The 55,118-nt window shown below is 70.2% G+C and carries 59 protein-coding genes (2 of these 59 running past the window's edge); 35 read left to right on the forward strand and 24 right to left on the reverse strand.

Annotated features, from left to right (window positions below; translation table 11 throughout):
- The 3 genes from J2X55_RS14805 to J2X55_RS14815 form a co-directional block, all read right to left on the reverse strand.
- A protein-coding gene (locus J2X55_RS14805; protein ID WP_115919717.1) for an aldo/keto reductase crosses the window boundary here: on the reverse strand, positions 1-794 show its 5' portion. It extends 151 nt beyond the left edge of the window; 794 of the gene's 945 nt are visible here — the first part of the coding sequence; it begins with the start codon at positions 792-794; its stop codon lies beyond the left edge, outside the window.
- Between the two features lie 75 nt (positions 795-869).
- Positions 870-1,013: a hypothetical protein gene (locus tag J2X55_RS14810; RefSeq protein ID WP_181906521.1), complete on the reverse strand. Its 144-nt coding sequence runs from the start codon at positions 1,011-1,013 to the stop codon at positions 870-872.
- On the reverse strand, positions 1,010-1,207 hold the full coding sequence (locus tag J2X55_RS14815) for a hypothetical protein (protein ID WP_181906520.1): 198 nt from the start codon (positions 1,205-1,207) through the stop codon (positions 1,010-1,012). The genes J2X55_RS14810 and J2X55_RS14815 overlap by 4 nt, the downstream gene beginning before the upstream one ends.
- Before the next feature lie 101 nt (positions 1,208-1,308).
- Here J2X55_RS14815 and J2X55_RS14820 point away from each other — a divergent pair, with 101 nt between their 5' ends.
- Positions 1,309-1,806 (forward strand): DUF427 domain-containing protein, encoded by a 498-nt coding sequence (locus tag J2X55_RS14820; protein ID WP_309824330.1) that lies wholly within the window; start codon positions 1,309-1,311, stop codon positions 1,804-1,806.
- 45 nt (positions 1,807-1,851) lie between these two features.
- Here the strand turns inward: J2X55_RS14820 and J2X55_RS14825 are convergent, their stop codons facing one another.
- A complete protein-coding gene (locus tag J2X55_RS14825) occupies positions 1,852-3,912 on the reverse strand; it encodes an NAD(+) synthase (protein WP_309824331.1) in 2,061 nt (686 codons plus the stop codon).
- Between the two features lie 108 nt (positions 3,913-4,020).
- Between J2X55_RS14825 and J2X55_RS14830 the strand changes: the two genes are divergently transcribed.
- A complete protein-coding gene (locus J2X55_RS14830) occupies positions 4,021-7,569 on the forward strand; it encodes a TM0106 family RecB-like putative nuclease (RefSeq protein WP_309824332.1) in 3,549 nt (1,182 codons plus the stop codon).
- Here J2X55_RS14830 and upp read toward each other — a convergent pair.
- A complete protein-coding gene (gene upp, locus J2X55_RS14835; protein WP_115919707.1) occupies positions 7,554-8,186 on the reverse strand; it encodes a uracil phosphoribosyltransferase in 633 nt (210 codons plus the stop codon). The two genes, J2X55_RS14830 and upp, sit on opposite strands and share 16 nt — an antisense overlap.
- Before the next feature lie 87 nt (positions 8,187-8,273).
- Between upp and tadA the strand changes: the two genes are divergently transcribed.
- Positions 8,274-8,705 (forward strand): tRNA adenosine(34) deaminase TadA, encoded by a 432-nt coding sequence (tadA, locus tag J2X55_RS14840; RefSeq protein ID WP_309824472.1) that lies wholly within the window; start codon positions 8,274-8,276, stop codon positions 8,703-8,705.
- Between the two features lie 4 nt (positions 8,706-8,709).
- Here tadA and J2X55_RS14845 read toward each other — a convergent pair whose 3' ends face one another.
- Positions 8,710-9,639 (reverse strand): LLM class F420-dependent oxidoreductase, encoded by a 930-nt coding sequence (locus tag J2X55_RS14845; protein ID WP_309824333.1) that lies wholly within the window; start codon positions 9,637-9,639, stop codon positions 8,710-8,712.
- Positions 9,640-9,668: 29 nt separating this feature from the next.
- Positions 9,669-10,781 carry an alpha/beta hydrolase gene (locus J2X55_RS14850; protein WP_309824335.1) on the reverse strand — a complete coding sequence of 371 codons (1,113 nt, stop codon included), beginning with the start codon at positions 10,779-10,781 and terminating at the stop codon, positions 9,669-9,671.
- 123 nt (positions 10,782-10,904) lie between these two features.
- Between J2X55_RS14850 and proC the strand changes: the two genes are divergently transcribed.
- Both proC and J2X55_RS14860 read left to right on the forward strand, forming a co-directional pair.
- Positions 10,905-11,750, forward strand: coding sequence for a pyrroline-5-carboxylate reductase (gene proC, locus J2X55_RS14855; RefSeq protein ID WP_309824337.1), 846 nt, complete (start codon positions 10,905-10,907; stop codon positions 11,748-11,750).
- Between the two features lie 2 nt (positions 11,751-11,752).
- Positions 11,753-12,040, forward strand: a complete 288-nt coding sequence (locus J2X55_RS14860; protein WP_309824339.1) for a DUF1905 domain-containing protein — start codon at positions 11,753-11,755, stop codon at positions 12,038-12,040.
- A gap of 16 nt (positions 12,041-12,056) precedes the next feature.
- Here the strand turns inward: J2X55_RS14860 and J2X55_RS14865 are convergent, their stop codons facing one another.
- Positions 12,057-12,728: a TrkA family potassium uptake protein gene (locus tag J2X55_RS14865; RefSeq protein ID WP_056224009.1), complete on the reverse strand. Its 672-nt coding sequence runs from the start codon at positions 12,726-12,728 to the stop codon at positions 12,057-12,059.
- Complete coding sequence (locus J2X55_RS14870) at positions 12,721-14,163, reverse strand: potassium transporter TrkG (protein WP_309824342.1); 1,443 nt, start codon at positions 14,161-14,163, stop codon at positions 12,721-12,723. The genes J2X55_RS14865 and J2X55_RS14870 overlap by 8 nt, the downstream gene beginning before the upstream one ends.
- Positions 14,164-14,231: 68 nt before the next feature.
- On the opposite strand from J2X55_RS14870, the gene J2X55_RS14875 reads away from it, so the two are divergent.
- From J2X55_RS14875 to J2X55_RS14900, 6 genes are all read left to right on the forward strand, one after another.
- Positions 14,232-14,627 carry a metalloregulator ArsR/SmtB family transcription factor gene (locus tag J2X55_RS14875; RefSeq protein ID WP_309824343.1) on the forward strand — a complete coding sequence of 132 codons (396 nt, stop codon included), beginning with the start codon at positions 14,232-14,234 and terminating at the stop codon, positions 14,625-14,627.
- Positions 14,628-14,767: 140 nt separating this feature from the next.
- Positions 14,768-14,959: a helix-turn-helix domain-containing protein gene (locus J2X55_RS14880; RefSeq protein WP_056224003.1), complete on the forward strand. Its 192-nt coding sequence runs from the start codon at positions 14,768-14,770 to the stop codon at positions 14,957-14,959.
- Positions 14,960-15,041: 82 nt separating this feature from the next.
- Positions 15,042-15,140, forward strand: coding sequence for a 30S ribosomal protein bS22 (locus tag J2X55_RS14885; protein WP_003792170.1), 99 nt, complete (start codon positions 15,042-15,044; stop codon positions 15,138-15,140).
- Positions 15,141-15,222: 82 nt separating this feature from the next.
- Positions 15,223-15,516 (forward strand): rhodanese-like domain-containing protein, encoded by a 294-nt coding sequence (locus J2X55_RS14890; RefSeq protein ID WP_309824345.1) that lies wholly within the window; start codon positions 15,223-15,225, stop codon positions 15,514-15,516.
- A gap of 66 nt (positions 15,517-15,582) precedes the next feature.
- On the forward strand, positions 15,583-15,861 hold the full coding sequence (locus tag J2X55_RS14895) for a glutaredoxin family protein (protein ID WP_115919693.1): 279 nt from the start codon (positions 15,583-15,585) through the stop codon (positions 15,859-15,861).
- Positions 15,858-16,160, forward strand: a complete 303-nt coding sequence (locus tag J2X55_RS14900; protein WP_309824346.1) for a Dabb family protein — start codon at positions 15,858-15,860, stop codon at positions 16,158-16,160. The genes J2X55_RS14895 and J2X55_RS14900 overlap by 4 nt, the downstream gene beginning before the upstream one ends.
- Before the next feature lie 21 nt (positions 16,161-16,181).
- Here J2X55_RS14900 and J2X55_RS14905 read toward each other — a convergent pair whose 3' ends face one another.
- Both J2X55_RS14905 and aspS read right to left on the reverse strand, forming a co-directional pair.
- Entirely contained in the window at positions 16,182-17,246 is a 1,065-nt protein-coding gene (locus J2X55_RS14905; RefSeq protein WP_309824347.1) for an ABC transporter ATP-binding protein, read from the reverse strand.
- Between the two features lie 75 nt (positions 17,247-17,321).
- Positions 17,322-18,659, reverse strand: coding sequence for an aspartate--tRNA(Asn) ligase (gene aspS, locus J2X55_RS14910; RefSeq protein ID WP_115920008.1), 1,338 nt, complete (start codon positions 18,657-18,659; stop codon positions 17,322-17,324).
- Positions 18,660-18,718: 59 nt separating this feature from the next.
- Between aspS and J2X55_RS14915 the strand changes: the two genes are divergently transcribed.
- The 7 genes from J2X55_RS14915 to ccsB all read left to right on the forward strand — a co-directional run bounded on the left by J2X55_RS14915 (position 18,719) and on the right by ccsB (position 24,722).
- Positions 18,719-19,108 carry a DUF6264 family protein gene (locus J2X55_RS14915; protein WP_115919687.1) on the forward strand — a complete coding sequence of 130 codons (390 nt, stop codon included), beginning with the start codon at positions 18,719-18,721 and terminating at the stop codon, positions 19,106-19,108.
- Positions 19,109-19,208: 100 nt separating this feature from the next.
- Complete coding sequence (locus J2X55_RS14920) at positions 19,209-19,934, forward strand: DedA family protein (protein WP_115919685.1); 726 nt, start codon at positions 19,209-19,211, stop codon at positions 19,932-19,934.
- A gap of 84 nt (positions 19,935-20,018) precedes the next feature.
- Positions 20,019-20,663 carry a histidine phosphatase family protein gene (locus J2X55_RS14925; protein ID WP_309824350.1) on the forward strand — a complete coding sequence of 215 codons (645 nt, stop codon included), beginning with the start codon at positions 20,019-20,021 and terminating at the stop codon, positions 20,661-20,663.
- A complete protein-coding gene (locus J2X55_RS14930; RefSeq protein WP_115920006.1) occupies positions 20,663-21,268 on the forward strand; it encodes a TlpA disulfide reductase family protein in 606 nt (201 codons plus the stop codon). Before J2X55_RS14925 ends, J2X55_RS14930 begins: the two co-directional genes overlap by 1 nt.
- Entirely contained in the window at positions 21,265-22,014 is a 750-nt protein-coding gene (locus J2X55_RS14935; protein ID WP_115919681.1) for a cytochrome c biogenesis protein CcdA, read from the forward strand. Before J2X55_RS14930 ends, J2X55_RS14935 begins: the two co-directional genes overlap by 4 nt.
- Positions 21,995-23,710: a cytochrome c biogenesis protein ResB gene (locus tag J2X55_RS14940; protein ID WP_115919679.1), complete on the forward strand. Its 1,716-nt coding sequence runs from the start codon at positions 21,995-21,997 to the stop codon at positions 23,708-23,710. The genes J2X55_RS14935 and J2X55_RS14940 overlap by 20 nt, the downstream gene beginning before the upstream one ends.
- Positions 23,711-23,714: 4 nt before the next feature.
- Positions 23,715-24,722, forward strand: coding sequence for a c-type cytochrome biogenesis protein CcsB (gene ccsB, locus J2X55_RS14945; protein ID WP_309824354.1), 1,008 nt, complete (start codon positions 23,715-23,717; stop codon positions 24,720-24,722).
- Positions 24,723-24,913: 191 nt separating this feature from the next.
- Here ccsB and J2X55_RS14950 read toward each other — a convergent pair whose 3' ends face one another.
- The 3 genes from J2X55_RS14950 to J2X55_RS14960 form a co-directional block, all read right to left on the reverse strand.
- Positions 24,914-25,816, reverse strand: coding sequence for a hypothetical protein (locus J2X55_RS14950; RefSeq protein ID WP_309824356.1), 903 nt, complete (start codon positions 25,814-25,816; stop codon positions 24,914-24,916).
- Positions 25,817-26,058: 242 nt separating this feature from the next.
- Positions 26,059-28,146, reverse strand: coding sequence for a YhgE/Pip domain-containing protein (locus tag J2X55_RS14955; protein WP_309824358.1), 2,088 nt, complete (start codon positions 28,144-28,146; stop codon positions 26,059-26,061).
- Positions 28,143-31,037 (reverse strand): MMPL family transporter, encoded by a 2,895-nt coding sequence (locus J2X55_RS14960; RefSeq protein ID WP_309824360.1) that lies wholly within the window; start codon positions 31,035-31,037, stop codon positions 28,143-28,145. Before J2X55_RS14960 ends, J2X55_RS14955 begins: the two co-directional genes overlap by 4 nt.
- A 116-nt stretch (positions 31,038-31,153) precedes the next feature.
- Here J2X55_RS14960 and J2X55_RS14965 point away from each other — a divergent pair, with 116 nt between their 5' ends.
- A complete protein-coding gene (locus tag J2X55_RS14965) occupies positions 31,154-31,780 on the forward strand; it encodes a TetR/AcrR family transcriptional regulator (RefSeq protein WP_115919671.1) in 627 nt (208 codons plus the stop codon).
- On the opposite strand, the gene J2X55_RS14970 is transcribed toward J2X55_RS14965, so the two are convergent.
- Positions 31,767-32,768 (reverse strand): o-succinylbenzoate synthase, encoded by a 1,002-nt coding sequence (locus tag J2X55_RS14970; RefSeq protein WP_309824364.1) that lies wholly within the window; start codon positions 32,766-32,768, stop codon positions 31,767-31,769. The two genes, J2X55_RS14965 and J2X55_RS14970, sit on opposite strands and share 14 nt — an antisense overlap.
- A gap of 16 nt (positions 32,769-32,784) precedes the next feature.
- Positions 32,785-32,967: a hypothetical protein gene (locus J2X55_RS14975; RefSeq protein ID WP_309824369.1), complete on the reverse strand. Its 183-nt coding sequence runs from the start codon at positions 32,965-32,967 to the stop codon at positions 32,785-32,787.
- A gap of 92 nt (positions 32,968-33,059) precedes the next feature.
- Between J2X55_RS14975 and J2X55_RS14980 the strand changes: the two genes are divergently transcribed.
- Complete coding sequence (locus J2X55_RS14980) at positions 33,060-33,857, forward strand: LLM class F420-dependent oxidoreductase (RefSeq protein ID WP_115919665.1); 798 nt, start codon at positions 33,060-33,062, stop codon at positions 33,855-33,857.
- A gap of 40 nt (positions 33,858-33,897) precedes the next feature.
- Here J2X55_RS14980 and J2X55_RS14985 read toward each other — a convergent pair whose 3' ends face one another.
- Both J2X55_RS14985 and J2X55_RS14990 read right to left on the reverse strand, forming a co-directional pair.
- Positions 33,898-34,128, reverse strand: coding sequence for a hypothetical protein (locus tag J2X55_RS14985; protein ID WP_309824372.1), 231 nt, complete (start codon positions 34,126-34,128; stop codon positions 33,898-33,900).
- An 18-nt stretch (positions 34,129-34,146) separates the two neighbouring features.
- Positions 34,147-35,280, reverse strand: a complete 1,134-nt coding sequence (locus tag J2X55_RS14990; protein ID WP_309824374.1) for a Fic family protein — start codon at positions 35,278-35,280, stop codon at positions 34,147-34,149.
- A 185-nt stretch (positions 35,281-35,465) separates the two neighbouring features.
- On the opposite strand from J2X55_RS14990, the gene J2X55_RS14995 reads away from it, so the two are divergent.
- The 3 genes from J2X55_RS14995 to J2X55_RS15005 are packed head-to-tail and all read left to right on the forward strand — an operon-like array spanning position 35,466 to position 38,525.
- A complete protein-coding gene (locus tag J2X55_RS14995) occupies positions 35,466-36,368 on the forward strand; it encodes a 1,4-dihydroxy-2-naphthoyl-CoA synthase (protein ID WP_309824376.1) in 903 nt (300 codons plus the stop codon).
- Positions 36,369-36,384: 16 nt separating this feature from the next.
- Positions 36,385-37,542: an AMP-binding protein gene (locus tag J2X55_RS15000; protein ID WP_115919657.1), complete on the forward strand. Its 1,158-nt coding sequence runs from the start codon at positions 36,385-36,387 to the stop codon at positions 37,540-37,542.
- A gap of 11 nt (positions 37,543-37,553) precedes the next feature.
- A complete protein-coding gene (locus J2X55_RS15005) occupies positions 37,554-38,525 on the forward strand; it encodes a 1,4-dihydroxy-2-naphthoate polyprenyltransferase (RefSeq protein ID WP_309824378.1) in 972 nt (323 codons plus the stop codon).
- A 79-nt stretch (positions 38,526-38,604) separates the two neighbouring features.
- Here the strand turns inward: J2X55_RS15005 and J2X55_RS15010 are convergent, their stop codons facing one another.
- A complete protein-coding gene (locus J2X55_RS15010; protein WP_309824381.1) occupies positions 38,605-38,940 on the reverse strand; it encodes a DUF4229 domain-containing protein in 336 nt (111 codons plus the stop codon).
- Between the two features lie 109 nt (positions 38,941-39,049).
- On the opposite strand from J2X55_RS15010, the gene J2X55_RS15015 reads away from it, so the two are divergent.
- From J2X55_RS15015 to J2X55_RS15025, 3 genes are read left to right on the forward strand one after another with little or no spacing between them, the layout of a single operon-like run.
- Positions 39,050-39,466 (forward strand): PLDc N-terminal domain-containing protein, encoded by a 417-nt coding sequence (locus tag J2X55_RS15015; protein WP_115919651.1) that lies wholly within the window; start codon positions 39,050-39,052, stop codon positions 39,464-39,466.
- A 3-nt stretch (positions 39,467-39,469) separates the two neighbouring features.
- A complete protein-coding gene (menD, locus tag J2X55_RS15020; protein WP_309824383.1) occupies positions 39,470-41,245 on the forward strand; it encodes a 2-succinyl-5-enolpyruvyl-6-hydroxy-3-cyclohexene-1-carboxylic-acid synthase in 1,776 nt (591 codons plus the stop codon).
- A 54-nt stretch (positions 41,246-41,299) separates the two neighbouring features.
- Entirely contained in the window at positions 41,300-42,157 is an 858-nt protein-coding gene (locus J2X55_RS15025; RefSeq protein WP_309824384.1) for a polyphosphate kinase 2 family protein, read from the forward strand.
- A 1-nt stretch (position 42,158) separates the two neighbouring features.
- Here the strand turns inward: J2X55_RS15025 and J2X55_RS15030 are convergent, their stop codons facing one another.
- Positions 42,159-43,373, reverse strand: a complete 1,215-nt coding sequence (locus tag J2X55_RS15030; protein WP_115920002.1) for an isochorismate synthase MenF — start codon at positions 43,371-43,373, stop codon at positions 42,159-42,161.
- Positions 43,374-43,540: 167 nt separating this feature from the next.
- On the opposite strand from J2X55_RS15030, the gene J2X55_RS15035 reads away from it, so the two are divergent.
- The 5 genes from J2X55_RS15035 (at position 43,541) to J2X55_RS15055 (ending at position 48,550) form a co-directional block, all read left to right on the forward strand.
- Positions 43,541-44,104, forward strand: coding sequence for a DUF402 domain-containing protein (locus J2X55_RS15035; RefSeq protein WP_309824386.1), 564 nt, complete (start codon positions 43,541-43,543; stop codon positions 44,102-44,104).
- 9 nt (positions 44,105-44,113) lie between these two features.
- Positions 44,114-44,833, forward strand: coding sequence for a demethylmenaquinone methyltransferase (locus J2X55_RS15040; RefSeq protein ID WP_309824389.1), 720 nt, complete (start codon positions 44,114-44,116; stop codon positions 44,831-44,833).
- Positions 44,834-44,894: 61 nt separating this feature from the next.
- Positions 44,895-45,956, forward strand: coding sequence for a polyprenyl synthetase family protein (locus J2X55_RS15045; protein WP_115919641.1), 1,062 nt, complete (start codon positions 44,895-44,897; stop codon positions 45,954-45,956).
- A 46-nt stretch (positions 45,957-46,002) separates the two neighbouring features.
- Positions 46,003-47,376 carry an FAD-dependent oxidoreductase gene (locus tag J2X55_RS15050; RefSeq protein ID WP_115919639.1) on the forward strand — a complete coding sequence of 458 codons (1,374 nt, stop codon included), beginning with the start codon at positions 46,003-46,005 and terminating at the stop codon, positions 47,374-47,376.
- Between the two features lie 211 nt (positions 47,377-47,587).
- Positions 47,588-48,550, forward strand: coding sequence for an alpha/beta hydrolase (locus J2X55_RS15055; protein ID WP_309824393.1), 963 nt, complete (start codon positions 47,588-47,590; stop codon positions 48,548-48,550).
- Positions 48,551-48,736: 186 nt separating this feature from the next.
- On the opposite strand, the gene J2X55_RS15060 is transcribed toward J2X55_RS15055, so the two are convergent.
- Entirely contained in the window at positions 48,737-50,053 is a 1,317-nt protein-coding gene (locus J2X55_RS15060) for an Nramp family divalent metal transporter (RefSeq protein WP_309824395.1), read from the reverse strand.
- A 75-nt stretch (positions 50,054-50,128) separates the two neighbouring features.
- The gene (locus J2X55_RS15065) at positions 50,129-51,064 is read right to left on the reverse strand and encodes a dihydrodipicolinate synthase family protein (RefSeq protein ID WP_309824397.1); all 936 of its coding nucleotides are present in this window, start codon (positions 51,062-51,064) and stop codon (positions 50,129-50,131) included.
- 159 nt (positions 51,065-51,223) lie between these two features.
- Here J2X55_RS15065 and J2X55_RS15070 point away from each other — a divergent pair, with 159 nt between their 5' ends.
- From J2X55_RS15070 to arr, 4 genes are read left to right on the forward strand one after another with little or no spacing between them, the layout of a single operon-like run.
- On the forward strand, positions 51,224-52,243 hold the full coding sequence (locus tag J2X55_RS15070) for a LacI family DNA-binding transcriptional regulator (protein WP_115919633.1): 1,020 nt from the start codon (positions 51,224-51,226) through the stop codon (positions 52,241-52,243).
- A gap of 52 nt (positions 52,244-52,295) precedes the next feature.
- Positions 52,296-53,999 (forward strand): AMP-binding protein, encoded by a 1,704-nt coding sequence (locus tag J2X55_RS15075; RefSeq protein ID WP_309824399.1) that lies wholly within the window; start codon positions 52,296-52,298, stop codon positions 53,997-53,999.
- 47 nt (positions 54,000-54,046) lie between these two features.
- Positions 54,047-54,187 carry a hypothetical protein gene (locus J2X55_RS15080; protein WP_181906518.1) on the forward strand — a complete coding sequence of 47 codons (141 nt, stop codon included), beginning with the start codon at positions 54,047-54,049 and terminating at the stop codon, positions 54,185-54,187.
- A gap of 13 nt (positions 54,188-54,200) precedes the next feature.
- On the forward strand, positions 54,201-54,608 hold the full coding sequence (arr, locus tag J2X55_RS15085) for an NAD(+)--rifampin ADP-ribosyltransferase (protein WP_115919629.1): 408 nt from the start codon (positions 54,201-54,203) through the stop codon (positions 54,606-54,608).
- A 9-nt stretch (positions 54,609-54,617) separates the two neighbouring features.
- Here the strand turns inward: arr and J2X55_RS15090 are convergent, their stop codons facing one another.
- Together J2X55_RS15090 and J2X55_RS15095 are read right to left on the reverse strand one after the other, a co-directional pair.
- On the reverse strand, positions 54,618-54,755 hold the full coding sequence (locus tag J2X55_RS15090) for a hypothetical protein (protein WP_181906517.1): 138 nt from the start codon (positions 54,753-54,755) through the stop codon (positions 54,618-54,620).
- A protein-coding gene (locus J2X55_RS15095; protein ID WP_309824401.1) for a dihydrofolate reductase family protein crosses the window boundary here: on the reverse strand, positions 54,752-55,118 show its 3' portion. Its footprint extends 275 nt past the window's final position; 367 of the gene's 642 nt are visible here — the last part of the coding sequence; the start codon falls outside the window, past its right edge — the gene reads right to left on this strand; its stop codon occupies positions 54,752-54,754. Before J2X55_RS15095 ends, J2X55_RS15090 begins: the two co-directional genes overlap by 4 nt.

Below are 55,118 nucleotides of genomic sequence, written 5' to 3' on the forward strand. Positions count from 1 at the left end.
GCCAGCGCCGTGGTCGCAATCGAGGCACCGTGCGCCTCGCCGATCTCCTCCAGCGTGTCGATCAGCGCGAGCCCGGCGGGAGTGGCCAGCTTCGCCGCGCCTTCCGCGCGGGGCGAGTCGCTCGTGGCCTCCGCCGAACGGTACTTGCCGGTCAGGAATCCGCTCGCGAGCGCGTAATAGGGAACGAGCGACATGCCGTACTGCTCTGCGACGGGCACGATCTCGCTCTCGACCTCGGTGCGGTGCACGAGGTTGTAGTGCGGCTGAACGGCGACCGGCAGGTCGGCTCCGGACGCCTCGGCGAGGGAGATCCACTCTCGGATGCGGGCCGCGGTGTAGTTGGATACCGCCACGTAGCGGACGAGGCCGTCACGCACGAGGTCGGCGAAACCGGCGACGGTCTCTTCGAGCGGTGTCTCGGCGTCGTCGAAGTGGGCGTAGTACAGGTCGATGGTGTCGACGCCGAGGCGCTTCAGAGAGGCCTCCGCAGCGGCCCGGATGTTCTGCGCGCCCAGTCCGCGGAACTCGGGATGCTGGCTGACCTTCGTGGCCACCACGACGTTCTCGGGCTTGCGGGAGGCCAGCCACTCGCCGATGAGGGTCTCGCTCTCGCCGCCCGAGTTGCCGGGTACCCACGCGCTGTAGGCGTCGGCGGTGTCGATGAAGTTGCCGCCGCCGGCGTGGAAGGCGTCGAGCACCGCGAACGAGGTGTCTCGGTCGGCGGTCCATCCGAAGACGTTGCCGCCCAACGAGAGGGGGAGGATGTCGAGGTCGCTGCGTCCGATACGCGTCATGATGCCCTTCCGGTCGAAACTGTCGATGTGAGGGTCAACGACGACCGTCCGAGGGCATTCCCGCGACGCGCGGGTTCAGCTGCCTCCGGAGAGGATGCCGACCAGTCCGCTGATGAGCAACCACAGCCCGATGCCCGCGCCGGCGATCCAGATGACGACGGTCCCCGCGGGGTATTTTTTCTTCCCGTCGGGGCTGCCCGGGGTTTCGGGGGCGCTCACGAGCGCACCATCGTGATGATCGAGACGATGAGCACAGCGAGACCTCCGATGACGGCGATGGCGGCGATGACGGGACCTCCGCCGGCGAGGTAGGCGGCGACGCCGAGGGCGAGGAACAGGACGGCCAGCACGATGCCGATGATCTGGTAGACGCGATAACGTCGGCTGACCTGCGTCGTCTTCTGTTCGCTCACGGTTCCCCCTCTGCTCCCAGGCTACCGAAAAGCTGTGCGCCTCCTGAGCCGATGATGCGGGGAATCGCCCGAGTATGCCCATCGCGGCGTAGCGTGGGCGCATGGCGCGCCCCGTACCCGATCCCGTCCGCCCCGGCCAGGAGTCCGTGTGGGACTACCCCCGTCCGCCGCGCGTGGAGCGCGTGCGCAAGCGCGTGCAGATCGACTTCGGCGGCGCCCGCATCGCCGACACCGACGATGTCGTGCGGGTGCTCGAGACGAGCCACCCGCCGGTGTACTACGTGCCGATCGCCGCGTTCGGGGATGCCCTGACCCTCGGCGAGGGCGCCTCGTTCTGCGAGTTCAAGGGTGGCGCCCGGTATTTCGACGTGCACGGCGGCGGGGGAGCGGTCGCCCCTCGAGCCGCGTGGAACTACCCGCACCCCATGCCCGGATACGAGCTGCTCGAAGACCGCGTGGCCGTCTACGCGGGCCCCATGGATCGCGTGGTGCTGGGCGGCGAGACGGTCGAACCCCAGCCGGGCGGCTTCTACGGCGGCTGGGTCACGAGTGACCTCGCCGGTCCGTTCAAGGGCGTCCCCGGGTCGATGGGCTGGTAGCCCGCGTCCCACCACCCGGAACGTGCCTCGACCGGATGCCGTGGCTCAGTCCCCGCGGAACGCCTGCGGCACCGACGCGTGCAGGTCGGCGAGCCATGCGCGGGCGTTGCCGTCGGAGGGGGCACGCCAGTCACCGCGAGGCGAGAGAGAACCGGCGGGCGACACCTTGGGCCCGTTCGGGATCGCGGTGCGCTTGAACTGTGCGAACCCGAAGAACCGCTTGAGGAAGACGTCGAGCCACCTGGCCACGGTGACGAGGTCGTACGCCGGGCGTTCTTCCTCGGGGTAGCCGGGGGGCCAGGCGCCGGCATCCGGATCCTTCCAGGCGTGCGCCGCGAGGAAGGCGATTTTCGACGGTCGGAACCCGAAGCGGAGCACGTGGTACAGCGTGAAGTCGTGGAGGTTGTAGGGGCCGATCCGGTCTTCGGTGGACTGCATGCGGCCGTCCTGCCCCGCGGGCACCAGCTCGGGGCTGATCTCGGTGTCGAGCACGGCCTGCAGAACGTGAACGGTGTCGTCGCTGAGCTCACCCGAGGAGATCACCCAGCGGATGAGGTGCTGGATGAGCGTCTTGGGGACGCCGGGGTTCACCGAGTAGTGGCTCATCTGATCACCCACGCCGTACGTGGACCACCCGAGCGCGATCTCGGACAGATCGCCGGTACCGACGACGATCCCGTTGTTCTGGTTCGCAAGGCGGAAGAGGTAATCGGTGCGCAGACCCGCCTGCACGTTCTCAAAGGTGACGTCGTGCACGGGCTGACCCGATGCGAAGGGGTGCCCCATACGAGAGAGCATCTCGGTCGCCGCCGGGCGGATGTCGATCTCTTCGATCGAGGCGCCGACGGCCGTCGCCAGGGCGATCGCGTTGCCCTTTGTCTTCTCGCTCGTCGCGAAGCCGGGAAGCGTGTAGGTGAGGATGTCGCTGCGCGGACGCCCCATCCGGTCCATGGCGCGTGCGATGACGAGAAGGGCGTGCGTGGAATCGAGTCCGCCGCTCACCCCGAGCACGGGCCGCGGATTGCCGATGGCCTGCAGACGCTGCACGAGGCCCGACACCTGGATGTTGAACGCCTCGTAGCAGTCCTGCGCAAGCCGCGCGGCATCGTCGGGAACGAACGGGAACCGGTCGACGGCACGACGCAGACCGAGGTCGGCCGCGGGCGGGGCGAGCTCGAAAGACACCGTGCGGAACGCGGGCGAGGTGGTGCGGCGGTTGTCGTCGAACGTGCCCTGACGCAGGCGATCCTGACGCAGCCGGTCCAGGTCGACGTCGGCGACACTGCGCCGCGGTCCGTCGGGGAACCGTTCGGTCGTGGCGAGCAACTGCCCGCCCTCGTAGATCATGGTTTGGCCGTCCCACGAGACGTCGTTGGTCGACTCGCCCTGGCCCGCGGCGGCGTAGACGTAGGCGGCGAGGCACCGCATGGACTGCGACTGCGAAAGCAGGTTGCGATCGTCGGCGCGCCCGATCGTGATGGGGCTGCCCGACAGGTTCGCCAGGACGGTTGCCCCGGCCAAGGCTGCTCCGGATGACGGCGGGATCGGCACCCACACGTCTTCGCAGACCTCGGCGTGCACCGTCAGACCGGGCACGTCGACCGCGTCGAAGAGGAGGTCGGGGCCGAACGGCACGGTCTCGCCCGCGACGCGGATGTGCTGGCCGGACTGATCGTCTCCGCGGGCGTACCAACGGTGCTCGTAGAACTCGCGATAGGTCGGCAGGTACGCCTTCGGGGCGACGCCCAGCACCCGGCCGCGATGGATCGCGACAGCGCAGTTGAACAAGCGGTTGCCGTGGCGCAGCGGCGCCCCGACGAGCAGCACCGGGAGGAGGTCTGCGGATGCCAGCACCAGGCGCTCGAGGGCGGTCTCGACGGCGTCGAGCAGAGGATCCTGCATGACGAGGTCGTCGATGGCATAGCCGGTCAGGCACAGCTCGGGGAAGACCGCGACGGCGACCCCCTCGGCGTCGCAGGCGCGCGCCGAGTCGAGCACGGCGTCGGCGTTCGTGGCGGGGTCGGCGACCGCGACGGGAATCGTGCACGCGGCGACGCGCGCGAACCCGTGCCGGTACACGTTCTCGAACGGCAGATCGGTGATCACCCCCTCAGTCTGTCAGCACCCTCGGACACCGGGCAGCCCGGTTGCGCGGGGCCCTCTGGGTGGACGGGCGGCGGCCGATGTCGGTGGCCCCGGTTAGCGTGGAACACCATGCGGTACATCGAGCAGAACGGGCGCATCGTCTGGAGCGCCAGCGACCTCAAGGCGGCGGCCGAGTGCGAGTTCGCGTGGCTGCGCGCGATCGACGCGAAGATCGGGCGCATCGCCCCGGTCGACGACCCCGAAGACGCCACCCTCGAGCGCGCGGCGCGATTGGGGACCGCGCACGAGCTGCGCGTGCTCGACGACGACCGCGCCCGCTTCGGCGCGGCGGTGCGCGAGATCCCCGCGGCGCGATCCTCCGACGCCGAGGCGCTCGCCGAGGCCGTGCGTCTGACCGACGAGGCGCTCGCCGACCCGTCCGTCGAGGTGGTCTACCAGGCCGCGTTCGCCACCGACGAGTTCGTCGGATTCGCCGACTTCCTGGTGCGTGAGCCCGAGACGTCGACCCCCGGACCGCGGCGGTGGATCGTGCAGGACACCAAGCTCGCGCGCCGCGCGCGCGTGACGGCGCTCATGCAGCTCGCCGCCTACGTCGACCAGCTCGACCGTCTCGGCGTCCCGCGCTCCGACGAGGTGCAGCTGCTGCTCGGAGACGGTTCGACGAGCACGCATCGCGTCGACGACCTGCTCCCCGTCTTCGGCCTGCGCCGCGAACGACTGCGCGCCCTGATCGCCGACCGCCGGGTCGACCTGGGCACCGCGGGCCCCGTGATCGCGTGGGGCGACCCGCGCGGAGATCTCGGCGTCATCGCGTGCGGCCGATGCGCCACGTGCGAGCTCGAGGTCGTCGCCCACCGCGACCTGTTGCTCGTCGCGGGCATGCGGCCCGTTCAGCGCGATCGGCTGCGGGCGGGCGGCATCGCCACGATCGATGCGTTGGCCGCTGCTGCGGCCCCTCCCACGGCCATGAGCGCCGACACGTTCGCATCGCTGCGTACGCAGGCCCGCCTGCAGCTCGAGAGTCCGGCCGGTGTCCCGGGTGGCGACGCGCCCGCCCACGCCGTACCGACGTTCGAGGTGGTCGCGCCGAAGTCGCTCGGCGTGCTGCCTCGGCCCGACCACGGTGATCTCTTCTTCGACTTCGAGGGCGATCCGCTCTATAGCGAGGGCGCAGGCGAGCACTGGGGCATCGACTACCTCTTCGGATGGGTCGACACCCGCGAGAGCTACGGGGCCCTGTGGGCGCACACCTTCGACGAAGAGCGCGTCGCCCTCGAGCGGTTCCTCGACATGGTGGCATTGCGCCGCCAGCAGTACCCGGGCATGCACATCTACCACTACGCCCCCTACGAACCGACGCACCTGCTCACGATGGCGGCGCGCTACGGCGTCCGCGAGGCCGATGTCGATCGGCTCCTGCGCGACGGTGTCTTCGTCGACCTCTACCCCGTCGTCCGACGAGCCCTGCGGGTGGGGTCGCGCTCGTACTCGATCAAGAAGCTCGAGCCGCTGTACATGGGCGACGAGGTCCGCACGAGCGACGTGCAGCGCGGCGACGACTCCATCGTGAGGTACGTCGAGGCTCGGGCTCTCGCCGCCGACGGCGACACTGCGGCCGCGCTCCGCGTGCTCGACGACCTCGCGGACTACAACCGTTACGACTGCGTCTCGACCCGGCGTCTGCGCGACTGGCTCGTCGATCGCGCGCGGGAGTCGGGGGCCGTGCCCGCGCGGGGAGCCGAGCCCGACGAGCAGGCCTACGAGCCGTCGCCGCGCGCGACCGCCCTGCAGCGGTGGGCCGCCGACGCCGGCGAGCCCGACGGTACAGCGCTCCGCCTCGCCGCGGCCGCGATCGACTACTACCCCCGCGAAGAGAAGACGTACTGGGCCACGCACTTCCTGCGTCTGCGCGAGCCGCTCTCGGTCTGGGAAGAGACCCGCGACGTCGTCGTGGTCGATGCCGCGCGCTCCCGCGTCGTCACCGATTGGCACTTCCCCGAGTCGGGTCGCGGCTCGGAGCGCCGACTCGTCGAGTTGCGCGGAGAGGTCGCGCCTGGAACGCGACTCAGCGTGGACGGCGAGCCCTTCGCGGTCTACGACCTGCCCGCGCCCTTCCCGCTCGAGACCCGCCCGCGGTGGATCCACGGTGCGCGCCGGGTCTCCGTCCGCGAGGTGCTCGACGACGGGGTGATCGTCGAAGAGACCGCCGCCGATGGCGCGACGTGGGACGACCTGCCGCTCGCCCTCACGCCTCCCGCACCCCCGCGTGCGGGAAACCAGCAGAAGGCGATCGACGCCTGGGCCGACGCAGTCCTCGCCGCCGCTCCCCGGATCCCCGCGGGAGCCGCCGCCGACATCCTGCGCCGCGTTCCTCCGCGCACGCTGTCGGGTTCCCTCGCTCCGGTCACGAGCGTCGACGGGGCGAGCGGCGACGACGAGGTCACCGCCATCGCGCGGACCGTCGCCGACCTCGACCACAGCTACCTCGCGGTTCAGGGCCCTCCCGGCACGGGGAAGACCTACGTGGGCTCGCACGTGATCGCTCGCCTGGTCGCCGAGCGCGGCTATCGCATCGGGGTCGTGGCGCAGTCCCACGCGACCATCGAGCACATGCTCGATCAGGTCATCGCGGCCGGTGTGCCGGCATCCCGGGTCGGGAAGGCCCCGAAAGACCCGAGCGCCCCGCACGCCTTCACGGTGCTGCCCAAGAACGGCGTCGCGGCGTTCACCGCCGAGAACGCCGCGACCGGCTTCGTCGTCGGGGGCACGGCGTGGGACTTCAGCCACGAGGCGCGCATTCCGCGCGGCAGCCTCGATCTGCTCGTGATCGACGAGGCGGGGCAGTTCTCGCTCGCCTCCACGATCGCGGTGTCGCTCGCGGCGCAGCGTCTGCTTCTGCTGGGCGACCCGCAGCAGCTTCCTCAGGTCAGCCAGGGCACGCACCCCGAGCCCGTCGACACCTCGGCCCTCGGCTGGATCATCGACGGCGCCGAGGTGGTGCCGGACGAATTCGGGTACTTCCTGGCGCGGACTCGCCGCATGCACCCGGCCGTCGCCGGGCCGGTGTCACGGCTGTCGTACGAGGGGCGTCTCGCCGCGCACCCCTCCACCGCGCTGCGTCGCCTCGACGGTGTCGAACCCGGCGTGCACGTCGTTCCGGTGCGCCACAGCGGCAACTCGACGTTCTCGACCGAAGAGGCGGCCGAGGTCGCACGCCTGGTGTCCGAACTCGTCGGACGAGAGTGGACGGGCGCCGAGGGGGGAGCGGGCGATTCCGCCACCGTGCACGAACCCCGCGCACTGCGGGCCGACGACATCATCGTCATCACCCCGTACAACGCCCAGCAAGTCGCTGTCGAAGAGGCGCTCGCGGCGGCGGGCTTCCCCGACGTGCCCGTGGGCACGGTCGACCGGTTCCAGGGCAAAGAGGCCGTCGTCGCGATCCTGACGCTCGCCGCGTCGTCGGGCCGCGAGGCACCGCGTGGACTGGAGTTCCTGCTGCTGCGCAACCGCATCAACGTCGCGATCTCCCGCGCGATGCAAGCCGCCTACGTCGTGTACTCGCCGGCCCTGCTCGACGACCTGCCGCGGACCCCGGAGGGGGTCGCACGGCTCAGCGGATTCGCTCGACTGGTCGGAGCTCAGGCCGTGCCGTAGAGGCGGTCGCCCGCGTCGCCGAGGCCGGGCACGATGTACCCCTTCTCGTTGAGGCGCTCGTCGACGGCGCCGAGTACGAGGGTGACATCGTGACCCTCGACCTGCTTCTCGATCGCCGCGACGCCCTCGGGGGCGCCCAGCAGGCAGATCGCGGTGACGTCTTGCGCTCCGCGTGCGAAGAGGAAGTTGATGGCCGCGCCGAGCGAGCCTCCAGTCGCGAGCATCGGGTCGAGCACGAAGCACTGGCGGTCGCTGAGGTCGTCGGGCAGGCGCTCCGCGTACGTCGTCGGCTCGAAGGTCTCTTCGTCGCGCACCATGCCGAGGAACCCGACCTCGGCGGTGGGGAGGAGCTTCACCATGCCCTCGAGCATGCCGAGGCCGGCACGCAGGATCGGCACGACGATCGGGCGGGGCTCACTGATCTTCACGCCCATCGTCTTGGTGACCGGGGTCTGGATCTCGATCGGGTCGACGCGAACGTTACGGGTCGCCTCGTAGGCGAGGAGCGTCACGAGCTCCTCGGTGAGCTGGCGGAAGACCGGAGACGAGGTCTGCACGTCACGCAGCACCGTGAGCTTGTGGGTGATGAGCGGGTGATCGGCGACGTGGACACGCATAGGCTCAAGGCTAACCGCTCCACCCGCACGCCACCGCCCCCGATTTCCGGAGTCTCCGTGACGCCCACCGCCGTCGACCTCGCCGCGATGCGGCGGGCGTTAGAGCTCGCCGACGCCGCCGCTGCCGACGGGGACGTCCCGGTGGGTGCCGTCGTCATCGACGCCTCCGGTCGCATCATCGGCGAGGGGCGCAACCTCCGCGAGGCCACGGGGGATCCCACCGCGCACGCCGAGGTCGTGGCGTTGCGCGAGGCCGCGCGAGAACTGGGCTCCTGGCACCTGGCCGCCTGCACGCTGGTCGTCACCCTCGAGCCCTGCGTGATGTGCGCGGGGGCGATCCTGCAGGCGCGCATCGATCGTGTCGTCTTCGGATCGTGGGATGCCAAGGCCGGAGCCGCGGGATCCCAGTACGACGTCCTGAGAGACAGGCGTCTTCCCCACCGGGTCGAGGTGGTCGGCGGTGTCGAGGAGGATCGGGCCGCCGCGCAGCTCCGGGCGTTCTTCGAGGATCGCCGCTGATCGCTCAGCGCGGGAGCAGGGGAAGGACCTCGGCTCCGATCTGATCGGCGTGTTCCACGTCGCGCAGGTCCATGAGCTGGAAGTACACCCGCTCGGCGCCGAGGTCCCGCAGTCGTTCCACCTTCTCGGCGACCTGCTCGGGCGTGCCGACGATGTTGGCGCCGTCGTCGAAGTCCTCGCGCGACCGGCCGATCGCCTCGGCCCTGCGCGCGATCTGCGCGTCGTCCGCCCCGACGAGGGTTGGCAGTGCGACCGAGAGTTTCAGCGTCTGCGGGTCGCGGCCAATCGCCTCGCACGCGGCGCGCACGACGGCGAACTTCTCGGCCACCACGTCTTCCGAGACGAAACCGATGTTGAACTCTGTCGCGTATCTCGCGGCGAGAGCGGGAGTGCGCTTCGGCCCGCCGCCTCCCACGATCACCGGCACCGGTGACTGCACCGGCTTCGGCAGCGCCGGCGCCTCGTCGAGCGTGTAGTGCTCCCCGCGGAACGTGAAGGTGTCGGCATCCGGAGTCGACCAGAGACCCGTGACGACCTGGAGCTGCTCCTCGAGCAGGTCGAAGCGTTTCGCCGGGAAGGGGATGCCGTAGGCCGCGTGCTCGCGCTCGAACCAGCCCGTGCCCAGGCCCAGCTCGACGCGTCCGCCCGACATGGCATCGACCTGCGCGACCTGGATCGCAAGGATGGCCGGGACGCGGTACGTCACCGACGACACCAGGGTGCCCAGGCGGATGCGGGAGGTCTCACGGGCGAGGCCGGCGAGAGTCGTCCACGCGTCGGTGGGACCGGGGCGCGGGTCGCCCTCTCCCATGCGTAGGTAGTGGTCCGAGCGGAAGAAGCCGTCGAGGCCGTGCTGCTCGGCCGAGCGCGCGAACGCGAGCTGGTCGTCGTACGAGAAGCCCTGCTGGGGCTCGGTGAACAGGCAGTACTCCACGGGGGCCTCCGGAGTGGGACGGGGAACGGTCAGTCGGCGGAGCGCAGGATGATCGCCTCGGTCGGCGGTGCCGGGTTGGCGGGCCGGCCGACGTAGCCGATGTGCGTCAGCAGCGCCTGGCGGAACTGTGCCGGGCGCTCGAGGTGCGCGGAGTGGCCGGCTCCGTCGACGGGGACCTCGGTGACCTCGCCGCCCTTCTCCGCGTAGGCGGAGAGCACGTCCCTCGTCTGCGAGACCATGGGCTGTGCGGGCGCAACGTCGGCGCCGGGCCAGCCGGGGACCACACCGAGCGCTCCCAGGTGGTTGACGTCCGAGAACGAGGCGTCCGAGACGATCGCGTCTGCGGTGCCGTAGATCCACAGGATCGGGGGCTTCTCGGCCAGGTCGACGATGCCCGAGACATCCAGGTATTCCGGGGCCAGGGCGTTGAGCACCCCGGTCGTGCCGGGGGCGAAGCCCGGCCAGCTCGAGGTGGCGATCGAGTCGCCCGGGTAGTTGCCGGTCGCCGTGGAGGTCGACAGCATCGCCTCGACCCACACGTCCTCGTGCTCGCTCTGGTAGCCCGCGGCCACGTAGCCGGAGCGGAACACCGAACGTGGGGAGGTCGGGGCCTCGTCGGTGGTGTCGTGGTCGATGAGCCGCTGGACGAAGTCGGGGTTCGCGGCTCCCGCCCCCGCGCCGGCGTCGTCATCGTTCAGGCGCGATCCGTCGCGACGCGTGCCGCCGAAGCCGTACGGCGAGATGGGGGACTGCAGCGTGAGCGAGAGCACGGGGTGATCGAGCGCGTACTGCAGCACGACGGCTCCGCCCATCGACCAGCCCACGAGATGGGCGGCCCGGATGCCGAGGGCCTCGAGCGTCGCGTGCAGGTCGTCGCTGAAGTCACGCACCCCGCGGGTGGCGTCGATGGGGCTGTGCTCGGTACGGCCGAAGCCGCGCAGGTCGACGGCGAGGACGCGGAGCTCGCTCGGCAGATCCTGCATGATCTCCTGCCAGAACAGCGACGAGGCGACGTTGCCGTGCACGAAGACGACCGTGTGCTCGGGGGCGGTGGCCGGGTCGTCGCCGACGCGCTCGAGCACGTTCACCCCCAGCCGGTCGGTCTCGACCAGGCGCGCGGTGATGCCGTCGAAGAGAGTCATCGCTAGTCCTCCGTGTCGCTCGCCGGTGCTCCGGCACACCGTTTTCCGACTCTAACGCGCGCCCCTATCGGTCGCACTCAGACTTGCGCCCGCGCCGGGGGTCCGGTTCGTAGACTGACTCGCATGACGGATGCCACGACCTCGCTGCCCCCGATCGCGATCCTCGGAGCCGGTTCCATGGGAGGAGCGATCCTCCACGGCCTCGTCGCGGCTGGCCTCACCGGTGGCGGGGTCACGGCGACCAATCGTTCGATCGCGAAGGCCGCCGAGCTGGCCGACCTCGACGGCGTGACCAGCGTCGCTCTCGAGGCGAACCCGGCGGGCAACACCGACGCGGTGGCCGCCGCCGACATCGTGCTCGTGGGTGTCAAGCCTGCGATGGTGCCCGATCTGCTCGACGAGATCGCTCCGCACCTGCGCCCCGGCGCGATCGTGGTGAGTCTCGCCGCCGGTGTCACCCTCGCGACGTTCGCCGCTCACCTGGGCGGGGGCGTCGCCACCCTGCGGTCCATGCCCAACACCCCCTCCCTCGTCGGCAAGGGGGTCACCGGTCTGGCCGCGGGGCCCGCCGCGTCCTCCGCCGACGTCGACGTGGTCCGCGCCCTCTTCGAGACCGTGGGCTCGGTCGTGCAGGTCCCCGAATCGCAGATCGACGCCCTCTCGACCATCTCGGGCTCCGGCCCCGCCTACGTCTTCCTCCTCGTGGAGGAGTTCACCCGGGCCGCCGTGCGGATGGGCTTCGACGACGACCAGGCGCGCCTGCTCGCGGAGCAGACCTTCATCGGGGCGACGGCGCTCATGGCATCCGCCGACGTGGACCCCGCCGAACTGCGCCGGCGCGTCACCAGCCCGAAGGGGACCACCGAACGTGCCGTGGTCGTTCTGCAGGGCGCCCGACTCGACGACACCTTCACCACCGCCGCCGAGGCCGCCCTCGATCGGGCGAAGGAACTGGCCGAGGGGAACTGACCATGCGCCTGCGGTTCACCGGGACGATCTGGTACTGGCGCGGCCCCGCGCCGTTCCACTTCGTCACGGTGCCCGCAGCCGAGGCGGCGATGGTCGCCGAGGTCGCCGCGGTCGTGACATACGGGTGGGGGATGATCCCGGCATCGGTGACGATCGGCCGCACGACCGTGACCACCTCGCTGTGGCCGAAGGACGGGGGGTACGTCGTGCCGGTGAAGAAAGCGCTCCAGGATGCCGAGGCTCTCGGCGTCGACGACGAGGTCGAGGTCACGCTCGACATCGACGCCTGAGCCCGGCGCCGGCCCGTCAGCGGTCGAGCGAGGCGAACCGCTCGATGTCGGAGTTCGTCCCCGACACGATGATGAGGTCGTGGTTGGTGACGACCGTGTTCGCCTCGGCGTAGCGGAACGGCCGGCCGGGGCTCTTCACGCCCACCACGGTGACGTTGTACTTCGACCGCACGCCGGACTCGTTCAGGCCCACGCCGCGCACGAGCTTGGGCGGGTACATCTTGGCGAGCACGAAATCGTCGTCGAAGCGGATGAAATCGAGCATGCGACCGCTGACCAGGTGGGCCACGCGTTCGCCGGCCTCGGCTTCGGGGTAGATGACGTGGTTGGCGCCGACGCGGGCGAGGATCTTGCCGTGCGACTGCGAGACGGCCTTCGCCCAGATCTGCGGCACCTTGAGGTCGACGAGGTTGGCGGTGATGAGCACCGAGGCCTCGATGAGCGAGCCCACGGCGACGACAGCGACCTGGAAGTCCTGGGCGCCGATCTGACGCAGGGCGTCGATGTTGCGCGCGTCGGCCTGGACGGCGTGCGTGACGCGCTCCGACCACTTCTGCACGAGCTCGAGGTTGCCGTCGACGGCCAGGACCTCACGGTCGAGTCGGTCGAGCTCGCCGGCGCAGGCGGCGCCGAAGCGGCCGAGTCCGATCACCAGGACGGGCGCGTCACTGCGGATGCGTTCAACCAACGATGGGCCTTTCCACGGGGAGCGCGTACAGCTGCGATCGGGACGACGCAGCCACTGCCGCAGCGAGTGTCACTGTACCAATGCGCCCCATGAACATCGTGGCCGCCATCACGTACTTCGCGGCTTCGGGGAGCTCGGCGGTGAGGCCCGTCGACAAGCCCACGGTCGCGAACGCCGAGACGACGTCGAACAGCACGTGCTCGATGGGGGCGTCGGTGATGCGGCTGATCGTGACGGTCGAGAGGGCGACGATGGTCGCGCCCCACGCGACGACCGAGAGGGCGACGCGCTGCACGTCGCTGGGGATGCGCCGACCGAACGCCTGGACCGACGGACGGCCCTTCGCCTCGGAGAAGACGGCGAGGGCGAGGACGGCGAGGGTCGTGACCTTGATGCCGCCGGCGGTGGACGCGGAACCGCCCCCGACGAACATGAGCATCGACCCCACGATCAGGGTCGCGCCGTTGAGGTCGCCGATGTTGATGACGCTGAAACCGCCCGAGCGCGTCATGGCCGAGAGGAAGAACGCCTGGAACGTGGTGTCCCACGCATCCATGCTCCCGAATGTGAGGGGGTTGTCGTATTCCAGCAGCAGAATGACCCCGGCTCCGGCGAAGAACAGAATCACCGTGGTGATGATCGTGAGCTTCGCGTGCAGGGACCACAGGCGGAAGCGCCAGTAGTGCCGCCACAGCGTGAAGATCACCGGGAAGCCGATCGACCCCAGGAACACGCCCGCCATGAGCACCGAGAGCAGGAAGTAGTCCTGCGCGAACGGCGTCAGACCGTCGGCGTTCGGGACGAATCCTGTGTTCGTGAAGGCCATCGCCGCGTAGTACGGCGCCTCCCACAGGGCCACGAAGGGGTTGATCCCCCCGACCACGAGCGAGGGGTAGATGAGGACGCTGAGGCCCGCTTCGATGACGAGCGTCGACAGGGCCACCGTGCGGAGGAGCTGGCCGACCTCGCCGAGTCGCACCGTCTGCCCCTCGTTCACCGGACCGCCGTGCACGCGCAGGGGATTGCTGTCGCCGGCGGCGATGAGCTTCGCGCGCAGCCCCAGGCGCTTGGAGATGACCAGACCGAGGATCGAGGCCAGGGTCAGGACGCCCAGGGCGCCGACGTTGACGCCGATGTAGGTGATGACGCGACCCAGCGGCGAGAAGTCGGAGTACATGTTCAACGTCGACAGGCCGGTGACGCAGATCGTCGAGACGGCGGTGAAGAGCGCGTCGGCGAACGGGAGGCGTTCGCCGGTGGCCGAGGCGGCGGGAAGGGAGAAGAGCGCGGTGAACAGCGCGATGAGCGTCACGAACACCAGCACTGCGAAACGCGCCGGCGAAGCGGTCGTCAGATTCCGCAGTCGGTCCCATGCCTCGAACGCGATGCGACGCAGCCGCACCGCCCATCGAGCCTCGTTCGGCGTCGCCGCCATGCGCCGCTCCCTTCGGTGCCCGAACCCGAATCATGGTACTCGGGCCGGGGCGCCGCTAATCTGATGCCATGGCGGACATCTTCGACGTGATCGCTGACGGAACGCGTCGCGACATCCTTCAGCTGCTCCTCGACCGGGCGACCGGTGGCGAACGGGGGACGAGCGTCTCGCAGATCGTCGCGGCCCTCGGCGTGAGTCAGCCCACAGTCTCGAAGCACCTCAAGGTGCTGCGCGAGGCGGAGCTGGTCTCCGTCCGCGAAGAGGGCCAGCACCGGTTCTACAGCCTCGCGGTCGCTCCCCTCGACGAGGTCGACGACTGGCTCGTGCCGTTCTTCTCCATCGACGAAGAGCACGAGCCGGCTCTTCCCGATTCCGCGATGCATGCCGCCGAGGTGGTGGGCCGCGCCGCCGCGTCGGTCAAGCATTCCTTCTCGACCGCGTTCCGCAAGCTGCCGGGTCGGTGAGCGTCCCGGATGCCGCGGAATCCCGGCATCCGTGAAGCACATCCGTCACAGTGGGCCCATAGGTTTACAGCCGTCCCGGCCAGACCCTAGAGTGTGCTCAGCATCAGGAGGGTGAGTTCACCCGGGACGAGGGGTGAACGATGGCCGAGCTGCCGGACGTGCGGTTCTTGACGGTCGCCGAGGTCGCAGAGCTCATGCGCGTCTCGAAGATGACGGTCTACCGTCTCGTGCACGCGGGGGAGCTCCCCGCGGTGCGCTTCGGGCGCAGCTACCGGGTGCCCGAATCGGCCGTCGCCGAAGCCGTGCAACGACCGGTGTCCGACGTCGGCTAGACTGATCCGAGGCTTTTTTCCAACGCCTGCTGTTCCCGGGGGCCGAAATCGGCACCCAGACCCCGACTTAGTGAGGTTTTCCGTGGGTTCTGTCATCAAGAAGCGCCGTAAGCGCATGGCGAAGAAGAAGCACCGCAAGCTGCTTCGCAAGACTCGTCACCAGCGCCGCAACAAGAAGTAAAGCGGCCACCACACCGAGCGCCTGTCCGATTCGCGACGGGCGCTTCGTGTATCCGGTGCCGCCCGTCTCCCTCGGAGGAAGCATGCAGTCCATCTCGGTCCACGACCTGCACGCGGGGCGTGAGCGCCCTCTGATCGACGTTCGCGAAGAGCACGAGTTCGCCGCGGGCCACGTTCCCGGCGCCGTGAACCTGCCCATGTCCACCCTCGGCGAGCACCTCGACGAGCTGCCCGGCGAGCCCTTCGACGTCATCTGCCAGGCCGGCGGCCGATCGGCACGCGTCGTCGAGGCCCTCACCGCGCGCGGCCACGACGCGACGAACGTCGAGGGCGGCACGGGCGAATGGATCGCCTCGGGGTACGACGTCGAGTCCTGAATCGACCGCGGACACGCGCACCGCGTGCCGGGTCTCGCCCTTCTCCCGCCTCCTAGGATGGGAAAGGTGACGACCCTCACGCTGATCGGGAAGCCCGACTGCCACCTCTGCGACGTGGCGGAGCAGATCGTGGAGACCGTCGTCGGCGAGCTCCCCGAGGGAGCCGCCGACCGGATCGACATCGAGCAGGCTTCGATCGCCGACGACGCCGCTCTCTACGAGAAGTGGTGGGAGAAGATCCCCGTCGTCCTCATCGACGGGGAGCTGCACGCCCACTGGCGCGTGTCGGCCGACCGTCTCCGCGCCGCCCTTCTCGCGGCCGACACCCAAGGAGCCTCCGCGTGAGCATCCGTCACATCGTCCTGTGGAAGCTCTCGGCCGACGACGCCGACACGCGTGCGCTGCACGCCGAGCAGATCGCCGAGCGTCTCGTCGCCCTCGACGCGGTGATCGACGAGATCCAGCACATCGAGGTGGGGCGCAACGTCGTCAACCCGCAGTCGAACTGGGACGTCGCCCTGGTCAGCGAGTTCGCCGACGTCGATGCTCTCGAGCGCTATCAGGTGCACCCGGCCCATCAGGAGGTCGCGGCGTTCGTGCGCTCCGTGGTGGCCGAGCGGGCCTCGGTCGACTACCCGTTCTGAGCTCGGATCCGGCGTGGCCCGTCATCCGATCGGGCGGACCGTCGTCGGCACGACCGCCAGCGCCAGACGCACCGCGTCCCGGTCCTCGAGTCGCTGCTCGGGTGCATGTTCGACCACGACGCGGCTGCCGTCGCTCGTGAGGACGGTCGAACGGCGGACGCTGCCCAGGAAGATCGAGTCCTCGACCACTCCGTCCACGCCGGGCGCGTCCACGCCGACCAGGAGAACGTTCTCGGGACGGACGACGACCTCGCAGTGACCGTCGTGCGCCGATTCCGCCAGGGGGAGTTCCTGGCCCCACACCTCGACCGTGAGCCCCTCGACGATTCCGGGGACCGCGCTCACCGGCCCGAGGACCTCGGCGACCGCGGCGTCCGCGATGCGCGCGTAGACCTCGTCGGGGCCGCCCGCGGCCACGATGCGGCCCTGATCCATGACGACGAGATCGTCGGCGACGGCCGCGGCCTCGGCGGTGTCCCGCGTCGCCCACAGGGTCGTGACGCCGCGATCGCGAAGCTCTCGGACCAGCCTGTCTCGGGTCTCGGCGCGTGCGGTCGTGTGGAGCGCGGCGAGGGAGTCGTCGAGGACGAGGGCGCGAGGCCGCGCGGCCAGGACACGCGCGAGAGCCCAGCGCTGTCGGTCACCGTGCGAGAGGCGGTGCACGCTCTTGTCCGCGCGTCCCAGACCGACGAGCCCGAGGAGTCGATCGGTCTCCGCCTCGGGGTCGTCGTCGCCGGCCTGCCGAGCCGCCGCGACGACCGCGGCGCGGACGCGACCGAAACGCGCCACCGGGGTGCGGTCGCGAATCTCCGGGATACGGGGTGCCGCGGCGCCCGAGCGTCCTTCGACGGTCACCGTGCCGGCATCCGCTCGCTCGGCACCGCTCACCACACGCAGCAGGGTCGACGCTCCGCAGCCCGACGGGCCGACGAGGGCCACGATGGTGCCCGGGGCGACGTCGAGGTCGATGTCGCGCAGGATCGCGACCCCCGAGCGCTCGCGGCGGACGCCGCGCAGGGCGATGGACCACCCCGAACGCGGCTCCTCCCCGAGGGGCGAGGGATCCACGGGGGTGACGGCGACCATTTGTCCACCGTAAAGAGGGCGCATGACGCCCGAACGCCCGGGGGGTGAACCCCGGGCGTCGCTCGCTCGAACCTTTTACGGGGCGAGGCGGGTGGGTCCGCGGAAGAGGAAGGTGACCTCGCGGATCGACGACTCACCGAGCATCAGCATGAGGATGCGCGCGAGGCCCATGCCGAAACCGCCGTGGGGCGGGGCGCCGAAGCGGAAGAAGTCGAGGTAGAAGTCGAGGTGCTCGGGGTCGAGCCCCTTCTCTTTCGCCTGTTCGATCAGCACGTCGACGCGGTGCTCGCGCTGGGCGCCCGTCGTGATCTCGACACCGTTGAACAGCAGGTCGTACGACTTGGTCAGCCCGGTCTCCGCGTCGCGCATGTGGTAGAACGCGCGGATCTCGGGGTGGTAGTCGGTGATGAAGACGAAGGGGTGACCGAAGGTCTCGCGCACGTGCGCGGCGATCTGGCGCTCGCCCTCGGGGTCGAGGTCGCCGTCGGTGCGGGGGATGTCGTAGCCGCGGGCGGCGACGATCTCGCGGGCCTCGGCGAGCGGGATGCGCGGGAACGGCACCGCGGGCACCTCGACCTCGACGCCGAACAACTCGCGGATCTCGTCGCCGTGCTTGTCGGCGACGGCCTGGAACGCCGTGTGGAGCAGCTCCTCCTGCATGCGCGCGACGTCTTCATGCGAGTCGATCCAGCTGATCTCGGCGTCGATCGAGGTGAACTCGGTCGCGTGACGGCTGGTGAACGAGGGGTCGGCGCGGAAGGCGGGCGCGATCTCGAAGATCTTGCCGAAGCCGGCGACCTGGGCCATCTGCTTGAAGAACTGCGGGCTCTGCGCGAGATAGGCCGTCTTGTCTTCGAAGTAGGGCACCTCGAACAGCTCGGCGTTGGACTCCGAGGGGGATGCCATGAGCTTGGGGGAGTGCACCTCGATGTAGTCGCGCTCCACCCAGTACGTGCGCATGGCGTGCTCGAGGGTCGTCTGCACGCGGAAGATGAGGTTGTTGCGGCGCTGACGCAGGTCGATGAAGCGCCAGTCCATGCGCTTGTCGGGGCTGCTGTCGGCCGCGATCGGGGTCTCGGGGTTCGCGGCGGCCGCGATCTCGAGCTCGCCGACCTTGATCTCGACGCCGCCGAGCTTCACGCGCTCATCGTGCTTGAGCTCGCCGCGAACGGTCAGGAACGTGCCGGTCGCGAGGGCGCCGATCGTCTCGGTCAGCGCGAGGGCGGCGGCATCCTGCTCCGTCTCTTCGGAGGGGCGCGTCGCCGGGTTGACCAGCTGCACGGCGCCGGTCTCGTCGCGGAGGACGACGAACTGCACCTTCTTCTGATCGCGCACGGTTTCGACCCATCCCGACACCTCGACGGGGCCGGCGGGGAGGGATTTCAGCTGGTTGACCAGGACGCGTTCGCTCACGATGGACCAGTCTACGTGGGCGGTCCGCACGACACCGGGCGCGAACCTACGATGGGGGCGTGACCTTCTCGATGCCCCCCGAGTCGTTCCGGACACTGCGCCCGGAACCGACGGCGCGCAGGTCGCGCGGGTGGGACGTCGCCCTGACCATCGTGCTACTCGTGCTGCTTCCTCTTCTGGCGCTCGCCGCCTCGTACGCGGGGGTGCTCCTCGCGTACGCCGCGGACGCGTGCGGCTCGACGACCTGCAACACCGGGCTGATGAACATCGGCTTCTGGACCGCGGTGGTCTCGCCCTGGGTGGTGCTCCTGGTCGGGGTGATCGTCGCCATCGTCCGCCTCGTGCGTCATCGCCTCGCGTTCTGGGTACCGCTGGTCACCATCGTCGCGATCGTCGCCGTGTGGTTCATCGCCGCGGCCCTCGTGGGCGCCGGGGTCTCGGCATCCTGATCCGCTCGGGGGGAACCCCCAGGTAGGGCGGGGGTGCGCGACCTACCCTGAGAGCGGGCGTCCACACCGGGCGGCCGATCACCGAGCGCGAAGGCACCCGATGACCGACACCACCCTCTCTCTCGCCCCCGCGCGGTCGACGTCCGGCTCCGGGGAGGGACAGTCCTGGCTGACGTCGCTCGCGGACTGGACCGTCTCGCTCATGGAGATCATCGGCCCGGTCGGTGCCGGGGTCGCGATCGCCCTCGAGAACCTGTTCCCGCCTCTGCCCAGCGAGGTCGTGCTCCCCATGGCGGGGCTCACCGCCAGCCGCGGCTCGTTCACGCTGTTCGAGGCGCTGCTGTGGACGACCATCGGCTCGGTCGTGGGCGCGTTCATGCTGTACGGCCTCGGGCGCTGGCTCGGTGCCGCGCGACTTCGCGCGTTCGCGGCGAAGATGCCGCTGCTGCACCCCGAAGACGTCGACCGCACGGTCGCGTGGTTCGAACGGCACGGGGGCAAGGCGGTGTTCTTCGGGCGGATGATCCCGATCTTCCGCAGCCTCATCTCGATCCCCGCCGGCGTCTCGAAGATGCCGCTGTGGCGCTTCGGCCTGCTCACAGGAGCGGGAAGTCTCATCTGGAACACGATCTTCGTGCTCTCGGGATTCCTGCTGGGCGAGAACTGGCACATCGTCGAGGAGTACGCCTCGATCCTGCAGTACGTGGTCATCGCCGCCGTCGCGATAGGCGTGTCCTGGTTCCTGTACTCCCGCGTCCGCTCCCTGCTGGCCGCGAAGCGCGGGGACCACCGCGACGAGGCCGCGCCCGCGCAGCACGACGCCTGAGGGGTGATCCGCGGTTATCTCCACGTCGAGGCAACCGGCATCCGGACTCAGTCAGACCACAGAACCCGCCCGTAGACTGGCATCGTGCCCGCCGACCGCCTTCATCTCGTGCGCCACGGAGAGGTCCACAACCCCCGTCGCGTGCTCTACGGTCGGCTCCCCGGGTTCGGCCTGAGCGTCGACGGGCGCCGGATGGCGCGTCAGGCGGCCGAGTACGTGCAGGGCCTCGACCGCCCGGTCGAAGCCCTCGTGGTCTCGCCCCTCCAGCGCACACGCGAGTCGGCCGAGCCCTTCGAAGAGCTCTTCGGCATCGAGCCGTTCATCGACGACCGCGTCATCGAGCCCACGAACGTCTTCGAGGGTCGGCGTATGAAGCAGGCCCTGGCGAACCCGCTCAACTGGCGGCACCTGAGCCGACCGGCCGTCCCCAGCTGGGGCGAGCCGTACGAGCGCATCGTCGCCCGCATGACCGCCGCGATGACCGACGCCTGGGACCGTGTTCCCGGCGGTGACGTGGCCGTCGTGTCGCACCAGCTCCCCATCTGGGTGACCCACCTCGCCCTCTCCCAGCAACCCACCCGCCACGACCCCCGCAAGCGCAGATGCGCGTTGTCGAGCGTGACGAGCTTCGAACGGCGAGACGGCGCCGACGGCTCGACGCGCTGGGTCGAGGTGGCATATGCCGAGCCGGCGAGCACCGCCGGAGCCGTCGACGTAGGAGCCGTGTGATGCGCAGAATCCTCACCGCCGCGGGGTCGATCCTCGCCGCGGCGACCCTCATCGCCGGGTTGTCGGCCTGCACCGCCGACCCCCTCGCCGACCAGTACCGGGCGGGCGACAACAAGGGCTATATCGCCGCGAACGGGTTCCAGACCAACGAGATCGCGCCCGAGAACCGCAAGGAGCCCGTCGACTTCACGGGCACCCTCGACAACGGCTCCGCCGTGTCGAGCTCCGACTTCGCGGGCAAGGTGCTCGTGGTGAACTTCTGGTACGCCACGTGCGGTCCGTGCATCATCGAGGCCCCGCGCCTCGAGCAGGCCTACCAGACGTTCCAGGGCCAGGACGTGGCCTTCCTCGGCATCAACACTTATGACCAGCCGGCCACCGCCCTGTCGTTCGCTCGCGATCACGGGGTGTCGTACTCCAGCGCCATGGCCGTGGGCGATGCGCAGCTCAAGCTCGCGTTCACCGACGCGGCGCCCCTGAACGCCACCCCCACGACCCTCGTGCTCGACAAGCAGGGTCGCGTGGCCGCACGCATCGTCGGCGAGCTGCCCGAGGCGTCGATCCTCGAGTCGATCGTGCGCACGCTGGTCGCGGAGAACGCGTGAACCCGGGCGCCCTCGTCTTCGACGGGGCGCTGTGGATCGCCGTTCCCATCGCCCTGGCCGCCGGCCTCATCTCGTTCCTCTCGCCCTGCGTCCTGCCGCTCGTACCGGGGTACCTCGGCTACATCGGCGGTGCCGTCGCTCCCCGCGGGGGCTCGGCATCCGGGTCCGGCCGAGGGCGGCTGCTCGGGGGAACCCTGCTGTTCATCGCCGGGTTCACCCTCGTCTTCATGGCGATCAACGTGCTGGGCGGCGCGCTCGGACGCTTCTTCGTCGAGTACGCCGACGTCATCACGCGCGTCATGGGCGTCGTCATCATCATCATGGGGCTCGTGTTCATCGGCCTCTTCGGGCTCGCGCAGCGCTCGGTGCGGATGCAGTCGCGCGGCAACCTGGGCCTCATCGGCGCCCCCCTGCTGGGCATCGCCCTCGGCATCGGCTGGACGCCCTGTATCGGCCCGACGCTCACGGCGATCCTGTCGGTGTCGTACAACCTGGGCGACCCCGGCCGGGCCGCGCTCCTGGGGCTGGCGTACTCGCTGGGTCTCGGCATCCCGTTCCTGCTCCTCGCCCTGGGCTTCGGGTGGGCGACGAAGTCGGTGGCGTTCGTGCGCAAGCACATCCGCGTGGTCAACCTCATCGGCGGAGCGCTCCTCATCGTGCTCGGCCTGCTCATGGTGACCGGGTTCTGGGGCCAGTGGATGTCGACCCTGCAGGGGGTGATCGGCAATGTCCAGCTCCCGCTCTGATCGTTCCGACCGAGGTAACACCGTGACCGACCCGCTGCGCCCCTCCGACCACGCCGACTCGACGGCCGACGAGATCACGCAGCCCCGCCTCGGGTTCGTGGGGTGGCTGCGCTGGGGGTGGCGCCAGCTGACGTCGATGCGCACCGCCCTGGTTCTGCTGCTGCTGCTCGCGATCGCGGCCGTTCCGGGCTCCCTCGTGCCCCAGCGCACCGCCGACCCGAACGGCGTCACCCAGTACTTCACCGACAACCCCGACCTCGCGCCGGTGCTCGACAAGCTCAGCCTGTTCGACGTGTACAGCTCGCCGTGGTTCTCGGCCATCTATCTGCTGCTGTTCATCTCGCTGATCGGTTGCGTGCTGCCCCGCACGAAGCACCACTGGAAAGCCCTGCGCTCGCAGCCTCCCCGCACCCCCGCCCGCCTCTCGCGGCTGGACGACCACCGCACCCGCACCATCGAGGTGGAGGGTGATGCGGATGCCGTGGCCGCGGCGGCCGTGGACAGTGCGGCGGCTCAGCTGCGCAAGAGCGGTTATCGCGTGGCCCGCTACGACGCGCGAGGCAGCTTCTCGGTCTCGGCGGAGCGTGGCTACCTGCGCGAGACCGGCAACCTGTTGTTCCACGGTGCGCTCGTGGGCGTCCTCATCGCCGTGGGTGTCGGCGGCGGTTTCACCTACACGGGTCAGCGCGTGCTCGTGGAGGGGCAGGCGTTCAGCAACAGCCTGCTCGACTACTCCTCGTTCAACCCCGGCCGTTTCGTCGGGGGTGACACCCTCACGCCGTACTCGATGACCCTCGACAAGTTCGACGTCACGTACGTCCCGCCCGGGCAGCCCGGGTCGGGGCAGGCGGGCGACTTCGTCGCGCACGTGACGACCCAGGCGCCCGGGGGTGAGACCCAGGACGGCGAGGTGCGGGTCAACCACCCCCTCGACGTGCAGGGCGACCGCGTCTACCTGCTCGGCAACGGCTATGCCCCGACCGTCACGATCCGCGACGCCCAGGGCACCGAGGTGTTCCACGACTCGGTCGCCTTCCTGCCTCAGGATGCCAATATGACCTCGCTCGGCGTCATCAAGGTCGCCGACGGACTCCCGCAGCAGCTCGGCCTGCTCGGGTTCTTTTACCCGACGATGGACGTGCTCGACTCGGGCGCGCTGACATCGACCTACGGCGCCCTCGAGTACCCGACGCTCACGCTCCGCGTGTACGAGGGCGACCTCGGCATCGACGACGGAACGCCCCGTTCGGTCTACACGCTCGACCCCTCGGGCATGACCCAGATCGCGGGCGGCGACAGCGGCAACCCCGCGATCCAGCTCATGCCGGGCCAGACCGAAGACCTCCCCAACGGACTCGGCACGATCACCTTCGAGAACGAGGCCCCGGCCGGAGCCGTGGGGTACGAGCAGTCGGTGAAGCGCTTCGCGTCGCTGTCGATCCACCGCGACCTCGCCGGCCCCTGGGTGCTGGGCTTCGCGCTGCTCGCCCTGTTCGGCCTGCTCGCCGCCCTGTTCGTTCCGCGCCGACGCATGTGGGTCAAGGCGACCCCCCGCGACGGCGGCGTCGAGATCGAGTACGCGGGCCTCGCGCGAGGCGAGGATCCGACCCTCGCGGCAGCCGTCGACCAGCTCGCCGAGAAGCACGGCGCGACCCTCCCCGCCCAGAGCCACCCCGACACCGGAAAAGTAGACTGACACCATGCCCGGAACCGACCCGCTTCTCCTCGACGAGATCTCCCTCCTCCTGGTGTGGACGGCGGTCGCCATCTACGTGCTGGCGTTCATCGCGTACGCCATCGACCTCGCGCGCCGCTCCGACCTCGCGCTGAAGGCGAAAGACGAGGTCGTCGCGCGCGAGCTCGTGACGGCGGGCGGCGGGGGAGTGATCTCCTCGGGCTCCGGGTCTGCGGCATCCGCTTCTTCGGCCAAGCCCCGATACCTGTGGGCGCGGCTCGGCACGGTGCTGACGGCCCTCGGCTTCGTCTTCCACCTCGTCGCGACGGTGCTGCGCGGTGTCGCGGCCGGACGCGTGCCGTGGTCGAACATGTACGAGTTCGCCCTCACCGGTCTGCTGCTGATCATCGCGGTGTACCTCGCCGTGCTGACGCGGTACGACCTGCGCTTTCTCGGCTCGCTCATGGCCGGTCTCGCCGTGCTGCTGCTCGGCGGGGCGACCCTCGCCTTCCACGTCGAGGTCGTGCCCCTGGCCGATCCGCTCAAGTCGGTCTGGCTCGTCGTGCACGTGTTCGTCGCGAGCCTGGCGACGGCCTTGTTCGCTCTGGCGTTCGGCCTGTCGGTCGTGCAGCTCATCCAGACGCGCCGCGAGCGCAAGCTCGCCGAAGCACCCGCGGATGCCGAGACCAAGCGCAGCTTCCTGCGCACGGTTCCGAATGCCGATGCGCTCGAGTCGCTCGCCTACCGGTTCGCGATCGTCGGCTTCATTTTCTGGACCTTCACGCTCATCGCCGGCTCCATCTGGGCCAACGACGCGTGGGGCCGTTTCTGGGGCTTCGACACCAAGGAAGTCTGGACCTTCGTCATCTGGGTGCTCTACGCCGGGTACATCCACGCGCGAGCGACGCGCGGCTGGCGCGGCACCCGCTCGGCCTGGCTGTCGATCATCGGCTTCACAGCGGTGCTGTTCAACTTCACGATCGTCAACGTCTTCTTCAAGGGCCTGCACGCGTACAGCGGCCTGACGACCTGACGCGAAACGTGCGCTGCGCGCGTCGCAGCGCTGGCGCGTCTGTGCGGGCGCCCCGCAGCCCTGGCGTACCCGCCGTGCCCGTCCCCCTGTTGAGTGTCCAAGACACCCGGACGATTTTCGAATCCGTCCGGGTGTTTTGGACACTCAAAGTGCGTTGTGGCGGCTGGACGCACCATGTGGGCGGCGGGCGGTCACGAGGGCGCGACGGAGCCCGGCCAGCCGCGCGATATCAGAGCTCGCCGCGTCGGGTCGACAACACGCGCGTGGGGTTCGCGAAGGTGGTGGTCGAGCACGCGGATGAGGATCCAGCCCTGTCCGGCGATGGCCGGCCACCGGTCGGCATCCCGTCGGAACTGCGTCAGGTCGGCATGCTGGCGCCCGTCATACTCCACGGCGACACGGTAGGCGGGGTAGGCCATGTCGAGGCGGGCGACGAAGCGCCCCGCTGCGTCGCGGAGCGCCCAGTTCAGCTCGGGTTCCGGCAGACCCGCGCGCACGATCACGAGACGGACGGCTGATTCGCGAGGTGACTCGGCACCCACACGAAGGAACGGTACGGCCGCTGCCAGCGCCTTTGCGCCCCGGCGGCGCGGGCGCTCGGCGGCCTCGACCAGGTCTGCGTGATCAACGAGACCGGCCGTCAGGAGCGCATCGCCCGCGGCGACGAGGGGGTCCTCCCCGAGCGAAGAGGCGAGTTGCGCCCACGTTTCGGCGGGATTCCCAACGGGAAGGCCGTGGCGCAGCGTCAGAAGGTCGGGCGACATTTCGAGTCGGTGCCCGATGATGCCTCGTGTGCGGGGCTCCCGCCCGGGCGCGATGGCCGACACGTGCAGGTGTTCCGGCGCGGGGCCGGGCAGCGGTATACCCCACAGCAGTGCCGCCGTCTGGTGGCTGAAGAACTGCGCCCCGGTGAGCCTGGGCTCGTACGCGCGGCATCGGTCGACGGTGGTGACGAGATCCATCGAGGTGCGCGTCCCATGGAACGGTGTGCTGAGGTCCATCGCCGTCAGCCGGTCGCGCGGAACGCCGAGCCGTTTCGCCTCGCGCACGGTGAAGGACGTCCCGAGTTCTACGGGGAGTGGTCGGCGTCGCACGCACCCACTTCAGCGCGTGGTGGCGTGGGGCCGCGTACCTAACCGGCCCGATTGTGGACGGTTCCAAGAACGCGGGTGCGGGGGAGGAGTCGCCACGCGCGGTCGTCGACGCTCATACCCGCCGTGAGTGTCCAAAACACCCGGACGGTTTCGAAATTCGTCCGGGTGTTTTGGACACTCAACAGGGTGGGAGGGAGCGGGAGCGGGAGGGGGAGCGGGAGCGGGAGCGGGAGCGGGGCCGGTCAGCCCGCGGTCGCGACCGCGGCGCGCGCCGAAACCGTGCGGCGACGCACCACCACCAGCGTCGTCACCACCAGCGCGAGCACGGCCCAGACCACGAGCCCCGCGGCACCCGCCCCTACGCCGCCGATGGACGACAGCGCGCCGAGCATCGCGTCGTAGGCGGGGGACGTCGGCAGCAGCGAAGCGAACGCCGCGAGCACGGGAGGCACCGTCGAGACGATGCTCGTCGCGAGGGCCAGTGCCCCGACGATCGCTGCGATCCAGCGCCCTGCGCCGCCGAAGAGGGCGACGAGGGCCTGATTGACGGCCGCGAACGCCACGCCCGCGACGACGCAGATCATCGCGAACAGGGCCCAGTCGCCCCAGTCGTAGTCGGATGCCACCTGCACCACGCCCGCGACCAGGAGGCCCTGCACGGCTCCGACGATCGCCGCGGGGGCGAAGCCGCGCAGCGCGACGAGCGCCGACGGGCGGCGGCTGGTGAGGGCGCGGGCCGATACGGCTTGGAACACGACGAACGAGGCGAGGGCGCCGAACCACAACACCGCCATGGCCAGCAGCGGCACGGCCGCCCCGCCGAAGAGCGCGTCGGTGCCGCCCGTGGCGGAGACGGGGTCGGCGACGACATCGGCGAGGTTCGTGGCCTGGGCGTCGGTGTAGGTGGGCAGCTTCGACACGGCCGTGTCGAGCCCGTCCGCGAGAGAGGTGGTGCCCGTCGCGACCTGGGTCACGCCGTCGGCGAGCTGGGCGGCTCCGGTCTCGGCGCCGGAGGCTCCGGATGCCAGCTGCCCGGCGCCCGAGGCGAGGGCCGAGGCCCCCGTGCCGAACTGGCGCGCGCCGTCGGCGAGCTTCGTGGCTCCGGTGGCGACCCCGTCCATGCCGCCGGCGATCGTGTTCAGGCCCGACGAGGCGTCACGCGCTCCGTCCGCGAGTCCCGCCGCGCCGTCGCCCAGCTTCTGGTTGGCGTCGGCGATCTGACGCACACCGGCGGGGAGCTGGGTGGCTTGGCCGGCGAGGGCGCCGATCTGCGTCACGGTCTGCGTCGCTTGCGGCAGCGCCTTGTTCGCCGCGGCGGAGGCGTTGCGCAGCGCCTGGCACTGCTCGGGAGTACCGGTGCAGTCGTCGGCGGCTTTCTGCAGCGCGGCGGCGGCGTCGACCAGGGCCTGATTGACCTGGGGCGCGGCCTTCGAGAGGGCGGCAGCGTCGTCGGCGAACGTGGGCGGGATCTGGTCGGCCAGGCCGTTGATCTGCTTCGCGAGTTCGCGGTTGCCCGCGGCGATGCCGTCGGCTCCGGTCGCGAGCTTGCCCACGCCCGCGGCCGCCTGGCGCGTGCCGTTGGCGAGCGCTCCGGCTCCCGTGGAGAGCTGGGCGGCGCCGTCGGCGAGCGGTGCGGCTCCCGCGGCGAGCTGCGAGGCGCCATCGGCCAGCCCGGTCGCACCCGTGGAGAGCTGCCCGAGGCCGTCGCGCAGGCTCCCCGCACCGTTCGCGGCCTGCGAGGCGCCGTCGGCGAGCTGGTGAGCGCCGCTCGCCGCCGAGCCGAGCTGGTCGCTCAGGGTCGTGAATCCGAGGAAGACGTTCTTCAGGTACTGCGACGACAGCGTGCTGCCGTAGACGTTCGAGGCGGTGGATGCCAGAGCCCCGGTGATCGCGCCGTCGACGACGCGCGCGTTGGGGGCCGTCTGAACGTCGATCGTGGCCTTCTCGGGCGTCTCGCCCGGGCGGGTCGAGAGCGAGGCGGCGGTGAAGTTCTCGGGGATCGTGACGACGGCGGTGTAGGTGCCGTCCTGGAGTCCCGCCGCGGCGTCCTCGTCGTTCGAGATAACCCAGTCGATGTTGCTCGGCTGGTCGTCGGCGCCCTTCACGAGGCCGCCGGTCAGCTGGCGCCCGAGGGGCACGAGCTGCCCGTCGAGCTCCACGGCCTTGTCGTCGTTGACGATCGCGGCCGTGATGTTCTCGAGGCGGTCGGTGGGCTTGTAGAGCGCGCCGACGAGGATGCCGCCGATCACGGCGGGCAGCAGCAGCACGCCGATGAGCGTGAGCCAGGTGACGGGGCGGCGCGAGCGGGAGCGCTCGACGGGGAGAGTCATGCGAACACCTCGGAGAGATCGGCGAAGGTTTCGGGTTCGGGGCGGTGGCGACGCGGGGTCGGCAGGGCGAGGGACGTGACGTCGGGGCGCTGCGCGTCGGCGAGCAGTGCGAGAGCGCGGCGTTCGTCGCGGGCCGACACGATGAGCGTGAACGGCGACGAGGCGTCGTCGCTGCGCTCGCGGGCCTCGGTGGCTGCCCGGCGCAGCACCTGGGCCACGTCGTCCCGGTCGTCGTCATCGAGCAGATCGACGTCGGACACGAGCACCACGCGGCTGCCGCCCGAGGCGGCCCGGGCGACCTCGGCCGTCGCTTCGGCGGGGTCGTCGAGCAGGGCGAGGCCGACGCGGCTGCGAACGGCTCCGGCCCGTTCCGGCACGAGCAGACCGTCGACGCGCAGGAGCCCTTCGATTCGCGACAGCCGGCCCGACAGGGCGAGCAGCAGGGCCCTGGTCGTGCGCGTCTCGCCGGTCACCAGCAGCGTTCCGCCGTACTCCAGTCGCAGCGACACGTCCGAGAACACCGGCTCCTCGGCATCCGTGGATCCGACCGTGCGCAGCTCGTCGGCGGCGATCGCCATCGCGGGCTCGGCCGGCCAGTCGGCCAGGCGCACCTCGCGCTCCACGGCCTCGCCCTCGACGTCGAGTTTGGGCAGCAGCCGGTCGAGCCAGCGCGGCATCCACCATGCTTTCGCGCCCAGCAGGGCGAGGATCGCGGGCACCAGCGTCATGCGCACGAGGAACGCGTCGACCGCGACACCCACGGCCAGTCCCAGGGCGATGGGCTTCAGGCTCGAGTCCCCCTCGGGTACGAAGGCGACGAAGACGGCGAACATGATGACCGCGGCGGCCACGACGACGCGGGCGGATGCCGAGAACCCGCTGCGGACGGCTCCGAGCGCGACCTCACGCGGCGTGCGGCCCTCGCGGTCGGCGTGCACGTAGTCCTCGCGCATGCGCGAGACGAGGAACACCTGGTAGTCCATGGCGAGCCCGAAGAGCACACCCATGACGACGATCGGCATGAAGCTGATGATGGGTCCGATCTTGGCGACGTGCAGGGCGTCGGCGAACCAGCCCCATTCGAACACCGCTGCCACGACGCCGAACGACGCGGCGACCGAGAGCAGGTAGCCGCCGGCGGCGGTGAGCGGAACCCAGATCGAGCGGAACACGATCATCAGCAGCACGAGCGACAGGCCCACCACGAACAGGCCGAAGGGGAGCAGGGCGGCACCCAGTTGGTCGGAGATGTCGATCGTGACGGCCGTGTAGCCGGTGACGAGCAGGTGGACGCCGAACTGGTCGTAGAGACGCGGTTCGGCGGCGCGAAGTTCGCGCACGAGGTCGGCGGTGCGCGGGTCGTCGGGGGCCGTGTCGGGCACGATCTGCACGATGCCGGTGTCGGCGGTCTCGTTGGGGGTGGCGAGCGCCACCTTCGCGACTCCCGGGATCTTCGCGATCTCGTCGCCGATGCTCGTCATGAGATTCAGCGGATCGTTCGAGGTGACGATCGTGCCGGTCATGATGAGCGGGCCGTTGGCACCCGGGCCGAAGTACTCGTCGGTCAGTTCGTACGCGACGCGCGCTTCGTCTCCCTTCGGCAGCTGTCCGGCGTTGGGCAGGGTGAGGGCCAGCGAGGCTGCGGGGATCGCGGTCACTCCGAGCAGCCCGATCACCGCGACGGTGGTGACGAGGGGATGCCGGGTCACCAGGCCCACCCAGCGCTTGGCGGGTCCGTTGCGCTCGGCCCGCGAAGCGGCGGCGACCGCCTTCTTCTCGCGCTCGGCGGCGGCCTCGGCCAGGGCCTCGGCGTCTTCCTCGGCTGACATACCGCGGCGGCGGCGAGCGGCTTTCGGTCGCTTGTACCCCCAGCCCACCACGCGATGCCCGGCGAATCCGAGGAAGGCGGGGGTGAGCGTCAGGCCGACGCACACCGCGATCGCCACGGCGACCGAGGCGGCGATCCCCATCGTCGTCAGGAACGGGATGCCGGCGAAGCTCAGGCCGATGAGGGCGATGAGCACCGTGATGCCGGCGAAGACGACGGCCGATCCGGCGGTGCCCACGGCGCGGGCGGTCGACTCTTCGGGGTCCATCCCCGCGCGCGTCTGGTCTTGATGTCGCGACACGATGAAGAGGGCGTAGTCGATGCCGACCGCCAGGCCCAGCATCACCGCCAGCAGGGGAGTGGTCGATGACACGGTGGCGAAACCGGTCGCGATGAAGATGAGCCCGATCGACAGGGCGACGCCCAGGATCGCGGTGGCCAGCGGCATCCCGGCGACCAGGAACGAACGGAACGTCACCATGAGGACGAGGGCGGCGATGAGCACCCCGAGTGCCTCGGTCAGCGAGGCGCCGGGGATCTCGGTGGCGAAGAGCTGGCCGCCCAGCACCGCCTGCGATCCCGAGGGGAGGTCGGACCCCAGAGCCGTGGTGGCCTCGCGAAGCGCCTCTTTGGTGTCGGCGGGTACCTCGGTCGACTCGCCGGCGAACTGGATGCGGACGATCGCGGCCCGGCCGTCGTCGGAGATGCCGCCCGCGATCCGCGCGTCGTACGGGTCGGTGACGGCCTCGACGAAGTCGAGCCCGCCGATGTCGGCGGACGTCTTCTGGACGGCATCCTGGTAATCCTGGTCGCGCACGCTCGCGCCGTCGGCGGAGACGACGAGGATCTCGGCGCTCGCTCCGCTCACCTGGGGGAAGGTGCGGCTGAGCATCTCGAGGCCGGCCTGCGACTCGGTGCCGGGGATCGAGAAGGTGTTGTCGGTGCCTTTCGCGAACACGGCGACGCCGCCGCCGGCGATCACCAGGACCAGCAGCCAGCCGGTCAGCACGCGCCAGGGGTGGCGGAACGACCAGCGACCCAGGGTGTACAGGAATGTCGACACGGCGGCTCCCACGATCGGTGAACGAGTCGATACATCACCGTATCGGATACATCAATGTATCGTAGCTCGGGAGGGTGCGATCCTGGCTGGACGTCCACCCAGAACAGGAGACGCGGATGACCGACACCGCACCCGCCCCTTCGCGTCGGCGCGAGAACACCCGGACGCGCCTCATGGACGCCGCCGCGGAGATGTTCGCCGAGGTCGGCATCGACGCCGCCTCGGTCGAGGCGATCTGCGACCGCGCCGGTTTCACGCGCGGCGCCTTCTACTCGAACTTCGCCTCGAAGGAGGAGCTGTTCCTCGCCCTGTGCGCGCGCTCCGCCGAGAGCACGATCGCCGCCGTGCGCGAACGCGTCACCTCGATCGAAGACCGGGGACTGGATGCCGCGGGCGAGGTCCTGCATCTCGTGCAGGGCGTGCTCGAGGTCGCGGGCGAAGACCGGCTCGACGTCCTCCTCGGTGCCGAGACGCGCGTCCAGGCGCTGCGCAATCCCGAGTTCGCCGCCGCTTACCTCTCGTCGAACGGCGCGCTGTGCGAGAGCGTCACGCAGCTCGTCCGCGACATCGCCGAGGCGAAGGGGCTGACTCTGCGCCTGCCCGCCGACGTCGCCACTGAGCTCCTTCTTTCGGCCTGGGTCTCGGCCGCCGAGACCGCCGTGATGACGGGCGTGTCTCCCGCCGCCTCAAGAGCGCAGCTGGGGGAGCGCCTGTCGCAGATCGTGCGCCTCATCCTGGAGTGATCTCGAGCAGGGCGTAGCACCGTCGCAGCCGGTCCATCCACCACTCGCGTCGCTCAGCGGTCGCGGACACCCGGTCGAGGTCGGTCGAGGTGGGGCGGGGGCGCTCGAGTGTCAATGCTCCGTCGCGCGCGACGAGGGGGGATGCCACCACGTCGGCCGTGAAGAGCGATGCGGTGCCGAGGCCGCAGTCGTAGTCGAGCTCGGGAAGCGCGGCGGCGAGGGCGACGCCCATCGACAGGCCGATGGAGGTGTCGAGCGCGCTGGAGACGACGGCCGGGAGTCCCGCCTCGGCGACGATCCGTCGCGCGGCGCGCGTTCCGCCGAGCGGCTGCGCTTTCACGACCAGCAGGTCGGCGGCACCCGCTCGCGCGACCCGCAGCGGGTCGGCGGCCTTGCGCACGCTCTCGTCCGCGGCGATCGGGATGTCGAGGTAGGCGACCCGCTCGCGCACCTGAGCCAGTTCCTCGACCTCGGCGCACGGCTGCTCGACGTATTCGAGATCGAACTCGGCGAGGGCGTGGATCGCCCGCTCGGCCTCATCGACGTTCCACGCGCCGTTGGCGTCGACGCGCACGCGACCCTCGGGGCCAGAGGCCTCGCGGACCGCTCGGACGCGAGCGATGTCGTCGGCGAGCGACTGTCCCGGCTCGGCGACCTTCACCTTGACCGTCCGGCATCCGTCGTACCGGGCGAGGATCCGCGGTACCTCGGAGGCGTCGACGGCGGGCATCGTGGCGTTGACGTGGACGAGGCCACGCACCGCCGGGGGTGCGGCGTTCCATCCGAAGTCGATCGCTCCCGCGAGCCAGGTCGCCGCCTCGCGGTCGCCGTACTCGACGAACGGCGAGAACTCCGTCCACCCTTCCGGACCCTCGAAGACGAGCGCTTCGCGCGTCTCGATCCCCCGGAAGCGAGCGGCGAGCGGGAGGGCGACCACCCGTGCCGTCTCGAGGATGTCGGCGAGCGGGGGGAGGGGCGCGGTGCTCATGCCCTCATCCTCACGCTCAGCGGTGGTTCGGCGCGGGTGGCCCGCCGGGGAGGAACTTCTGCCGTTCGTCGCTGTACAAGGGGGAGAGGTTGCGCTGGTGATCGAGCGATTCCATCGCGGCCTCGGATTCCGCGGGGGTGCGGCGCGTACCGAGCAGGTAGTCGCGCACTCGCGCGAGCCGGGACATCTTCTTCGTCATGCGGACTCCGATCGTCTGGCCTTTCCACGCTACGTCGATCGGGCCGCGGAATCCACCGCCCGGGTGTCGGAGGGCGGGCATAGGCTGACGCCATGCTCTTCGATACCCCCGTCCGGCTCGGCGTGCAGATCCAGCCGCAGCACGTGCAGTATTCCGACATCCGCGACGCCGTCCTCCGTCTTGAAGAGATGGGCGTCGACGTCCTGTTCAACTGGGACCACTTCTTCCCGCTGTTCGGCGAGCCCGACGGCGAGCACTTCGAGTCGTGGACCATGCTCTCCGCCTGGGCCGAGCAGACCGAGCGCGTCGAGTTCGGCGCCCTCGTCAACTGCAACAGCTACCGCAACGCCGACCTGCAGGCCGACATGGCCCGCACCGTCGACCACATCAGCAAGAAGGGCGGCGACACCGGCCGCTTCATCTTCGGTACCGGCTCGGGCTGGTTCCAGCGCGACTACGACGAGTACGGCTTCGACTTCGGAACGGCCGGCTCTCGTCTGAACGCGCTCGCTGCCGATCTCGACCGGGTCGTCGACCGGTGGGGCAAGCTCAACCCGGCACCCACCCGCAAGATCCCCGTCATGATCGGGGGAAAGGGCGAGCAGAAGACGCTGCGCATCGTCGCGCGTCACGCCGACATCTGGCACAGCTTCGTCACGCCCGACGAGCTGCCGCACAAGTTCGAGGTCATTGAAAAGTGGGCCGAGACCGAGGGGCGCGACCTGTCGGGCCTCGTCGTCTCGAACGAGCTGAAGGACCGCGACGAAGACGTGGCCGACGCCCTGTACGACGCCGGGACGCGCCTGTTCACGCTCGGGTTCGGCGGCCCCGACTGGGATTACTCGCTCGTCGAGCGCTGGCTGCGCTGGCGCGACAGCAAGAACGCCTGAAACGAGCGGCGCCCCGATCCGCTCGGGGCGCCGTTCCGTCTCACGGCGTGAACTGCGCGCCTCCGGACGTTCCCGTCCAGGTCTTCGCCGCTTCGCCCGCGTAGTACGCGGTCTCGCTCTGGTGGTTCATCGACCGCCGTGCGTCTTCGGACTGATCGTGCGAGGGCACCCCGAGGAAGTACTCGCGGATGCGGCCCAGAATCGACACCTTCTTCGCCATGATGACTCCGATCGTCGGGTCGCCCAGGATACGGGGATTGTTGCGGGGCATCCACCGTCTCGGCACGTGTCAGTCGGCCGAGAGCATGCGTGGCAGGTATCCGAGTGCATCGAGCCGTCGAACGAGGCGAGGCGCAAGCGGGCCCCGCGCGAGCGAGACCCGGTAGAACCGGGGCCCTTCTTCGGCTTGCTGAAGCAGAGATCGGTCGCGCAGGTTGCGGATGAACCGCGAGCGGTGGGATGCCGTCCCGGGAACGATCTGTTCGAGATCGCCCGCCTTGATCACGCCGCTCTCGAGGGCGGCCCTCAAGGCCGCGTGTTCTTCGCGCGAGACGATCCCGTCACGGCTTAACGATTCGAGGGCCGGGCCCACCAATTCGTCGATGACGAACGTGTGCCTCTGGAGTTCGAGCAGGCGAGCGATGTCGTCGCGGATGCCGCGCACGAAGAACTCGGCCCAGGCGACGGTGCCGGTGTCCGTGAGATCGTCGGCGCTCTCGAGAGCGGAGATGTACGCGTCTCGATCGTTCCCGAAGACCGCGGTGGGGTTCATCGCGCTGAACCCTCGCGTGGCGAAGATGGTTCGGCGCAGCATCGCGTACGTGAACAGGCGTGAAACCCGTCCGTTCCCGTTACGGAACGGGTGGATCCACACGAAACGATGATGCGCGACAGCGATCTGCAGCATCTGCTCATGGAGGGGTTTCGACTCGTTGGCGAAGTCGAGGAGAGAAGTCATCTCCGAGTGCACCGTGACCCAGGACGGGGGCACGTGCGCCGAGTTGGCGATCGCCACTTCGTGTTCTCGGTATGCGCCGGGGGTGGGGTCGCCCTCCCTGCTCAGTCCGTCGACCACACGACGGTGGATTTCACGAATGAGATGGTGTGTCAGAGGGGCCTCGGGCGGGAGACTGTCGATGAAGCGAGCCGTGGCGGCGATGTTCGTGATTTCGCGAAGCTGATCTGCGCTCGATCCGAGGGAACCATCGATCTGGTCGAGGGCGTCGTACACGGTGGTGTGGTTGCCTTCGATCCGGGCGGAGACCACGCTCATGACCAGGTCGAACAACTGGTGGAGTTCTAAGAAGGTGTCTTTCGGGGTGTCGCCCGTACCGATGTCCGCTCGCAGGCGTTCGATCTCGAACAGAGTGGCCACCAGAGGCGACTCGAAGTCGAGTTTCGGCATCGAGTACTTGTCCACCACGGTCGGCCCTTCTTGCGGTAGCACGCGTGATTACTTGCGCGATAGATCGCGTGAAACTCTATCTGTAAAGGAAAATTCATACGCGTCTTGAGAAATTATTTGCACGACCCGATCAAGAGAACTTGTCATGGTCGCTCTGTTAGCGTGTCCTCCCCCGCCGCAATCCTCGCGCGTAGGCTGATCACGTGACCGTCTCCGAGCTCTTCGATCCCGCGGAATGGACCCTGGCGCCCGGCGCCGCGGACTACACCGACATCACCGCCCACGTGACGCACGACGGGCGCATCGCGCGCATCGCGTTCGACCGGCCCGAGGTGCGCAACGCCTTCCGGCCGCACACCGTCGACGAGCTGTACCGCGCCCTCGACATCGCTCGCCAGGACCACCGCATCGGCGTCGTCCTGCTCACGGGCAACGGCCCGAGCGCGAAGGACGGCGGGTGGGCGTTCTGCTCCGGCGGCGACCAGCGCATCCGCGGCCGCGACGGCTACAAGTATTCGACCGACGAGACCACCGTGCACGACCCGGGTCGCGCCGGGCGACTGCACATCCTCGAGGTGCAGCGGCTCATCCGTTTCATGCCGAAGGTCGTGATCGCCGTGGTTCCGGGGTGGGCCGCCGGTGGCGGGCACTCGCTCAACGTCGTCTGCGATCTCTCGATCGCGAGCGCCGAGCACGGTCGCTTCAAGCAGACGGATGCCGACGTCGGCTCGTTCGACGCCGGGTACGGTTCCGCGTACTTCGCGCGCCAGATCGGGCAGAGGTTCGCGCGCGAGATCTTCTTCCTCGCGGAGGAGTACTCGGCCGAGCGCGCGTATGAGATGGGCGCGATCAACCGCGTCGTGCCGCACGCCGAGCTCGAGCGCGAGGCGCTGTCGATGGCGCGGACGATCCTGACCAAGTCGCCGACCGCGATCCGCATGCTGAAGTACGCCTTCAACGCCGTCGACGACGGGCTCGTGGGCCAGCAGCTCTTCGCCGGAGAGGCGACCCGCCTGGCGTACGGCACCGACGAGGCCGCCGAGGGACGCGATTCCTTCCTCGAGAAGCGCGACCCCGACTGGTCCGACGTCCCGTGGCACTACTGACCGGCGGGGAGTCCTCGTGAGGCTCGAGCCGCCGGCATCCGCCGACCCGCGCGATGTGCTGCGCGCCCTGCGTGCGGCCGTCCTCGGTGCGGGGCCGGCCGTCGCCCTGGGCGGGGCGGACCTTCCGCAGGACGTCCCCCCGGGCACCGCCGCGGTCGTGACGACCTCGGGCTCGACGGGCGTGCCGAAGTCGGTCGTGATCAGCCGCAACGCGCTCATCAGCAGCGCCTACGCCACGGCCTCCCGCATCGGGGAGGGCGCGTGGTTGCTCGCGGTGCCGGCGACCTATGTCGCGGGCGTCCAGGTGATCGTCCGGGCCCTCCTCGCCGATCGCGAGCCGGCGGTCGTCTCCGGTCCCTTCCGCCCCGAGCCGTTCGCCGCGGCGGCCCTCGGCATGGCGTCGCACCTCGACGGCGTCCGCGTCCCGAGCTACACCTCGCTCGTCCCCGCGCAATTGCAGAGACTGCTGGATGCCGCCGAGCACGACGCCACCGTCGCGCAGGCGCTGCGCTCGTTCGAGGCGATCCTCATCGGCGGTCAGGCCCTCGCACCGTCGGTGCGCGAGCGGGCCGAGGCGGCCGGGGCGCGCATCGTGCGCACCTACGGCTCGAGTGAGACCAGCGGCGGCTGCGTGTACGACGGCGTTCCGCTCGACGGTGTCGGCATGGCGATCGTCGACGGCGAGGTTCGCCTTTCGGGCCCCACTCTCGCGGAGGGCTATCTCGGCGATCCCGAGCGCACCGCCGCGGTCTTCCCCCGTGCGGACGGAGAGCGCTGGTACCGCACCGGCGACGGCGGCGACATCGTCGACGGCGTGCTGCACGTCACCGGTCGTCTCGACAACGTCATCGTCTCGGGGGGCGTCAACGTCTCTCTTGATCGGGTCGAAGCCGCTGTGCGCGGCATCCCGGGTCTGGAATCGGCCGTCGTCGTGCCGATCCCGGATGCCGACTGGGGTCAGGGCTCCGCCGTGGTGGTGTCGGGGGGCGCGGCGTCTCGCCGACCGGATCTGCTCGCCGCGATCCGCGAGGTCGTCGGCGCGTCCGTCGGGGCGCCCGCGCGGCCGGCGCGCGTCGTCGTGCTCGAGAAGCTGCCGACGCTGCCGTCGGGCAAGCCCGACCGTGCCACGCTGCGGCGACTCGCGGACGAGGGCGCGCCGAACCCGCGCGACTAGACTGACCCCTCGTGGCAGCCCCGTCTCGCAAGCGTCCGACCCCCGCCCAGAAGCGTCGTCCCGGCGGGAACCCGCAAAGGGTGCAGGGCGGTGCCCCCCGCGCCGTCGCCCCGGCGACCGCGCGCGACTGGATCGCTGCGGCGCGCCTGCGCACCCTGCCCCTGGCGATCACCCCGGTGCTCATCGGGACGGGAGCGGCCACCCTCGTCGACGACGCTCTCCACTGGGTCATCGCGCTCGCCTGCCTGGCGGTCGCCTTCGCGCTGCAGATCGGCGTGAACTACGCCAACGACTACTCGGACGGCATCCGCGGCACCGACGATGTCCGTGTCGGGCCGGGCCGCCTGACCGGCGGCAGGAAGGCGAAGCCGCGCACCGTACTGCTCGTCGCGCTCGCGTTCTTCGCGCTCGCCGCACTCATCGGTCTCGCGCTGGTGATCCGAACGGGGCAGTGGTGGCTTCTGCTGGTGGGCGCCGTGTGCATCGTGGCCGCGTGGTTCTACACCGGGGGTAAGCGCCCGTACGGCTACAACGCGATGGGCGAGATCTTCGTCTTCGTCTTCTTCGGCCTCGTCGCCACCCTCGGTACGACCTGGCTGCAGGTGCTGTCGCTGCCGCAGGAGGCGTGGTTCGGTGCGGTCGCGGCCGGCCTTCTCGCGTGCGCGGTGCTGCTGGCGAACAACCTGCGCGATATCGATCAGGACCGTCTCGCGGGCAAGCGCACGCTCTCAGTGCTCATCGGGCGCCGCGCGACGCAGGTGATCTTCACGGTCTTCGTGCTCGCACCGTTCGCGATCGCGGCGTTCCTGGCGCAGGTCTATCCGCTGGCGTGGCTGGAGGGGCTTCCCCTGCTGGGCGGTCTCGCAGCGATCCTCATCGTCTGGACCTACCGCGCCCCGCGCGAACTCATCACGGCGCTGCAGGTGACGAGCTTCACCTCGGTCGCGTACGGCGCGGTTCTGTTCCTGGCATTCGCGGTCTGAGGCGCCTCGGCCGGACGACCGCGGGAACGCGCGCGTCCGCCTTCACCGGCGGTGAGGTGCGCGAGCGGATGCCCGCGAGTCAGACGCGAGAACGATCGCCCGCAGCGCTCGGGTCTTCGCCGGAATCACTGCGCGTGGCGTCCACCACCGCGTCCTCGGCGTCGGCGTCGCTCTGAGCGGCGGTGCGGCGACCGGCCGCGGTGCGCTCGGCACGGCGCTCGGCGAGGCCGCCGGTGACCTTGTCGAGCGGGCGACGCAGGAACAGCGTCGACAGGCTCAAGCCGATCAGGGCGGCGAAGATCGCGGCGAGCCACGGCAGCTCCTGGAACACCGGGAACAGCAGCAGGATGCCGAGGGGGACGAGGAACGCGAGCAATCGCAGCACCGTGTAGACGAGGGCCGAACGAGCACGCATACAGCCATTCTACGGCGGGTGTCCTCGCCTCGATCCCGGGTCGTTCGACGGCGGAAGACCGCGCGCCGACTCCGGGCCGCTGCCCAGCCGGCGCACGTAGACTCGTGTCATGGCACGGTTGCTTCTCATCCTGGCGCTCGTGGCGACCGTCTTCTGGGTCTACACGATCGTGGACTGCGCCGTGCAGAGCCCCTCCCGTCACCGCGGCGTCAACAAGACCGCGTGGATGGCGATCGTCATCCTGCTCCCCGTGCTCGGCGGCATCCTGTGGTTCGCCATCGGTCGAGGCCGAGCGACGCAGACGGTCGTCCGACGCGCTCCCGACGACGACCCCGAGTTCCTCGGCCGCATGACCGCATCGGCGCGTGCCGAGCAGGACGAGAGGATCCGTCGCCTCGAAGAAGAGCTGGCGCAGCTCGACTCCGACGGCGACGACCCGCAGCCCCCGAAGAAGACGACCGATCCGGGCGACACCCCCGGCAAGGGCGACGACGACACCCGCGGTCAGCGCGGCGCCGTCGGCTGAGCCGTGGCCCCCGAAAACGCGCGCGTCGCCGCGCCGGCCACCGACGCGGCCGCCGCCCTGCTGGCGGGGCTGGTCTCTCGCGGCGTCCGCCATATCGTGGTGAGCCCCGGCTCCCGTTCTCAGGCCCTGGCGCTCGTCGCCGCCGAGCTCGAGCGCGCGGGCCTCGTTCACCTGCACGTGCGCATCGACGAGCGTGTGGCGGGCTTCACCGCTCTGGGCATCGGACGCGAGACCGGGATGCCGGCGGTCGTCGTCTGCACGTCCGGCACCGCCGTGGCCAACCTCGTGCCCGCCGCCCTCGAGGCGCATCACGCCGGGATCCCCCTTCTGCTGCTCACCGCCGACCGCCCGCCCGAGCTGCGCGGGGTCGGCGCGAATCAAACCACCCGGCAGCCGGGGCTCTTTCGCTCCGCCGTCCGCCTCGAGGCCGACCTCGCGGTTCCCGAGACCGTCGACGACGACGCCACCTCCGAGCAGACCGCCGAGCTCGACGCCGTGGCCGCGTCCTCGCTGGCGGCGGCCCTGGGCGAGGGGGCTCGAGCAGCCGGCCCGGTGCACCTGAACGTGCCGTTCCGTGAGCCCCTCGCGGGCGCAGCGCCCTCGTGGATGGTGGAGCGGGCGGCATCCGGAACCGCTCCCACCGGAGATGACGCCGACGGCTCCGGAGCGCACTACCAGGGGGGCGGCGGCATCGGCGAAGCCGACGTGGCGCCCGAAGCCGAGGCGGCGCACGTGATCGAGACCGGGCCGCGGACGGTCGTCGTCGCGGGGGCCGACGCGGGAGCCGCGGCCGAGCAGTTCGCCCACGACGGGGGCTTCCCCCTGGTCGCCGAGATCGTCAGCGGCTCGCGATTCGGGCGGCAGATCGTGCACGGCTACCGCGCGCTCCTGAGCGACCCCGCGCTCGGCGGACGCATCGAACGCGTCGTCGTGTTCGGTCGTCCCACGCTCAGTCGCGAGGTCACGCGCCTGCTCATGCGTGACGACGTCGAGGCGATCGCGGTGCGCGGACCCGGCGAACCGGTGAACCTGAACGGATCCACCCTCGCGGTCGACGCCGTGCGCGTCGGCTCGGAAGAGACCGACCGCGCCTGGCTGGGGGAGTGGATGCGCGCCTCGCGGGCCCGGGCCGTCGACCTCTCGCCGCCCGCCCCCGACGCCGAGGGACTCGCCTCCGCCGTGCCGCACGAGCGGCTCGGGGCGATCAACGCCGAGGTCGAGGTCATGCGCGCGCCCCTCGATCGCGCCGCGTTGGTCGACGCGCTCTGGCGCGCGACGTGGCCCCACGACCGACTCGTCTTCGGTTCGTCGCGCATCGTGCGCGTCGCCGACGAGCTCCTCGGCGGCAAGAAGGTCGCCGTCCACTCCAACCGCGGTCTCGCCGGCATCGACGGAACGATCGCCACGGCCACAGGTGTCGCGCTGGCCAGTCAGGTCGAGGAGCGCCCCGGCGTGACGCGCGTGCTGCTCGGCGATCTCGCCTTCCTCCACGACATGGGCGCGCTGATGCTGCCCCCCGGTGAGACCGAGCCGCGCCTGCAGGTCGTCGTCGGCAACGACGGTGGCGGCACGATCTTCGACGGTCTCGAGGTGGCCGCGGTCGCCGGCGACGACGCGATGGCGCGCGTGCAGTACACACCGCACACGGCCCGCCTCGAGCATCTCGCCCTCGCTTTCGGGTGGGAGTACCACCGCTGCACCACCCGCGTCACCCTCGACCAGGTGCTCACCGCCCCGACCGGCGGGCGTCAGCTGATCGAGGTCCCCCTCCCGCGTTGAACGGCCGCCGTCAACGGGTGGCGATGATCCCGGATGCCACGGCAGCATGACCCCATGAGTTCGAAGAACCGTTGGTCCACGCCCGCCGCCGACGCCCTGCGGGTGGAGCCCGGGTTCCGCCTCGCCGACATCGACCCGCGCTCGACGCCCGGCTACGACGGAGACAAGGACGACGGCCGAGCAGACCTCGAGGCGGGCCGTGGCCCGCTGGAAGGGCTGCAGGAGCGCCTCTTCGCCCAGAGCGTCGCCGGCACCGCCACCGGTTCGGTGCTGCTCGTGCTGCAGGCCATGGACACCGCGGGCAAGGGCGGGATCGTCCGGCACGTCGTCGGCGTGGTCGACCCGCAGGGTGTGGAGCTCGCCTCGTTCAAGAAGCCCACCGCCGAGGAGCTCGAGCACGACTTCCTGTGGCGCATCGAGAAGCGGTTGCCCGATGCCGGTCGCCTCGGCGTCTTCGACCGGTCGCACTACGAGGACGTGCTGATCGGCCGGGTGCGCGAACTCGCCCCCCGCGACGAGATCGAGCGCCGGTACGGTGCCATCGTGTCGTTCGAGGCGCAGGCGGCCGAGATGGGCATCCGCGTCGTCAAGGTCATGCTGCACATCTCGAAGGACGAGCAGCGCGAGCGCCTGGGCGAGCGTCTCGCGCGCCCCGACAAGCACTGGAAGTACAACCCGTCCGACGTCGACGAGAGGAAGCTCTGGGACGCCTACATGGACGCGTACCAGGTGGCGATCGAGCGGACCTCGACGCCTCTGGCACCGTGGCACGTCGTCCCCGCCGACCGCAAGTGGTACGCCCGTCTGGCCGTGCAGCAGTTGCTCATCGACGCCCTCGAGGACATCGACCCGCAGTGGCCGGCGGCGGACTACGACGTCGAGGTCGAGAAGGAGCGGCTGGCGAACTCCTGAGTCAGGCCAGCGCCTCGACGATCGGGCGGAACTTCACCCGCGTCTCCAGCAGCTCCGACTCCGGCACGCTGTCGGCGACGATGCCCGCCCCGGCGTACGCCGTGATCGGGGCCGTGGGCGACGACGGGGCGGCGCGGTCGATCTGCGCGCACCGAAGGGCGATTGCCCACTCTCCGTCGCCCGAGGCCGCGGTCCAGCCGACCGCGCCGGCGTAGCGGCCCCGGTCGAAGGGCTCGAGGCGGCGGATGACGTCCATGGCCGCGGCCGTGGGCGTTCCCGCGACGGCGGCCGTGGGGTGCAGGACCGAGAGCAGGTCGAGCGACGAGGCGTCCTCGCTCAGCTCGCCCTCGACGTCGGTGGCGAGGTGCCAGACGTTCGGGAGCTTGAGCGTGAAGGGCTGGTCCGCGGCTGCGAGGGCCGAGGTGTGGGGAGCGAGGGCTTTCAGCACGCTCTGCACGGCGAACCGGTGCTCGTCCTGGTCTTTCGTGCTCCGGGTGAGCCCGATGGATGCCGCGACATCGGCGTCGGCGTCGCCGCCGCGCGCCACGGTGCCGGCGAGGACACGCGCGGTGACGGTTCCGCCCGAGACCGTGACCAGGGTTTCGGGGCTCGCGCCGATCAAGCCATCGACGGCGAAGACCCAGCAGTCCGGATACCCCTCGAGGAGGGACCGGACCAGGCGACGCAGGTCGGAGCCGGCGGGCACTGTGCCGGTGATGTCGCGCGCCAGGACGACCTTGCCGACCTCGCGACGGCCGATGGCCTCGATCCCCTGACGGACGGCATCCTGATACTTCTCCGCCGTCTGCGCACCGGGGCCGAGCGTGGCGGACCAGTGCGGACCGAAGGGCGAGCGGGGCGGGAGCTCGGGTTCGGGCTCGTCGGGGGTGTCGTCGAAGGCGAGGCGGGTGACCCAGGCGCGACCGCTGTGTCGACCGACGATCATCCCGGGCACGCGCAGGACGTTCTCGCGCTCGGAGCGCGGGTCGAACACGAACGATCCGAAAGCCACGAGGCCCGTTCCGGGAAGCTGCACGGGGTCGTCGACCTCCGCCGCGGCGGCGATCGCGCGCCAGCGCTCCGAGACGGTGGCGTCCCCCGGCTGCTCCCCGGTGTAGCGCAGGGTGAGCAGATCGCCGAAGGCGGCGAGGGACTCCCCGCGACGGCTCCAGAACAGGGGGTCGTAGGGCGTTGTGTACGCCAGCACATCGTCCATGGGGGGCAGCTCGCGCGTGATCACGCGCAGGCGCGGCACGACGTCTTCCGCGGGTTCGAGCACGTCTTTCAGCGTAGACCCGCGTTTAGCGAGCCGGGGGATGGCTCCTCGGGATGCCTCGGTGTCGAGCGAGTCGCGGATGCCCGAGCGCGATTTAGACTCCGAACATGGACCCGCGACCCGCCCCCGGCACCCGCCTGATGTTCGAGTGGCGCAAGTGGGACGGCTCGCCCCACTGGGTCCAGGACAGCGTCTACCTCGGTTCCGACGAGTGGGGCGAGTGGTTCGGCCAGCAGGTGGGCTGGCGGAGCGCCCGCCCGGGAGCCGAGTTCGTGTGTCGTCAACCGAACGTCACCCTGGTTCCGGCGACGGGCGACTGGGCCTTCACCCACAACGCCGACCCGCACCCGGTGGCCGTGTACATCGACCTGGCGTGGGACGTGCGGTGGCACGACGACGGCGTACCCCGTGGCATCGACATGGACCTCGACGTCGTCCGACGCACCGACGACCGCGGCACGTGGATCGACGACCGCGACGAGTGGGACGAGCACCGGGTGCGGTACGGCTACCCGCCCGAGATCGTCACGCACCTCGAGGCGACGGCCCTCGACCTCGAACGACGGGTGCGTGCGCGCGAAGCGCCGTTCTCCGACGACGTGACCGGCCCCTGGCTCGCACGCCTCGCCGCGATGGCAACCCACGAAGACCCCTCGACCCCGCGCGCCTAGAATCGACGGGTGAGCAGCGACCCCAACCGAGCCGACCTCGGCAAAGACCCGCAGCGCGTCAGCGGAATGTTCGACCAGGTCGCGGCAGCGTACGACCGCACCAACACCGTGCTGAGCCTCGGCAACGACCGTCTCTGGCGCGTCGCGACCTTGCGCGCGGTCGCCCCGCAGCGCGGGGAGCGCATCCTCGATCTCGCGGCCGGAACGGGAACCTCGTCGATGGCGTTCGTGCCCAGCGGGGCGCACGTGGTCGCCGCCGACTTCTCGCGCGGCATGATCGAAGAGGGCCGCCGCCGTCACAGCGGCGTCCCGAACCTCGAGTTCGTGCAGGCCGACGCCACCGACCTCCCCTTCGCCGACGGCGAGTTCGACGCCGTGACCATGTCGTTCGGCCTCCGCAACGTCATCGATCCGCGTCGGGCCCTCCGCGAGCTGCGGCGCGTCACGCGCCCCGGCGGTCGCATCGTCGTGTGCGAGTTCTCGCACCCGCCGTCCCGCTCCTTCAACGGGCTGTACCGTTTCTACAACGACCGGGTGCTCCCGATCGTCGCGAAGGCCGTCAGCTCCAACGCCGAGGCCTACGACTACCTCAACGAGTCGATCCGCGACTGGCCCGATCAGCCGACGCTGGCCGGCTGGATGAGGGACGCCGGGTGGGACGACGTCGCCTACCGCAACCTCACCTTCGGCATCGTCGCGCTGCACCGCGGCATCCGCCCCGCTTCTTAACCCCTGTCAACCGTCGAGATACCGTCGGCGGTCCCTCAGCGCGCCAGGATAGGCTGAAACCGTGACCCCGAGACCGCCCGCGGCCGGCACCCGCCTGTCGGGCAAGCTGGGCCTGAGTGACCGCATCTTCGCAGGCCTGCGTTCGCGCACCCTGCTCTCCACGGTCGAGGCGGGCCTCGCCCGCGTCGAGACCGAACTCGAGGGCGAGGTGCGCAGCGCCGACAAGCTCGCCGACGTCACCGCCCGCTACCTCTACGAGGCCGGCGGCAAGCGGGTGCGTCCCATGCTGGCGATCCTCACCGCGCAACTCGGTCAGGGAACGACGAAAGAGGTCGTCGAGGTGGCCACGGCCCTCGAGCTGACCCATCTCGGTTCGCTGTACCACGACGACGTCATGGACGGCGCGGACAAGCGTCGCGGCGTGCCGAGCGCGCAGACGGTGTGGGGCAACAACATCGCCATCCTCACCGGCGACCTGCTCTTCGCCCGCGCCAGCCAGCTCATGGCCCGCCGCGGTGAGCGCGCGATCCAGCTGCAGGCCGACACCTTCGAACGTCTCGTCCTCGGGCAGATGCACGAGACCGTCGGCCCGCAAGAGGGTGACGAGCCCGTCGACTTCTACCTCAAGGTGCTCGCCGACAAGACGGGGTCGCTGATCGCCGCCGCCGCTCAGTCGGGCGTCATCTACTCCGGCGCGCCGGAGGAGTTCGAGGAGCCCATGGTCGTCTTCGGCGAGAAGGCGGGCGTGGCCTTCCAGCTGCTCGACGACGTGATCGACCTGTCGCCCGATCCTTCCGAGACGGGCAAGGTGCCCGGCACCGACCTGCGCGCGGGTGTGCCCACCATGCCGTACTTGCTGCTCGGGCACCGCTCCGACGCGGCATCCGCCGATCTTCGCACCCGCATCGACGAGGGCCAGCAGCGCATCGCCGCCGGAGCCGACCCCTCGGTGCTCGACGGGCCGCTCGCCGAACTCCGCGAGCACGACACCACGCACGAGACCCTGCGTCTCGCGCATCAGTGGTCGCAAGAGGCGATCGACGCCCTCGCGCCGCTGCCCGACGGCGCCGTGCGCGAAGCGCTGACGCGCTTCGCCCGCGCGGTCGCCGATCGCTCGGCCTGAAACCCTTCCCGCCCCACCCCCCCCCGATCACGATCGAGAGGAACCCATGACGAAGCTGCGCCTCGCCATCGTCGGAGCCGGCCCCGCCGGCATCTACGCGGCCGACATCCTGCTGAAGTCCGAGCGTCAGTTCGACGTCTCGATCGACCTGTTCGAGCAGCTGCCCGCGCCCTACGGTCTCGTCCGCTACGGCGTCGCCCCCGACCACCCGCGCATCAAGGGCGTCGTCACGGCGCTGCGCGAGGTGCTCGACCGCGGCGACATCCGCATCTTCGGCAACGTGCGCTTCGGCGAGGACATCACCCTCGACGATCTCAAGCAGCACTACAACGCCGTCATCTTCTCGACCGGCGCGATCCGCGACGCCGACCTCGATATCCCCGGCATCGACGCAGACGGCTCCTACGGTGCCGCCGACTTCGTCAGCTGGTTCGACGGCCACCCCGACGTGCCCCGCGAGTGGCCCCTCGAGGCGCAGTCGCTCGCCGTGATCGGCAACGGCAACGTGGCCCTCGACGTGACCCGCATGCTGGCCAAGCACGCCGACGACCTGCTGCCCACCGAGGTGCCCGACAACGTGTACCAGGGGCTCAAGGCGTCGCCCGTCACCGACGTGCACGTCTTCGGCCGCCGCGGTCCCGCGCAGGTGAAGTTCACGCCTCTCGAGCTGCGCGAGCTGGGCGAGCTGCGCGACGTCGACATGGTCGTCTACGACGAGGACTTCGACTACGACGAGGCGTCGCTCGCCGCGATCCAGACCAACAAGCAGGTCAAGGTCATCGACCGCGTCCTGCAGCAGTGGCGCACCCGCCCGGGCGTGAACAACGCCGGGGGCGAGGCCTCGCGTCGCCTGCACCTGCACTTCTGGGCGAAGCCCGTCGAGGTTGTCAAGGATGCCGAGGGCCGGGTCGCCGCGTTCCGGTACGAGCGGACGAAGCCCGACGCCGAGGGCGGGGTCGTCGGCACCGGCGAGATCCGCGAGGTGCCCATCCAGGCGATCTACCGCGCGGTCGGCTACTTCGGCTCCCCGCTGAAGGGCGTGCCCTTCGACGAGAAGCACGGCGTCATCCCGAACCACGAGGGTCAGGTGCTGTCCGCCGACTCGAACGAGCGGATTCCCGGCGTCTACGCCACCGGCTGGATCAAGCGCGGCCCCGTCGGCCTCATCGGACACACCAAATCGGATGCCATGGAGACGGTGCGCCACGTCATCAACGACGCCGGCGAGTGGTGGCAGCCCGCGCACCCCGAGGAAGAGGCGATCCCCGCCCTGCTCGAGGAGCGCGGCGTGCGCTGGACCGACCTCGACGGCTGGCACCGCCTCGACGAGCACGAGGTGGCCCTCGGCGCTCCGCACGAGCGTGCCCGCATCAAGGTCGTGCCCCGCGACGAGATGATCGCGATCTCGCGCGGCGAGTAAGCCACCCGAACGAACCGCCCCGCCATCCGACGGGGCGGTTCGCATTCGTCTCGCCGGCTGCGCGAACGTAACTCCTGAGATGTGGCCACCCGGAAGGGCGCAGCCGTCGCGTCGGGGCCGCTGGCCGGTGTTTTTCCGGAGTTCGGTCCGGCTTCGGCGGCCGTATGCGGGGTCTCTCGTGCGCGTGAAGTGCCCGCCGTAGGCTGGGGCGATGGGGGAGTGGCATCCGGATATCCTCGGCGACGGGTTCGAACAGCAGACTCTGCCGCTCGCAAGCGATACCGATGGAGAGGTCGTCGCCACCCTCGTGCGCTCGCGCCCCCGCCCCGGCGCCCGTCTGTTCGGCGAGCTGCGCGACACCGACGTGCTGTACGTGCACGGGTGGTCGGATTACTTCTTCCAGACCGAGCTCGCGCGGTTCTTCACCGACCGCGGGGCGGGCTTCTTCGCGCTCGACCTGCGCAAGTACGGCCGGAGCCTGCGGCCCGGCCAAGCGCCGGGATACGTCGCGGCGCTGGACGTGTACGACGCCGACATCGAGGCGGCCCTGGATGCCATGGGTACGAAGCGCGAGGGGCGGCGCCTGCTGCTGCTCGGGCACAGCACCGGCGGTCTCACGTTGACGCTGTGGGCTGCGCGGCACCCCGGTGTCGCCGATGCCCTCGTGCTGAACAGCCCGTGGCTCGAGCTGCAGCTGGGTCCGCTCGGTCGCCAGGCGCTCGCCCCGATCGTGAACGCGCGCGCTCGTTTCGACCCGCTCGGCACGCATCCCGTCGTCGACCTCGGCTTCTACACGCGCGCCCAGCGCGAGTTGGGCACCCTCCCTGACAGCCCCGAGGGGTGGCGTCCGGCGCAGGGTTTCCCGACGCATCCGGGCTGGCTCGCCGCGATCATCGCGGGGCACGCGCGGGTGGCATCCGGGGTCGACGTCGGCTGCCCGGCGCTGGTGCTGCTGTCGGCCCGGTCGACGGTGACGCTCACATGGAGCGACGCGATGCGCGAGACCGACTCCGTGCTCGTCGTCGACGACATCGCTCGGGCGGCGACGCGGATCGCGCGCACGGTGACGATCAGCCGTGTCGAGGGGGCCGTGCACGACGTCTTCCTCTCGGCCCCGGCGGCCCGCGCGGCCGCCTACGACGCTCTCGAGGACGGGCTGCGCTCGGTTCTCTGACTCACGTGCCGCAGAACGTCACGAACGGTGCCGCGACGGGTTCCGGTGTCGCGGCGAGGCGGCGGACCAGCGGCGTATCGGGCTCGACGAACGGGTCACGGAGCAGCCGAGCGAGTTCGAGCATCCCGGGCGGGACAGGCGAAGGGGCCCGGTCCGTCGACCGAGCCCCCGAACGTCCCGCCCCCGTCAGCCCCCGATGAGGCTCACCATCAGTCGGATCGACAGGGCGACGACCGCGACCAGTCCGATGCCGCCGGCGAGGTTCTGCCACCATCGGTTGCGCAGGGGACCCATGAGCGTGCGATTGTTCGCCATGACGATGATCAGGGCCGCGAGGATCGGCGCGAAGAGAACCGTCAACGCCTGGGCGATCACGATCAGCTGCACCGGCGAGGCACCCGCGAAGGCGAACGTGATACCGAGACCGAACGCGAGGATGAAGGCACTGCCCAGCCGCGCCGCGAGCGTCTCGGCGGAGGCGCCGCGTCCGATGGCATCCGAGAGCATGGTTCCGCCCGCGATGCAGTTGGGGATCATCGATGAGAACGCCGCGCCGAAGAAGCCCAGGGCGAAGATCCACGCGCCGACGGGGCCCGCGACGGGCTCGAAGATCTTCGCGAGGCCGGTGAAAGCGCCGGGGGTGTCGGCGCCGGTCTGACCCAGGACGGATGCGGCGACGACGATGACGAGCGCGGTCATGATGCCGGGGGCGACGATGCCGGGGATCGTGTCGACGATCGTGATGTCGCGGTATTCGGTTTCGGTGCGTGTGCGCGCCTTCGTACCGTACGAGGCGAAGAACGCCGCGTTGATGGAGAAGTTGGTGCCGACGAGGCCGATGATCAGCAGCCACGAGCCGCCGGGGACGACGGGGATGAGCCCCGCGCCGGCAGCCGCCCAGTCGGGATTCGAAGCGAATGCGGATGCCACGAAGCAGAAAGCCATGAGCGCCACGATGACGATGAGGATCTTCTCGACGACGCCGTAGATCTTCTTCAGCAGCAGGATCGTGCCCACCAGCACCGTGCAGATGACCGTCCACATCACGGGGGAGGTGCCGGGGATGAGCATCGACAGACCCACCCCGGAGCCCACTGCGTTGCCGACCGAGAAGCACAGGGTGATGAGGAAGACGCCGAGGCCGGCGACGACACCCGCCCAGGTGCCGAGGCTGTCTTTGATGGACGAGATCAGCGAGACGGGCGTGCGGATGCCGAGGCGCACGCTCATGTCGGTGAGGAAGATCATGAGGATCGTCGAGACGATGATCACCCAGATGAGGGTGTAGCCGTAGAGGGCTCCGGCATTCATCGCGGTGGTGAGGTTGCCGGGGCCGAACTGCCAGGCGCCCGCGACGAACGCGGGGCCGATGAGGGCGAGGCGTCGCCAGAAGGTGCGCCGGGTGCGGTGGGAATCGACGATGCTGCGCACCGTCTCGGTCGAGATGCGCCCGTGGCCGGTGCCGGGGGTCGCGGGAGGTCGTTGGGTGGTGCGGTCGCTCATGGTCGGTCCTTCCGTCGTCGTTGACGTGATGGTTCATGAGGGGCGGCCGTTCGCGCCGGCCGCCCCCGCGATGGTTCAGGCCGGGACGACCACGCTGCCGAGGTCGGCCGAGGCGAAAGCAGCGGCGATCTCGGCGTCGGCTCCGGCAGGAAGGGGCAGCAGGGGCTCACGCACGGTGGCGTGATCCAGGATGCCACGGTTGACCAGGCCCCACTTGAGGGCGACGGTGCCCTCCATGTGCGAGCCGCGGTGGTAGACCGCCTTGGTCACGGGGAGCAGGCGTTCGTGGATGGCGTGCGCGGCGGCGTAGTCGCGCGCCTTGCCCGCCTCGATGAGGTCGACCAGCAGCTCGGGCGCGATATTGCCGTACCCGACGAGAAGGCCGTCGACGTCGAACATTGTCGGGAGAAGGTACTCGTCGTGGCACGACAGCACCTGCAGCTCGGGGTACGCGGCACGGAGTGCGGGGATCTCGGTGTACCACCGGCGCATGTTCCGCACGCCGTTCTTGGTGTGGTTCACGCCCTCTTGCCCCGCGATCTCGAGCTGGGTGTCGAGGTCGTAGGACGCCTTGGTGTTGTCGGGGTACTGGAAGAGGATCTCTTCGAGCCCCGATTCCTCCCAGATGGCGCGGTAGCGGGTCTGCGGAGCGCCGGGCTGGAAACCGAAGCGCAACCACCCGTGCGAGGGGTAGACGAGGGCGCCCTTCGCGCCCGCGGCCGCGGCATCCTTCGCCTCGAGGGCGGCGGTGAGGTTCCCCTCCTTCGTGATGCCGGCGATGATCGGCAGCCGGTCGTCGACGGAGTCGCGGAAGGCGCGGATGACGTCGAGCTGCTCCTTCTCGGTGAGGAACGTGCCCTCTCCGGCGTGGCCGAGAACGACCAGGCTTTTCACGCCGTCGATCGAGCCGAGCCAGGCGCCGAGGCGCTGGATCGCGGCGTAGTCGACGTCGCCGTCGGGGGTGAAGGGGGTCACGGGGGCGGGGTTCAGGCCGCGGAGGCCGAGGACCATCGTCGTCTCCATCTCATCGTCGAGCGTTCACGGTATGAGAACGTTTGCAGGAACGATTGCAAGTGTGCGCGTCGCGATGATCCCGTGTCAAGAGTCCGGGTGAAAACGTTCCCGGGAAGGATCTCCTACGGGCGGATAGGCTGGAGGAGAGGAGGGCTCATGGTCGACATCGAGGCCGGCGAACGCCACGTCGTCACGCTGAAAGACGTGGCCGTGGCGTCCGGGGTCAGCATCTCGACGGTCAGCAGGGTGCTCGACGACCGCACTCCCCGCTCGGCCTCGGCCACCGCTACCCGCGTGCGCGCCGTCGCCGACGAGCTCGGCTACCGCCGCAACGTGTCGGCGTCGAGTCTGCGCCGCGGCGCGACCGCCACGATCGGCGTCCTCGTGCCGCGTCTGACGGATGCCGTGATGGCGCTGATGTTCGAAGCCGTCGAGCGTGCCTCGCACCGACGCGGATACTTCGCCGTCGTCGCGACGTGCGGCGACGACGCCGAGGAGGAGCGCCGCGCTACCGAGACACTCTTGGACCGCGGGGTCGACGGCCTGGTGCTCGCCACCGCACGGCTGGACGACGCCCTTCCCGCGTCGTTGCGCGATCGCGGCATCCCGCACGTTCTCGCCCTCCGCACCGACGACGTCAGCCCCTCGTCGCTCGGCGACGACGAGACGGGGGGATACCTCGCCGTGCGCCACCTGCTCGACCTCGGCCACCGAGACATCGCCATCGTCACCGGCCCGTGGTTCACCTCGAGCGGTCGCGACCGTCGCGCCGGCGCCGAACGCGCCCTGCGCGAGGCCAGGGTCGAACTCGACGAGAGTCGCGTCCTCGCCGTCGGTTACGGGCTCGATCACGGCGTCGAGGCCGGACGGCGACTGCTCGACGCGGTGGATCGCCCCACCGCGATCTTCGCCGCCAACGACAATCTCGCCGTCGGGGTCTCGACCGTCGCGCAGTCGCTGGGCATGGAGGCTGGGCGCGACCTGTCGATCGTGGGCTACAACGACATCCCCCTCGTCTCGCGTCTGCCCGTGCCCCTGACCTCGGTGCGTACGCACTTCGACCGCGTGGCCGAGCTGGCCCTCGACCTGCTGCTCGACGATGGCTCGGGCAGCAGGATCGAACGGGTGATGCCCACCCTGATCCCGCGCTCCTCCACAGCGCCGCTCGCGCGCTGACGCGCCGCCGTCGGAGGGGGCGGCTAGCGTAGAACGCGATCGAAGGAGCCCCATGATCCCCACCGATGCGACCGCCACCGAGCGCTACCGAGCCGCCCGCGACGAACTCCTCGCGACTCGGACCGACCCGCAGAGGACCGCGGCGTTCACCTGGCCCCGCTTCGACGGGCCCTTCAACTGGGCGATTGACTGGTTCGACCCCATGGCGCGCGGAAACGACGCGCCCGCGCTCATCGTCGTGGACGACGACGGAACGCACCACCAGCGCACCTTCGACGAGCTCGCGCGCCGTTCCGATCAGGTCGCCGCGTGGCTGGCATCCCGAGGCGTCCGCCGCGGCGAGACCGTGCTGCTCATGCTCAACAATCAGGTCGAGCTGTGGGAGGCGATGCTCGCGATCATGAAGCTCGGCGGCGTGATCGCGCCCACCACGACCGCCCTCGGCACGACCGACCTCGGGGACCGCATCGAGAGAGCCGAGATCCGGCACGTTATCGTCGGATCGGGGGATGCCGATAAATTCGACGACCTGCCGGAGGGACTCGGCCGCATCGTCGTGGGCGGGGAGTACGCGGGCTGGGCGACGTACGACGACGCCTTCGGGACGGATGCCGCGCCGTCCCGGCATCCGGGCACCACCGCCGACGACCGCCTGCTGCTGTACTTCACCTCGGGCACGACGTCGAAGCCGAAGCTCGTCGAGCACACGCACTCCTCGTACCCGGTGGGTCACCTCAGCACCATGTACTGGCTGGGACTTCAGCCGGGCGACGTGCACCTGGCCATCAGCTCGCCCGGATGGGCCAAGCACGCGTGGAGCCTGTTCTTCGCGCCGTGGATCGCGGGGGCAACCGTGCTCGCGTTGAACTATTCACGGTTCTCGGCCGACCGGTTGTTGACCGAGCTCGAGAACGACCGGGTGACGACGTTCTGCGCGCCCCCGACGGTGTGGCGCATGCTGATCCAGGCCGATCTCACCGGCCGCCGCGGGGCGCTGCGCGAGGTCGTGTCGGCGGGAGAGCCGCTGAACCCCGAGGTGATCGCGGCGGTGCAGCGCGCGTGGGGCCTCGACATCCGCGACGGGTACGGGCAGACCGAGATGACCGCCGTGGTGGCCAACACCCCGGGCGCGGGTCTCGTGCCGGGCTCGATGGGGCGCCCGCTGCCGGGATGCCCGGTCGTGCTGATCGACCCCCTGACGGGCGAGCGAGCCGAGGAGGGCGAGATCTGCATCGACCTGACCGAGCGGCCCGTCAACCTCATGACCGGCTACGTGGGCGATGCCGAGCGCAACGCCGAGGCTTTCGCCGATGGTTTGTTCCACACGGGCGATGTCGCGCGGCGCGATGAGACCGGCAGCATCACGTACATCGGGCGCACCGACGACGTCTTCAAGGCATCGGACTACAAGATCAGCCCGTTCGAGCTCGAGAGCGTGCTCATCGAACACCCCGCCGTGGTGGAGGCCGCCGTGGTGCCCGCGCCCGACGAGCTGCGTCTCGCCGTGCCCAAGGCGTACATCGTGCTCGCCGCGGGTCACTCCGAGAACGCGGAGACGGCGCTCGACATCCTCCGTTTCGCGCGCGAGAAGCTGGCCCCGTTCCAGCGCGTGCGCCGCGTGGAGTTCTTCGACCTGCCGAAGACGATCTCGGGGAAGATCCGCCGCGTCGAACTGCGTCAGCGCGAGGAAGCGGTCGCGCGCGGCGAGATCGAGTGCGAAGAGTGGACGGATGCCGCCCTGCGGGACCATCGCTGACGCGCAACCCCCTCGCGGGCGCGATGACGGCGTGTGAGCATCGAGGCATGGAAAAGGATCAGAAGCAGCCGTTCGAGAACCCTTCCGTCGACGACGACAGCGACATGCCCTCGCGCATGGAGGAACGCAGCATCGGCCGCGAGACCGAGCGCGAGATCACGCAGATGATCAACGGCATCGAAGGCTGACGCGCCCACCGGGATGGCAGAACCCCTCGACACCGGCCCGTTCTTCCACGGGACGAAAGCGGACCTGAGCGTGGGCGACCTGCTCACGCCCGGGTTCCGCTCGAACTACCGACCCGAGGTGGTGATGAACCACGTCTACTTCACGTCGCGCCTGGATGGCGCGGGACTCGCCGCCGAGATCATTCCGGGCGACGGGGCGCCGCGCGTCTATGAGGTCGAGCCGCTGGGCGCGTTCGAGGACGACCCGAACGTGACCGACAAGAAGTTCCCGGGCAACCCCACCCGCTCGTTCCGCAGCACCGAGCCGCTGCGAATCGTCGCCGAACGCGATGAGTGGACGCGTCTGACACCCGAAGCGCTCGCGCAGTGGCGTGAGAGGCTGACGGCGATGCGCGACGAGAACGCCGAGATCATCAACTGATGCAGCCGGTCAGACCGGTTCGGTAGTACGGATGAGCCCGCAGTTCACGCACGACCACGCGACGAGGAACCGTTCGTCGTCGAGCACCTCGAACCGCAACGGGTCGCCGCAGGTCGGGCAGTGCGGGTATCCGTCGGGGATGCTCACCGCGCAAAGGTGACGTGGACGACGCCGCTCTCGGCGACCTCGCTCGTCAGGGTGTAGCGGGTGTCGAGCTCGCGCAGGTCGTCCCAGAGCCGCCCACCCCGACCGAGGATCACGGGGCGGACGGCCACGTGCAGACGATCGACGAGGTCGGCGGCGAGGGCGGCGCGCACGGTGGAAAGGCCGCCTCCCACTCGCACATCGGCGTCACCGGCGATCTCGCTCGCCCGGGCCACGGCATCCGTGATGCTCTCGGAAGAGAACTCGAACCGCGTGCCGTTCTCGAACGCGATCGGGGTGCGTTCGCGATGCGTCAAGACGATGACGGGCACTTCGAAGGGTGGGTCGTCGCCCCACCAGCCGCGC

The organism is Microbacterium sp. 1154 (genome assembly GCF_031455375.1).
Lineage (GTDB): Bacteria > Actinomycetota > Actinomycetes > Actinomycetales > Microbacteriaceae > Microbacterium.

Bases quoted from the DNA above. Each gene is read 5' to 3' on its own strand.
- J2X55_RS14940 (WP_115919679.1), top strand. From the start codon at position 21,995: ATGTCCAGCTCCCGCTCTGATCGTTCCGACCGAGGTAACACCGTGACC.
- J2X55_RS14860 (WP_309824339.1), top strand. From the start codon at position 11,753: ATGCGCCTGCGGTTCACCGGGACGATCTGGTACTGGCGCGGCCCCGCG.
- J2X55_RS14875 (WP_309824343.1), top strand. From the start codon at position 14,232: ATGGCGGACATCTTCGACGTGATCGCTGACGGAACGCGTCGCGACATC.
- J2X55_RS14985 (WP_309824372.1), bottom strand. From the start codon at position 34,128: ATGCCCCGCAACAATCCCCGTATCCTGGGCGACCCGACGATCGGAGTC.
- J2X55_RS14850 (WP_309824335.1), bottom strand. From the start codon at position 10,781: ATGACTCTCTTCGACGGCATCACCGCGCGCCTGGTCGAGACCGACCGG.
- upp (WP_115919707.1), bottom strand. From the start codon at position 8,186: ATGCGTGTCCACGTCGCCGATCACCCGCTCATCACCCACAAGCTCACG.
- J2X55_RS14830 (WP_309824332.1), top strand. From the start codon at position 4,021: ATGCGGTACATCGAGCAGAACGGGCGCATCGTCTGGAGCGCCAGCGAC.
- J2X55_RS15060 (WP_309824395.1), bottom strand. From the start codon at position 50,053: ATGAGCGACCGCACCACCCAACGACCTCCCGCGACCCCCGGCACCGGC.
- J2X55_RS14970 (WP_309824364.1), bottom strand. From the start codon at position 32,768: ATGAGCACCGCGCCCCTCCCCCCGCTCGCCGACATCCTCGAGACGGCA.
- ccsB (WP_309824354.1), top strand. From the start codon at position 23,715: ATGCCCGGAACCGACCCGCTTCTCCTCGACGAGATCTCCCTCCTCCTG.
- J2X55_RS14880 (WP_056224003.1), top strand. From the start codon at position 14,768: ATGGCCGAGCTGCCGGACGTGCGGTTCTTGACGGTCGCCGAGGTCGCA.
- J2X55_RS15055 (WP_309824393.1), top strand. From the start codon at position 47,588: ATGGGGGAGTGGCATCCGGATATCCTCGGCGACGGGTTCGAACAGCAG.
- arr (WP_115919629.1), top strand. From the start codon at position 54,201: ATGGCAGAACCCCTCGACACCGGCCCGTTCTTCCACGGGACGAAAGCG.
- J2X55_RS14980 (WP_115919665.1), top strand. From the start codon at position 33,060: ATGCTCTTCGATACCCCCGTCCGGCTCGGCGTGCAGATCCAGCCGCAG.
- J2X55_RS15035 (WP_309824386.1), top strand. From the start codon at position 43,541: ATGGACCCGCGACCCGCCCCCGGCACCCGCCTGATGTTCGAGTGGCGC.
- J2X55_RS15015 (WP_115919651.1), top strand. From the start codon at position 39,050: ATGGCACGGTTGCTTCTCATCCTGGCGCTCGTGGCGACCGTCTTCTGG.
- J2X55_RS14920 (WP_115919685.1), top strand. From the start codon at position 19,209: ATGACCGACACCACCCTCTCTCTCGCCCCCGCGCGGTCGACGTCCGGC.
- tadA (WP_309824472.1), top strand. From the start codon at position 8,274: ATGCGGCGGGCGTTAGAGCTCGCCGACGCCGCCGCTGCCGACGGGGAC.
- J2X55_RS15050 (WP_115919639.1), top strand. From the start codon at position 46,003: ATGACGAAGCTGCGCCTCGCCATCGTCGGAGCCGGCCCCGCCGGCATC.
- J2X55_RS15025 (WP_309824384.1), top strand. From the start codon at position 41,300: ATGAGTTCGAAGAACCGTTGGTCCACGCCCGCCGCCGACGCCCTGCGG.
- proC (WP_309824337.1), top strand. From the start codon at position 10,905: ATGACGGATGCCACGACCTCGCTGCCCCCGATCGCGATCCTCGGAGCC.
- J2X55_RS15070 (WP_115919633.1), top strand. From the start codon at position 51,224: ATGGTCGACATCGAGGCCGGCGAACGCCACGTCGTCACGCTGAAAGAC.
- J2X55_RS15010 (WP_309824381.1), bottom strand. From the start codon at position 38,940: ATGCGTGCTCGTTCGGCCCTCGTCTACACGGTGCTGCGATTGCTCGCG.
- J2X55_RS14975 (WP_309824369.1), bottom strand. From the start codon at position 32,967: ATGACGAAGAAGATGTCCCGGCTCGCGCGAGTGCGCGACTACCTGCTC.
- J2X55_RS14870 (WP_309824342.1), bottom strand. From the start codon at position 14,163: ATGGCGGCGACGCCGAACGAGGCTCGATGGGCGGTGCGGCTGCGTCGC.
- J2X55_RS14965 (WP_115919671.1), top strand. From the start codon at position 31,154: ATGACCGACACCGCACCCGCCCCTTCGCGTCGGCGCGAGAACACCCGG.
- J2X55_RS15030 (WP_115920002.1), bottom strand. From the start codon at position 43,373: ATGGACGATGTGCTGGCGTACACAACGCCCTACGACCCCCTGTTCTGG.
- J2X55_RS14890 (WP_309824345.1), top strand. From the start codon at position 15,223: ATGCAGTCCATCTCGGTCCACGACCTGCACGCGGGGCGTGAGCGCCCT.
- J2X55_RS14930 (WP_115920006.1), top strand. From the start codon at position 20,663: ATGCGCAGAATCCTCACCGCCGCGGGGTCGATCCTCGCCGCGGCGACC.
- J2X55_RS15065 (WP_309824397.1), bottom strand. From the start codon at position 51,064: ATGGTCCTCGGCCTCCGCGGCCTGAACCCCGCCCCCGTGACCCCCTTC.
- J2X55_RS15080 (WP_181906518.1), top strand. From the start codon at position 54,047: ATGGAAAAGGATCAGAAGCAGCCGTTCGAGAACCCTTCCGTCGACGAC.
- J2X55_RS15075 (WP_309824399.1), top strand. From the start codon at position 52,296: ATGATCCCCACCGATGCGACCGCCACCGAGCGCTACCGAGCCGCCCGC.
- J2X55_RS14955 (WP_309824358.1), bottom strand. From the start codon at position 28,146: ATGACTCTCCCCGTCGAGCGCTCCCGCTCGCGCCGCCCCGTCACCTGG.
- J2X55_RS14905 (WP_309824347.1), bottom strand. From the start codon at position 17,246: ATGGTCGCCGTCACCCCCGTGGATCCCTCGCCCCTCGGGGAGGAGCCG.
- J2X55_RS14820 (WP_309824330.1), top strand. From the start codon at position 1,309: ATGGCGCGCCCCGTACCCGATCCCGTCCGCCCCGGCCAGGAGTCCGTG.